Source organism: Brevundimonas vesicularis NBRC 12165 (genome assembly GCF_001592205.1).
GTDB lineage: Bacteria > Pseudomonadota > Alphaproteobacteria > Caulobacterales > Caulobacteraceae > Brevundimonas > Brevundimonas vesicularis.
Window position 1 is genome coordinate 54,297 of record NZ_BCWM01000008.1, and the last position, 53,194, is coordinate 107,490.

The window sequence follows — 53,194 nt, forward strand, 5'->3', positions numbered from 1 at the left end:
AGGGGCCGCGATCGTATTCGATCACCAGACGTGGGGTGATATCGACCAGAGCGTCGTCTCCAGACACCTGCGTCGGATCGCCGTCGGTTTCGCTGCGATGCTCGACCCCGATGCGGAACAGGCGCGCGCCGGCCGTGATCTTCAGGCGGTCGCTCAGCGCATAGGCGGCGTCGCCGAACAGAGCCGCCTCGTCCACATGGTCGCGCCTGTGCTGTCGATAGACCCCCGGCCCGCCCTGCCCGTCCGAGATCGCGACGGTGCGGGTGTGGGTGTATTCCGAGAAGAACAGCCCGGCGCTCCATTTCAGCCGCGCGCCGAAGTCGCCGTTCAACCGCACCTCATGCACCGCAGCCGACAGGTCGTCGGCCTGGTCCAGCGCCGCTGTTCCCGTGAGCCCGAACAGTCCGGCCGCAGGCGTCGCATCGTATCGCGCATCGAGGCCGTGCGACTGAACGCTGGACGAGGCCCGCAGTCTCGCCCAGCCCAAATCCCCGTCCACCGAGGCCCAGACACCGTCGAAATCGTTGCGGCTGGGCTCGATCAGGCTGCGACGACGCGCATAGGGTTGGTCGGCGCCCAGGTTGGCGTACTGGCTGTCGTCGACGTCGATGGTCTGGGCCAGGAAGCCCGTCTTCAAGGTCCAGCCGGGGGTCAGACGCAGCAGCGCCGCCGCCCTCAGCCCCTGTCGATGCATGCCGCCGGTATTGCTCAGTCCGAGGGCCTCATCATCGACGTAGCCCCCGATCGTCTCGTCATAGCCGACGACCCGGACCGCCAGGCGATCGCGAAGGATCGGGGCGTTGATCATTAGCTCGACGGCGTCACCCGGCGCGCCGCCGGCCGTCAGCGCCCCCTCCGCCGTCACGCGACCATAAAAGCCGGTCAGGTCCGGCGCGCGGCTGACCATCTGAACGACGCCGCCCATCGAGCCGGCGCCGTAGAGCGCCCCCTGCGGCCCGCGCAGAACCTCGACCCGTTCGATGTCGGCCAGACGCAACGCCGGATCGGGCGCGTCGTAAGTCAGGCGCACATCGTCGAGATAGAGCCCGATCAGACTTTGCGCCTGTCCCGCAACGGGTCCGTCCGCCAGGCCGCGAATGAAGAGCTTGTCGCGCCCCGGCCCCAGGTTTGTGACCGTCAGGCCGGAGACGCGGGCAGCGACGCCGTCTAGGTCGCTGACCCCGGCCCGTTCCAGCGTCACCCCGTCCAGCGACGACAGGCCATAGGGCGCGCGCGACAGCAGCAGATTGTCCGTGCGTGACGCGGTCACCACGACTTCATCCAGGGTCGTCGGGGTGACGGGCGCGGGCGGCGCTACGATCGTTCGCGCGACGACAGGCGGCGAGGCGGCGACCCGCACGATCCTGTAGGCGCCGTCGCCGACACGGGTCGCGACACAGTGTGTGCCCAGCATCAGCCTCGACAGGGCGGCATCGACGGAAAGCCTCCCCCTCACTCCGCGCGTGGGGCCGCATCGCTCGGTTCCGGCGGCGTCGATGCTGACGCCCGCCTGCAGACCGAAATCGAGAACGGCGCTCCGCAACGGCTGAGGCGAAACCGACACGTGAAGCGACGAACGCCCTTGGGCCATGCTGATCGACGGCGTGGTCACACCGCAAACGACGACCAGGGCGCAGAGGAAGGCTCGTACCAAAAGGCGACGTCCGAAACAGGTTCAGCGCCGTTCTAGACGAACCCCTTGCGGCCCGCGAGTGGCCTTGATCGGCAGGAACCGTTCCAGCCGGCCGATCACCGCCGCTTTGTCATCAAGCACCAGCGTGCCGGAGAAGCGCAGGTTCGCCGCGTTCGGCGCCACGGTCACCGGCGTGGCGAAGGCGCGGCTGAGGTCGGCGGCGATCTCTCGCAGCGGTCGATCGTCATAGGCCCGTCGCCCCTGGGTCCAGGCGGCGGCGGTGCGGACATCGACGGGGGCCACGGTCATCCGGTCGTCGGCGTCGTCGCGCTGGACCGACTGACCGACCGTCAGACGCACACGGCGCGCGGGCTGGTTCAGGTCGCTAACCTCGACCACGCCCCGCAGCACCGCCACCTGGGTGTCATCGGAGGATCTGCGGATGTTGAAGGCCGTGCCGACCACGCGCACCTGGCTTTCGCCGACATCGATTAGGAAGGGTCGGCCGGCGTCATGCGCCACGTCGAAGGTCGCTTCGGCCTGATCCATGTGCACCAGACGCCGTCCCCGCTCCATCTTCACCGCCAGGGTCGAACCGCCGTTGATCTGAAGCCGCGATCCGTCGTCCAGCGTCACCGTCCGCGTTTCGCCGGGTGCGGTGCTGTAGATCACGGTCGGGGCGGTTTGCAGCATCGGACCCAGGAAGATCGCCGCGGCGAGGGCCGCAGCCATCGCCGGGACCGCCACCATCCACCGCCGCCCCAGGTCCCTGCGCCGCTCGCGGTGCATCGACAGGTCGATGACCGGCGCCGGCTGAACGTCGGACAGGTGGCCCGACGCCGCCCACAGCCCCTCGGCCTCGTCGAAGGCGCGCCGATGGGCCGGGTCTTGATCGAGCCAGGCCGTGGCCGCGTCGATGTCCGCGATCGTCACGTCATCGGCGCGCAGACGCACGACCCAGGCGGCGGCCTGGGCGGCGATCTCCTCGTCCTTGATGACGTCGTCCTGGGTCATGATCCGGTCCGGGCCCGAGCGGGCTTTGGGGGAGAGACGACGCGGTCGCGCCGCATCCTCAATGAAAAATGGCGAAATCCGGTCGTCATGGCCAACCGACCCGCAGCAGCAGTGCCTTCAGCGAGGCGGAAACGTATTTCTCGACCGCGCTGCGCGAGACGCCCATCCGCTCGGCGACCTCGGCCTGGCTGAGCCCGGCCATCTTGTGCAGACGGAAGGCCTCTGCGGCCTTGGGCGGCATCCGATCAATCGCGGCGACCACCTTTTCCAGCTTCAAGCGGGCCCACACGGCGTCCTCGGCCGACGGCGCATCCTGAGCTTCGGCCGCGTCATCGATAGCGGAAGCGCGCCGCCATTCCAGATCGCGCGCGCCGGCACGACGCTGCGCCTTGGACGCATCCAGGGCCAGATTGGCGGCGATGCGATAGAGGAAGGCCTGCGGGTGGCGGACCTCGGCGGCGGCCTCCTCGGTCATGGATTGCAGCCGCACCCAGACATCCTGCGCCAGATCTTCGGCCGCAGCCGACGATCCCGTGCGCGCCGTCAGAAAGCGCACCAGGGCCGGGCGGCTGTCCAGCCACGCGTCCTCCAGGGCTTGCCGCGCCGGTCGGCTTGGGTCGTGCTGAGGGGGACCGGAAGAGGCGTTCACCAGCCCATCGTGGGTTGCTGCGCCCTCTGCGGCAACCGCGATTGCGACGGCGAAAGATTTTTTTGTGGGGGTCGCCGCACCGCGTCGTCTCTGGCCCGAAGTCCCCTGGCCCGAGGCCCGCATGTTTCCACTCCGCCTGCCCGAAGACGCCGATCCGGTTCGGCCGCGCGCGCGCCGCACGCTGTCGTCGCGCATCGTTCGGTTCGACGACCCCTGCCGAGGCGAACGTCGCCGCGTGGAGCAGTTCATCGAGGCGGCCTATGCCGACGCCTATGGCGGCCAGATCCAGGCCCATTTCCCGACCCTGATGAGCGTTCAGGACGAGGCGGGCGTCATCTACGCCGCCGTCGGCTTCCGGCACGCCGCCGAGGCGCCTCTGTATCTCGAGCAGTATCTGGACGGCTCCGTCGAGACCGTGCTGAGCCAGGCCATCGGCGCCGTCATCGACCGCACGCAGGTGGTCGAGATCGGCAGCCTGGCCTCCAGTGGACAGGGCGCGACCGTCTTCCTGTTCGCCGCCATGGCCCATCATCTGCAGTCCGAAGGTCTGAGGTTCGCCGTCGCCACCGCGACCGACGAACTGCGCCGCATCTTCCACAAGGCCGGTCTGGGCGCGCTTCAACTTGCGCGCGCCGATCCGCGCCGCCTCGACGACGGCGGCGGCAGCTGGGGCGCCTATTATCAGACCGATCCGGTGGTGCTGGCCGGCTCGATCGACGCAGCGACCGCGCCGCTGGATCACTTCTCCGAAACGGCGCCGGTCGGACGGGCCGTCCGCACCCGCCTGCACTACGAGGATCGCTCATGAGCGCCGTTCTGGACGCCCTGTCGCGTCGCGCCCGCGCCACGCCCGATGATGTGATGATCCAGTGGGCCGAAGGTTCGCTGACGGCGGCCGAACTCCTGGCGCAGGTCGGTCAGCTCGCGGCCGCCTTGGCCGACGACCGGTCTCCGGTCGGGGTCCTGCTCGACAACGGGCCGGCCTGGGTCGTCGTCGATCTGGCGTTGATCCTCGCCCAGCGGCCGAGCGTGCCGATCCCGCCCTTCTTCACGGCCGCTCAACGCGATCACGCCCTGGCCGACGCCGGCGCGGGGCTGCTGATCACGCCGGGCGCTCCGGGCGAATTGACGGCGGGCGGCTCGCCGATCCGGTTGACGCCGACAGGGCTGCCGGTGCGCGATCTGCATCCCGGCACGGCCAAGATCACCTACACCTCCGGCTCGACCGGCGCGCCCAAAGGCGTCTGTTTGTCGCAGGATCAGATGGAGGCGGTCGCCGCCTCTCTGGTTCAGGTCCTGGGCCGCGATCGCGCCGGGCTGCATCTGCCGGTGCTGCCGCTGGCGGTGCTGCTGGAGAATGTCGCCGGCCTCTATGCGACGCTTCTGGCCGGCGGCCGCTATCACGCCGCCAGCCTGGCCGAGGCGGGGATGGGCGAGGCCTTCCGCCCCGACTTTGCGCGCCTTCTGACCACTGTTGTCCAGACCGGCGCCACGACCCTGATCCTGGTTCCCGAACTGCTGCGCGGCCTGATCGCCGCCCAAGGCGCGATGCGGCTGGATCATCGGCTGGAGATGATCGCGGTCGGCGGCGCCCGGGTGTCCCCGGCCCTGCTGGAGGCCGCCGCCAACGCCGGCCTGCCCGTGGTCGAGGGCTATGGCCTCAGCGAATGCGCCTCGGTCGTGGCGCTCAACAGCCCGGACGACGCCCGCCCCGGCACGGTCGGCCGGCCCCTGCCTCACCTTGATGTCCATCTGGCCGACGACGGCGAAATCCTGGTCTCGCCCCATCCCTTCCTCGGCTATGTCGGCCAGGCGCCCGCGCCGGAGCGTCTGCACACAGGCGACATCGGCCGCTTCGACGCCGACGGACGGCTCAGCATCGAAGGTCGCAAGGCCAACACCCTGATCACCGCCTTCGGCCGCAACGTCGCGCCTGAATGGGTCGAAAGCGAGCTTCTGGCCGAGCCGCAGATCCTTCAGGCCATGGTAATGGGCGAGGCGCAGGCGTCGTTGTCGGCCCTGATCGTGGCGACGCCCAACGCCGACCCGGCCCAGATCGAGGCCGCCGTCGCACGCGCCAACGCCCGCCTGCCCGACTACGCCCGCATCGGCGACTGGCGTCTGGTGCCGCCCTTCGATCCCGCCGCCGGTCAGGTCACCGCCAACGGTCGTCCGCGTCGCGAGACCCTGCTGCGCACCTACGCCCCCTCCCCCTCGCAAGCCGCCTGAGAGTTCGCATGTCGTTTTTTGAAACCCTGGTCGCCGCGACCGCAACCGAGCGGGCCGCCTTCGCCGCCATCCCCCAGATCAGGGACGGTCTGGCCGGCCGCATCAGTCGCGACACCTACGTCGCCTATCTGGCCCAGGCCTATCACCACGTCCGCCACACCGTGCCGCTGATGCAGGCCGCCCGGGCGCGGCTGAGCGATGACCACGCCGTCTTCAAGGCCGCGCTCGACGACTATATCGCCGAGGAAACCGGCCACGAGCAGTGGATACTGAATGACATCCGCGCCGCCGGCGGCGACCCCGATCAGACCGTGCATGACGGCCCGAACGTCGCGACCGAACTGATGGTGGCCTACGCCTATGACACCATACAGCGCATCAATCCGATGGCCTTCTTCGGCATGGTCTATGTGCTGGAGGGCACCAGCATCCAGCTGGCCAGCGTCGGGGCGGAGGCCGTGCAGCACAGCCTCGGCCTGCCGCCCGCCGCCTTCACCTATCTGATCTCTCATGGGGCTCTGGATCAGGACCACATCCTGTTCCTCAAGCAACTGCTGGACGGAGTGTCGAACGCCGACGACCGCGCCGCCATCGTCCACATGGCCAAGGTGATGTTCGGCCTGTTCGGCGGGGTCTTCGCCTCCATCCCCCACATCGCAGCGCGGGAGACGGTCGATGCAGTTTGAGGATCGCAACATCCTGGTCACCGGCGGCTCCGGCGCCTTGGGGCGTCGCGTGGTCGAGCGGATCGAGCGCGAGGGCGGTCGGGTTACGATCGTCGCTCGCGCGCCGGTGGCGGGCCATCACACCTTGGTGGGCGATCTATCGAGCCCGCAGGGCCTCGACCGGGTCGCCGAACAGGCCGGCGGCCGCGCCTGGGACATTCTGATCAATATCGCCGGAATCCAGCATTTCGGCCCGCTGGAACAGCAGACGCCCGAGCATCTGCTGGCGACCTATATGGTCAATCTGGTCGCGCCGGCGCGTCTGGCCCAAGCCGCCCTGCCCGGCATGAAGGCGCGCAAACACGGCCAGATCGCCAACGTCGGCTCCATTTTCGGCTCGATCAACTTCGCCCACTTCGCCAGCTATTCCAGCGCCAAGGCCGGGATGCGAGCGCTCAGCCAATCGCTGCGCCGCGAACTGGCCGGCACAGGCGTCGGCGTAACCTATGTCGCGCCCCGCGCGGTGGCCACGCCGTTCAACTCCGCCAAGGTCGACGAATATGCGCGCCTCACCGGCATGGCCATCGACGATCCGGACCCGATCGCCGACCGCATCGTCGCCGCCATCCGCTCAGATCGCCGCGACGTCTATCTTGGCTTCCCCGAAAGCCTGTTCGTCCGCCTCAACGCCCTGGCGCCCGGCCTGATCGACGGGGCCCTGAAGTCCAACGACCTGAAGGCCCGCGCCCTGTTCGCCGGCTGAACCACAAAACAAAAGGAGAGACACGCCATGAAGACCGCCTTGTTCGCCCTGGCCCTGATGGCCGCCCCCCTGACGGTCGCCTCCGTCGCCCATGCCGACGCCTGCGACGACCGCGCGCGCGGTCTCCAGCAGTCGTGGGACCATGTGAACTTCGAAGTTCCGCAAGGCGTTCGAATGGCGGAAATGGCTAGGCTGAACACCCAGGCCGACGCCGTCGTGGCCCAATGCCCCAACCGCGCTGAACCTCTGGTCTGGGACGCCATCATCACCGCTTCGGAAGCGGGATTGAAGGGCGGTATCGGCGCCCTGGGCCTCGTGCGTGAGGCGCGCTCCGAACTGGAACAGGCCGAGCGGATCAACCCGCGCGCGCTGAACGGCTCGGTCTATGTCAGCCTCGGTTCGCTCTACGCCCAGGTGCCGGGCGCCCCGATCGGTTTCGGCAACCGCCAGCGCGCCCGCGACTACCTCCAGCGCGGTCTGGCCATGGCGCCCAACGACGTCGACGCCAACTTCTTCATGGGCGATCTGCTGGTGCGTGAACACGACTGGAACGGCGCCGCCCGCTATCTGCAAAAGGCTATCGACGCCCCCGTCCGTCCCGGTCGCGCCGTCGCCGACCGCGGTCGCAAGGCCGAGGCCCGCGCCCTGCTCGTCCGCGCCCAGCAGCATCACTGAACAGATCCATCATGAGCCCTGTTTCCCCCGCCCTGTCGCTCGACGTCGTTCAACGCCGTCGCAAATGGTTCGCCGGCCTTGCTCTGCTCGCCCTCATCGCCCTGACCGCCAGCGTCCGCTCGGTCGCCGCTTTCAACGGCGAATGGCATGAGGGCGTCGAGACCCTGGGCCTGGCTGCCATCATCGTCGCCATCGTCGGCCGCGCCTGGTGCTCGCTCTATATCGGCGGACGCAAGAAGGCCGAGATCGTCGACCGCGGCCCCTATTCCATCACGCGCAACCCGCTCTATCTCTTCAGCTTCATCGGCGCCTTCGGCGTCGGCGCCCAGACCGGCAGCGTGACGATCGGCGCGATCTTCGCCGTGGCGACCTTCCTGGTCTTCCTGCGCACGGTCGGTCGCGAAGAGGCCTGGCTGGCCGAACATTTCGGCGCGCCCTACGCCGCCTACTGCGCCCGCACGCCGCGCTTCCTGCCCAATCCCGCCCGCTGGCGCGACGCCGAGGAACTGACCATCCGTCCCGCCTTCTTCGTCCGCACCCTGCGCGACGGCCTGGTCTTCCTCGCCGCCATCCCCGTCATGGAGGGCATCGAGCACCTGCAGTCATCAGGGTTGATCGGCTTTCCGATCAGTCTGTTCTGATCCAGTTCGTGATCGACTTGAAATGGTGCGGGCGGCCGGGCTTGAACCGGCAAGGACTTTCGTCCGGCAGATTTTAAGTCTGCTGCGTCTACCAGTTTCGCCACGCCCGCAGCCCGGTCTGGCCCGGTTTGGCTCCTATAGACGGAACCGGGCCGGGTCTCCAAGTCGTCAGCGTGTCGGGGTCGCCGGCGTGGTCGCGGGCTTCATCGCCCGGAAGTCCACGTCGGAATCGGCGATCAGCCAGAGCAGGCCCGCCCAGGCGGCGACGTTCTGGTTCAGCTGCGCCGGGTCGATCTTGTCCAGCGTGTCGTTGGCGGTGTGGTGCAGGTCGAAATAGCGAGTTCCGTCCTGGGCCAGGCCGAAGAAGGGCACGCCCAGCGGGCCCATCGGTCCGACATCAACGCCGCCTTCGGTCTCGACGCGATCGGAGGCTAGGACGCCGATCGGATAGAGGACGCGGGTCGCGGCCTTCTGGAAGTCTGAGCCTTGCGCGCCGGCGGGCAGGCGCAGGGCGTAAACGCGGTCGGCGCCGAAATCGCTCTCGCCGGCGATGATGTGCTTGTCCAGCGCCACGCCCTGGCCGCGCGCGTAGACGCCGCCGCCGTTGCCGGTCTGGGCGGTCGGCTGGGCCACTTCTTCCGAACCGTAGAAGATCACGCGCAGGGTGCGGGCCGGACGACGGCCGCTGTCGGCGATGGCCTTGGCGGCCGCGATGGTGATGGCGCCCCCTGCCCCGTCGTCGATGGCGCCGGTGCCCAGGTCCCAGCTGTCCATGTGGGAGCCCAGGACGATGATCTCGTCGGGGCGCGTAGCGCCCGGCAGATCGCCGATCACGTTCTGGCTGGTTGTGCGATAGGTGCGGGCGGTCGAGGTCAGGCGCATCCGCACCGGCTGGCCCAGGGCGACCAGGCGGCTGACCTGATCGGCGTCGGGCGCGGCCAGGGCGAAGGCGGGAATGGTCGGCTTTCCGTCGACATAGCGGGTGGTGCCGGTGTGGGGCATCCGGTCCTCGTCAGAGCCGACCGAGCGCATGACGAAGGCCGCCGCGCCCTTGGCCGCCGCCACGCCGGGGCCGGCGCCGCGCACGCGGGTCTGGGGACCATAGCCCGAGCCGTCCTGCATCGGGTGCATCTGGCCCAGATCGACATAGACGATCTTGCCGCGGACGGCGGCCTCGGGCGCGGCCTGCAGGTCTTCAAACGTGGAGAAGCGCACGACCTCCGCCTCGACGCCGTTGCGTGGTGTGGCCGGAGAGTGGCCCAGAGCCGCAGCGACCAGGGCCTGGGCGTTGTCACCGACGATGGCGGCCGAGCTTTCGCCCCGCTCCCAGCCGACCAGCGGGAACTCTTCGACGCGGACGTTCTGGAAGCCGTTGGCGCGCAGATAGTCAGCGGCCCAGGCGGCGGCCTGCTGCTCGGAGCGCGAACCCGCCGGGCGCGCGCCGAACCGCGTCGTCAGTTGGGTGACATAGTCCATGGCGATGTTCGAGCGCATCGCGGCGTCGCGCACCACGATCGCCTGCTGCACCGTCGCCGCATCCTGAGCATGGGCCGCGGGTGTAAACGCGACAAGACCCAGGGCGACGGCGCTGGCGGTCAGCAGACGGATGGACATAAGCAGGCTCCGGACTCAGATGAGAGCCGGACCCTAGGTAGGTTCAGCCGTTCTGGAAATAGGGTTCGACCGGACCCTGCAGTTTCACGGTCAGGGCCTTGCCCTTGCGATCCACGCGGTTGCCGAGCGCCAGACGCACCCAGCCTTCGGACACGCAATATTCCTCGACATTGGTCTTCTCTTCGCCCTTGAAGCGAATGCCGACGCCACGTTGCAGAACCTCGGCGTCGTGATGCGGGCTGGACGGGTCGACCGAAAGGCGATCGGGGGGCGTGTCGGACATGGCGTTGGTCGGGTTCAGATCTCGGGAAAGGCGTGGTGATAGACGCGCTGGCGCGCCCTGCCAATCCGAAACCGGGCCAAACCGGGCTCGAAGACCTTTAGGGCAGCAGGTGATAGTGCTGGGCGACGGCGGCCATCATCACGGTTCCGACCGCCGGAACGGCGAGTATGATGGCCCTGCGCATGCGGTGCGCCACGTAAAGCAGTTCGCCGATCATGGCGCGGATCCTCGATGTCATCGCTCTCTGACGGAGCGTTCGAAGATCATTGGTCGAACAGTGCGCGCTGTCGAGACGAAACGTCAGCGTCGAGATTACACTTAAGTTTACTGCACAGTTTGCCGGGGCTGGGCGTTGGGGGCGGCTGACGGCTGATAGGCCTGCGGGCCGGTCGCAGCGGGAGCGGCCGCAGGCGTGGCGGCAGGACGACGCGCCGGGGTCGCGGCCGGACGGGCCGCGGGTCGCGCAGCGGGACGGTTGGCGGCCGGGCGCGGCGTCGGACGGGTCGTTGGGGCGGCCGCAGGCTGAGCCGTCGGCGTCGCTGGCGGGGTCGTCGCGGCTGGCGCAGCAGCGGCAGGCGTAGCGGCCGGAGGCGGTGCGGCCTCGGCGGCGGCGGCGCGGGCGGCCATCTGCTGGGCCTGGAAGCGGGCGGCGAGCTTTTCGGTCAGCTCCTTGGCTTGCGGCGCGCTCATCTGGGCCATGATGGCGGCCAGGGTACGCGGACGCATGGCGGCGGCGACCGGCAGGCGCACCCGGTCCTCCAATGCGGCCATGACCGGGGCGGCCTCCTTGGGACGCATGGCGGAATAGACCTGAACCAGACGATCGATCTCGGCCTTCTCGCGCTCATCGACTTGGCCGAGCATCTGCTTCATCTCGGCCTTCAAGGCTTCCAACGCCTTGACCTTGGCGTCCAGCTTCTGCTCGGCGGCGACCATCAGCGGCAGAGTAGTGGCGAAGTCCTGGTCACGCGCATCCAGCGCCGCGCGGCGCTGCGACAGCGACTGGATGATCTTCAGCTCGGCCGGCGAAATCCCGGCCTGCTGGGCCAGCTGTTCGGGAGACAAGGCGGAACAGGTGCCGGGCAGAACCGGCTTGGGCGGCGCGCCGGCCGCAGATGGAACCGCCTCCTCGGCCCAGGCCTTGGCCCCGTCGAACAGGCCAGGCGCGACGCCGACGGCGCGCACGGCGACGACCCCGCCGATGGCGATGGCGATCAGGGGCAGGATGCGGGGAAGGCGGGCCATGAAATGGGGTTCCGAACTCAGGCGGCGAACAGGTCGTCGTCGAGATTACGACGCGCGGCGTTGAGGCTTTGTTTGGCGGAATGGTTAGCGGAGCGTCCGGCAGTCAGGGCCTGAACGATCGCGGCGACATTGTCGCGCCCGGCGGGCGCAGCCGCTTCATTACGACGGTTCGAAGAGGGACTGGCCAGTCCCTGGATGCGTTGAGCAAGGGCCGCCATGCGATCGGCCCGCTCCTCGTCTTCGGTCGCGGCCGGCGCTGGAGCCAGGGCGGCCGGGGCCGCGCGACGGACGGGTTCGTCCTCAACAATACGCGCCGGCGCCATGGCCGGCGCGCGGGCGATCAGGGTCTCCAGCTGCGCCTTGACCTCACGCGCCTTGATAATCCGGTCGTGAAGCAGATCCGTTTCCTGGCCCGAGGCCCGAAGGGTGGCCAGGGCGTTTTCGGCGCGGCCGGCGGCGGCGTTCAGTTCGGTGACGGCCTGGGCGAAGGCCAGCTGGCCGGCGCGCAGGGCAGCCAGCTTGCGTTCCAGCTTGATGCCGTAACCGACCGCCGCGATCAGCAGCACCATCAGCACGCCGTCCATGATCATCCCGGCCATCAGACGTTCACTCCCAGGCGGGCGGCGACTTCCGGATTGACCGGCCCTTCGACGCGTATGGCGATGTGCTGGCCCTTGCGCCCCATGCGGCCGGTGGTCAGCGGAATGGAGCCGGCGCGGATCGAGACCTCGGAATCCGGCGTGGCGTTCAGCATCATCGTGTCGCCGACCTTGAGGTTCAGCACGCTGGACAGAGGCATCTGCTGTTCGTCCAGGACCGCGCGGACTTCGGTTTCGGTCGTCCAGATCTCGGTGGCCAAGTGGCCTTCCCAGATGTTGTCGCGGCCGAACTTCTCGCCCATGAACTGCTGCAGCAGCATCTTGCGGATCGGCTCCAGCGTCGCATAGGGCAGCAGCAGCTCGATACGGCCGCCGCGATCCTCCATGTCGATCCGCAGCTTGATCAGGATGGCGGCGTTGGCGGGACGCGCGATGGCGGCGAAGCGCGGGTTGGTCTCCAGCCGGTCCAGGTTGAAGTGGACCGGGGTCAGCGGCTCGAACGCCTGGCGAGCGTCGTTCAGCACGACCTCGACCATCCGCTGCACCAGCACCCGCTCGATGGTCGTGTAGGGCCGACCTTCTATGCGCAGCGCCGCCGTGCCGCGACGACCGCCCAGAAGCACGTCGACGATCGAATAGATCAGGTTGGAATCGACCGTCAGCAGGCCGTAGTTGTCCAGCTCCTCGGCGCGAAACACCGCCAGGATGGCCGGCAGCGGGATCGAGTTCAGATAGTCGCCGAAGCGGATCGACGAAATATTGTCCAGGCTGACTTCGACGTTGTCGGAGGTGAAGTTGCGAAGGCTGGTCGTCATCAACCGCACCAGGCGGTCGAACACGATCTCCAGCATCGGCAGACGCTCGTAGCTGACGAGCGCGGAGTTGATGATGGCCCGGATGCCCGAGCGTTCTGAACCGTCGTCGTCGCCCAGGTCGAAGCCCAGCAGGCTGTCGATCTCATCCTGGTTCAGGACGCGTTCGGACAGGGCGTCGCCGGGATCGCCCAGACCGCCGAACGGATCGAGTTGCGCCGCGTCCGTCATGCCTATTGCACCAGCATTTCTTCGATCAGCACGGCATCGACCTTGCCCGGCGCGGCGATCAGATTGACGCGGCGCAGTATCTCGGCGCGCAGCTGATAGGTGCCGGCCGAGCCGCTGAGGTCCTCGGGGCGCAGTTCGCGCACGAAGCCGGTGAACATGTCCTGCAGACGCGGCATCTCTTCCTGCAGGTGGGTCGCCACCTCGGCGTCCTGCATCTCCAGCGTCAGCTTCAGCTTCAGGAAGGTCGGACGGCCGTCGGGCGACTGGATGTTCATCACCATGTCGGGCAGGGTGTAGAAGGTGACACCATCCGGCCCCTCGGCGATGACGCCCAGCGCAGAATCGGCCTCGCCTTCCTTGCCGCCTCCGCCGTGACCGCCGCCTTCCTTCTTCTCTTCCTTGCCCTCGGCCTTCTTGTCGGCCTTCTCTTCTCCGTGGCCGGCTTCAGCCTCGGCGCCGTGCGCTTCGGCGGGCTTGGGCTTCAGCATGAAGAAGGCCGCCGCTCCCCCGCCGCCCAGCACCAGCAAGGCGACCGGCGCGATGATGAACAGCAACGGGATTTTCTTTTTCTTGGGCGCGGCTGCGTCACCGTCGGCGGCCTCGCCTTCGGTCACTGCCGGCAGGTTGGCGTCGGCGTCGGCCGCAGGCGCACCCTTCTTCTTGCCGAACTTGAACATGCGCGCGCCCCGGAGACTCTCTCATGGCGAGGATCGTCCGGTTTGGTTAACGCGACGTTTACAATGGGCAGGATTTGCCGGGTTGGAAGCGGCCCGATCCCGCTCAAACCCGCATCGCGCCTGAATTAACCCTGTTGGCACGGCCGTTGCGAGAGGCTGAGGCGAAGGAGCACGCCTCTCGTGGAAAACGCCGCCTATATCGGACTGTCACGCCAGATGACGCTGCGTCGCGAACTGGACATCGTGGCCAACAACGTCGCCAACGCCAACACCACCGGCTTCAAGGTCGAGCAACTGATGCTGGGCACCGAGATCGGGCAGCGGGCGCGCAACGACTCGATCCGCCCGTCGGCCAGCTTCGTGCTGGACAATGGCGTCGGTCGCGACTTCGGCCAGGGTTCGATGCAGCAGACGGGCCGCTCGCTGGACTTCGCCATTTCCGGCGAGGGCGCCTTCTTCACCGTGCGTGATGGCGCCAACGGCGAGGCCTACACCCGCGACGGCGCCTTCACCCTGGATCCGGAAGGCCGTTTGACCACCAAACAGGGTCAGGCCGTCCTTGGCGGCGGCGCGGAGATCGTGCTGGACCCCGCGCTTGGCGCGCCCAGCGTCGGCGCCGACGGCACCATCACCCAGAACGGACAGGTCACTGGCCGGCTGTCGGTCGTGCGTTTCGATACGCTGGGCGTGCTCGAAAAGGGGGGCGACAGCCTCTACCGCAATAAGTCCAACGCCCAGCCGATCGAGGCCGCAGACGCCCAGGTTCATCAAGGCTCGCTGGAGTCCTCCAACGTCAATCCGTTGATCGAAATCACCAATCTCGTCGAGATCAGCCGCGCCTACGAGAGCATTTCCAAGCTGATCGAAAACACCACAGACCTGAGCCGTCGCGCCGTCGAGCGCCTCGGCAAGGCCGCTTAAAGGAGAGCCGGAACATGCGCGCTCTGAGAACCGCAGCCTCGGGCATGGCCGCCCAGCAGTTGAACGTGGAGGTTATCTCCAACAACATCGCCAACATGAACACGGTGGGCTTCAAGAAGCAGCGCGCCGAGTTCCAAGACCTGCTCTATCAGAACGTCGAACGCATGGGGGCCCAGTCCTCGGCCTCAGGCACCGTCGTTCCGACCGGCATCCAGATCGGCGCAGGCGTCAAGGCCGGGGCCGTCTATCGGATCACCGAACAGGGCACGCCCCAGGCGACCGGCAACCCGTACGACATGGCTATCGACGGCAAGGGCTATTTCCAGATCAGCCTGCCTTCTGGCGAAAAGGCCTACACCCGCGCCGGCAATCTACAGGTCAATCCAGAAGGCCAGATGGTGACCGACGACGGCTATTTGCTGGAGCCGGCGATCACCATCCCGCAGGACGCGACCAAGGTATCGATCTCCAAGACCGGTCTGGTTCAGGTGACCCAGGCCGGACAGCCCGCCCCGACCACGGTCGGGCAGATCGAACTGGCCAGCTTCTTCAATGAAGCCGGACTGGAAGCCATCGGCGACAACCTGTTGCTGGAAACCGCCGCATCCGGGCCGGCGATCGTCGGGACGCCCGGCGACGCGGGCTACGGCCAGATCATGCAGTCGTACACCGAGGCGTCGAACGTCGACGCGGTCGCTGAGATCAGCGCCCTGATCGTGGCGCAGCGGGCCTATGAGATGAACTCCAAGGTCATCAGCACCGCCGACCAGATGCTGTCCGTCGCCTCGCAAGTTAAGGGCTAGGGCCGTGACCATGATCCGTTCCCTGCTGCTCGCCGCCGCCGTCAGCGCCTTCGCCGGCGCCGCCCTCGCCAACCCGGTCGTGCTGCGCGCCAACCCCGTGGACGACGACGGTCGCGTCACCCTGGGCGACATCTTCGAGGGCGCGGGCGCCGCAGCCAATGTCGCCGTCGCCGAACGCGTCGGTCCTTCTGTCGTGCTGGACGCCGGTCAGCTTCAGGCCCAGGCGCGTCAGGCGGGCCTTGACTGGAGCAATCCCAACGGCCTGCGCCGCGTCGCCGTGCGCCGTTCGGCCGGACCCGTTCAGACCGTGGCCGAGGCCGCGCCGACGGACGCCGTCCAGGCTGCCCAACCTATCGCCCGCGCCGCCTATCGTCCCGGCGCCGCGCCGCAGGTCATCGCCCGCAACGATATGGTGCGCGTCACCTATCAGGTCGGCGGCGTGAACCTGGCCGTTATGGGTAAGGCCATGCGCAGCGCCGGTCTGGGCGAACCAGTGGCCATCATGAACACCACCTCCAACCGCGTCATCGACGCGGTCGCCTCCGGTCCCGGCCAGGCCATCGCCGGCCCCGGCGCCGACATGGCCCGCGCCAATCCCCAACAGTTCGCCGCCCGCTAGGGAATCCAAGTCATGCGTAAAGCCGTCCTGATCCTCGCCGCCCTCGCCCCGCTCGCTGCCTGCTCGACCGTCGCCGAAACGGTGCGCGGTCCGGAACTGGCTCCCATCGGCTATCCGGCCGCCCTGATCCCGGCGCAGCAGGCCTATCTGCCCGCGCGCGAGACCACGCCCGCCAGCGCCAACAGCCTGTGGCGCACGGGCGCCCGCACCTTCTTCGGCGACCAGCGCGCGCGCCATATTGGCGACATCCTAACCGTCAAGATCGACATCGACGACCGCGCCCAGACCCAGAACTCGACCCAGCGCTCGCGCTCCAACGAGATCAATGCCGGCGTCAGCAATCTGTTCGGCTTGGAAAGCAGCCTGGGCCGCGCCTTCCCCGGCGGCTTCGATCCGTCGAAGATGGTTGGCATGGAAGGCGATCTGAAGTCGTCGGGCAACGGTTCGGTCACCCGCGCCGAGAAGGTGTCGCTGACCATCGCCGCCGTCGTCACCGACGTCCTGGCCAACGGCAATCTGGTGATCCAGGGTCGGCAGGAAGTGCGCACCAACCGCGAGGTCCGCGAACTGACCGTCGCCGGCATCGTCCGCCCCGAGGACATCTCATCGGCCAACGCCATCAACCACACCCAGATCGCCGAGGCGCGCATCTCCTACGGCGGTCGTGGCGACGTTAGCCGTGTCCAGGCCCCGCCCGTGGGTCAGGCGCTGGCGGAACGCTTCAGCCCGTTCTGACGCGAGCTGGCCTGCGGGTTGAACTGCAGACGCATAACCGCGTTCAAAGTGAATGCGGTCGTCTGATCTTGCGGTCATAGCCGCGTCTGACGACATTGAAGGCGACGCGGCGCTGCGCGTCGTCGGCGGGGGCTGACACATGATGCTGATTCTCTCCGCCCTGATGGCGGCCGCGATACAGACTGCGCCCGCCGCAGGCTGGACCTGGAGCCTGTACGAGGGCGAGGGACCGATGGTGCTGGCCAACGACATCCCCGACACGGCCAGCCTGCGCGCGACGCTGCAATGCCTGCCGGGTTCGGGCGCCGTTTCGGTCGCGGTCTATGGCGAGGATGCGTCCGCCGGCTTTGCGCGCATCACCTCAGGCGGGGCGACGGCGACCAGCGAGGCGCGCCTCGGGCGTGGCGGCAAGCTGGAGACGGCGATCCCCGTCGAACACCCCGCCTTCTCCGCCTTTGTATCGAACGGCCGGATGACGATCGCCGTCGGCGACGACGCCAGCACGATCACCGTCGAACGTCCGCACATGGCCAAGCTGCGTCGCTTCGCCGATCGCTGCGCCGGCTGAGGGACTCACGCATGCGTCTTCCATTGATATCAGCCTTGATCGCCGTGTCGGCGCTCGCCGCTTGCGCGACCCAGGCCCCGATGCCCGCAGCCGGCTCGGCAGCGACCGCATCGGCCCCCGCGCCCATGCCCGGTCACGACTGGTTCCTGAACACCGATGGGCAGGAGGCCATGCTGGCCTACGGCGTCGCCAACACCGACGAGGTCAAGCTGAAGCTGGCCTGTCAGGCCGGATCGAGCGCGCTGGAACTGACGGCCTCCAGCGACAAGCCGGGCCGCGAAATCTATCTGGAATCCGGCGGCGACACCGAGCGCTATCGCGCCGCATCCGAGCCAGCCGTCGTGCATGACGGCGAACTGCTGACGGCGCAGGCCAAGACCAAGGATCCGGTCTTCCAGCGCTTCCGACGTCTGGGCTGGATCGCCGCCTGGGCTGACGACGAACGTCACGTCTACGCCGCCCATCCCGCCGCAAAGGTGCAAATCGAGCGGTTCTTCACCGTCTGCGGTTGACGCATCGGCTCTGCTCGGCTTGCGTGCCCCTCCTGACAGGAGGGGCGTCATGAAGATTTCTTATCTGGCTATCGCAGCCATTCTTGCGGCTGGTTCGCCGATCGCGGTTGTCGCGCAGACGTTGCCTGCCGCCGTGGCAACCGCCCCGGCAGACGCCGCGCTGAACGCCGTCATCGCCGACTACGAGACCTATCTGAGGTCGGTCGATCCGATCTCGGCAGGCGGCGAGGGCGATGTGGAGGCGATGGGCCGCGTGCCTGACCTGTCGCGTGAGTTTGAACTGGCCCAGCGCGCGCCGCTGGAAGGGTTCGTGCGGCGGCTGACAGCCATCGACCCGGCAAGTCTTTCCCACGCCGGCGGCATCAACCACGCCTTCCTGCTCTATACGCTCAACCGCAGCCTGGAAGGGCTGGATTACGACACCAGCCGCCTGGCGTTCGACTCCGAAGGCGGCCCGGGAACCTGGGCGCTCTACGTCGGCGGCAGCACGCGCCTGAACTCCGTCGCGGAGGCCGAGGCCTATATCAAGCGTATCCGGGGCTTCGGCCAAATCTACGCCCAGACGACCGCCAACGCCCGGCGCGGCCTGGACACCGGCTTGGTCCAGGCCCGATCGGTGACAGAAAGCGCCCTGACGCTGGCGCGAAACGATGTGGCGATCAAGCCGGACGCCGAGCCGCTGCTGAAGCCCCTGTCGACCCTGCCCTCGACAGTGTCTCAAGCGGATAAGGATCGCCTGACTGCAGAGGCGACGGCGGCGGTTTCTGAAACGATCCTTCCGGCGCGACGGGCTTGGCTGGCCTTCCTCGAAAGCGACTACCTGCCCAAGGCGCCGGTCCAGCCGGGCATCGGCAATCGGCCCGGCGGCAAGGAACTCTACGCCTATCTGGTGCGCGGCCACACCACGACTGACCTGACGCCCGACCAGATCCACCAGATCGGTCTGGACGAGGTCGCGCGCATCCGCGCCCGTATGGATTTGGAAATGACGGCGTCGGGCTGGACCGGCGACTTCGCCGGCTTCCTGAACTTCCTGCGCACCGATCCTCAGTTCTATGCAACCAGCCGCGAGGCCCTGTTGCAGCAGGCGTCGGAGATGGCGAAGCGTGCGGATGGCGGCCTGCCGCCCCTGTTCGCCACCCTGCCCCGCCTGACCTACGACGTGCAGCCCGCGCCGCCGCAGATCGAGGAAAACTACACCACCGGCCGCTACAACGGCGGGTCGATGCAGAACGGCGTCGCCGCCCATTACATCGTCAACACGTCCAAGCTGGATCAGCGTCCGCTGTACGAGTTGCCCGCCCTGACCCTGCATGAGGCCGTGCCAGGCCACCACCTCCAGATCGCCTTGCAGCAGGAGGCGCCTGGCCAACCCTATTTCCGCCGCCAGGCCAACGTCAGCGCCTATACCGAGGGCTGGGGCCTGTATGCCGAATATCTGGGCGAGGAGATGGGCTTCTACCGCACGCCTTACGAACGGTTCGGCCGCCTGTCCTATGAGATGTGGCGCGCCTGCCGACTGGTCGCGGACACCGGCCTGCACTGGATGGGCTGGACCGAGGAACAGGCCCGCGCCTGTTTCCGCGACAACTCGGCGCTCGCGCCGCACAATATCGAGACCGAACTTCAACGCTACATCGGCTGGCCCGGTCAGGCCACGGCCTACAAGATCGGCGAAATCCGCCTGCGCGAGATCCGGGCGCGGGCCGAGCGGGAGTTGGGGCCCAAGTTCAACATTCGCACCTTCCACGACGCCCTGCTGGTCGAGGGCCCGCTGCCGCTGGCGCTGCTGGACCAGCGGATGGACGCCTGGATCGCGGAGCAGAAGGCGAAGTAGCAGAAGCGTCGTCTCCTCCCCGCTTCGTGGGGAGGTGGCTCGGAGCGAAGCGGAGAGACGGAGGGGTTCTTAGCCGCATCACAGGCCGCTTGTGGGACTTCAAGAGCCCCTCCACCGCTTTGCGGTCCCCCTCCCCACAAGTGGGGAGGAGACGATGGGCTTACGCCCAGTCCGGCTCCGGCAAACCCTTTGACCGCAGGAATTCCGGGTTGAACAGCTTGGACGCATAGCGCGAGCCGGGATCGCACAGGCAGGTCACGATGGTCTTGCCTGGCCCAAACTCGCGCGCCAGCCGCACCGCGCCGGCGATGTTCACCCCCGCCGATCCGCCCAGCGACAGGCCTTCGTGCTTCACGAGGTCGAACAGGATCGGCAGAAACTCCGCGTCCTCGATCCGATAGGCGTAGTCGGGTCTGAAGCCTTCCAGATTGCCGGTGATGCGGGCCACGCCGATCCCCTCGGTGATCGACGATCCCTCGCCCGTCATCTCGCCCTTGGTGAACCAGTTGAACATGGCCGCGCCCGCTGGATCGGCCAGGGCGATGCTCACATCCGGCTTCTGCTCGCGCAGATAGGCGCCGACGCCGGCGATAGTCCCGCCCGAGCCGACGGCCGAGACGAAGGCGTCGACCTGACCGTTTGTCTGCGTCCAGATTTCGGGGCCGGTCGTGTTGTAGTGGGCCTCGCGGTTGGCGGTGTTGTCGAACTGATTGGCCCAGATGGCCCCGGCCTCTTCGCTGTCGTTCAACTCGGCGGCCAGACGCCCGGAATAGTGGACGAAGTGGTTCGGGCTGGAGAAGGGCGCGGCGTCCACCTCGACCAGGCGGGCGCCCAGCGAACGGATGGCGGACTTCTTCTCTTCGGACTGCGTGCGCGGAATGACGATGACGACCGGATGCCCCAAGGCGGCGCCGACCAGGGCCAGGCCGATGCCGGTGTTGCCGGCCGTGCCCTCAACGATCGTTCCGCCGGGTTTCAGCGCGCCCGACGCCCGCGCGCCCTGCACGATCGACAGGGCCGCGCGATCCTTGATCGAACCGCCGGGGTTCAGAAACTCGGCCTTGCCCAGGATTTCGCAGCCCGTCGCGTCGGACAGGCGGTTCAGGCGCACCAGCGGCGTATTGCCGATCAGGTCGATGACGGATGACGTAGCGGGCACGGTGAGGCTTTCAGGCGAAGGGCGGATCAGGCGGCGGCCTGGCGTTGCCCTAAGTGGATGCCGCACTCGACCTTGTCCATGCCCGACCAACGTCCGGCGCGCGCGTCTTCGCCCTCCTGGACCGCACGCGTGCAGGGCCAGCAGCCGATGGAGGCATAGCCCTGTTCAACCAGCGGATGACGCGGCAGGTCGCGCGCATCCAGCCAGGCCTCCACGTCGTCGGCGTCCCAGTTCGCTAGGGGATTGATCCGCAGCACCCCGTCCAACACCTCGAACGGCTTCAGCTTCGCGCGCGTCGCGGCCTGGTAGCGTTTCCGTCCGGTGATGAGCGCATTGAAGCCCGCCGTCGCCCGCGCCAGCGGCCGCACCTTCCTCAGGTCGCAGCAGGCGTCGGCGTCGGTCTTCCAAAGGTCGGCGCGCGCATCCAGCGTCGCCTTCTCGCCCGCATCCGGCGTCACCAACCGCACGTCGGTCAACCCCAGCGCCTTGGTCAGTTGCGTGCGATAGGACAGCGTCTGAAGGAAATGCTGGCCTGTCTCCAGAAACACCACCGGCACTGTCTTGTCCTCGCCAGCGATGATGTCCAGCAGGGCGGCGGACTCGGCGCCGAAGGACGAGATGGCGCCGACCCGCAGGCCCAGCGCCGGATTTAACGCCGCCTTCAGGATTTCGGACGCGTCCCTGCCCGCCGTCTCACGGTTCAGCCGATCCGCCAGGGCGTCCAGATCGCGGTCGTTGGACGCCGCACGCCGCCGCTGCCAGATCGTCGGTGTGGGATCGACGGCGGGCTGGTAGGCGCCGCTGAACGCTCGGTCCATCCGCTCCCAGGCGGCCGGATCCGCACCCTCGGCCAGTTCCACCGCATAGAAGCCCGAACGCCGCAGGTGTCGCGCCTGATCCGGCAGCACCTTACCCGCGGCGATCAGACGCCCTCTGTAACCGCGCTCTCGCAGCACCGCCGCCAGCGAGAAGCCGCGCCCGTCGCGAAAGGCGTCGAACTCCAACACCAGCGTGTCTTCGCTTGCGGCGGCCGCCTCGACAGCCTCCAGCGGGGTCGTCACCGACAGGCGCAACCCGTTCTGTATGCCCTCAAGCCGTTGCATCGAGCGTCTCATAGATGGCGTCGCGGAAGGGATCGGGTCCGACACGGCGCACCGTGTCGATGAACCGCTCGCCGTCCGTGCGGATTTGCAGATAGCGGTCCAGAGTCCGCTGGATGGCAGGCGCGACCTCGTCGGCAGGCAGGCTCTTGCCGACGATGTCGCCCAGAGCCGCCTGCTCGTCGGGCGAACCGCCGACGGTGATCTGGTAGTATTCCTCGCCCTTGCGATCGACGCCCAGCACGCCGATGTGGCCAACGTGGTGGTGGCCGCAGGCATTGATGCAGCCGCTCATGTTGATGCGGACCGGCCCCAGCGTCTCCTGATAGTCCATGTCCGCCAAACGCTTGGACAGAGCCTGCGCCACCGGGATCGAGCGGGCGTTGGCCAGGCTGCAATAGTCCAGGCCCGGGCAGGCGATGACGTCCGTCGCCAGATCGGCGTTGGCTGTCGCCAGCCCCGCGTCCCGCAACGCCCGCCAGACCGTCGGCACATCATCCAGCTTCACATGCGGCAGAACCAAGTTCTGCTCATAGGCGGCGCGCAGTTCGTCGAACGAATAGCGCTGGGCCAAATCCGCCACCGCGTCCATCTGGTCCGCCGTGATGTCGCCCGGCACGCCGCCAACGGGCTTCAGCGACACCACCATTGAGGCGTAGCCAGACTGACGATGACGGCGGACGTTGTTGCGGGCGAACCGGGCGAAGTCGGGATCGGCCAGCAGGGCGCGGTCGAATGGGGCGCTGGTCTTGGGCTGGGCCTCGAACAACGGCGAGGCGAAATAGGCCTGGATGCGCGCGGCCTCGTCCTGCGGGATCTGCAAATCCTCGCGACGCAGGGTGGCATAGTGCCTGTCCACCTCCACGCGGAAGGCCTCGATGCCCAGCGAGGCGACCAGGATCTTGATCCGCGCCTTGTGGATGTTGTCGCGCCGACCCAGAAGGTTCCAGGCCCGCAGGATGGCGGTCAGATAGGCCAGAAGGTCCGCCGCAGGCACGGCCGGGGCGATCTCCTGGCCGATATGCGGCAGACGTCCCTGCCCGCCGCCGACGAAGACGCGGAAGGCGGTTCCGCCATCCTCGCCCTTGACGATCTGAAGGCCGACATCGTGGGTGCGGATCGCCGCCCGATCCTTCTCGGCCCCGATCACCGCGATCTTGAACTTGCGCGGCAGGAAGCTGAACTCCGGGTGGATGGTCGACCACTGGCGGATGATCTCGCACCAGGGGCGCGGATCCTCGATCTCGTCGTCGGCGGCGCCGGCGAAGACGTCTGTCGTGGTGTTGCGGATGCAGTTGCCGCTGGTCTGGATGGCGTGCATCTCGACCTCGGCCAAGTCGCTGAGGATCGCCGGCAGATCGGTCAGGGCCGGCCAGTTGTACTGGATGTTGCAGCGGGTGGTGAAGTGACCGTAGCCCTTGTCGTAGGTCCGCGCGATATGGCCCAGCCGGCGCATCTGACGACTGCTCATCACCCCATAGGGAATGGCGACGCGCAGCATATAGGCGTGCAGTTGCAGATAGACGCCGTTCATCAGCCGCAGCGGCTTGAACTCGTCTTCGGTCAAGGCGCCGGATGCGCGCCGCGCCACCTGGTCTGAGAATTCCTCAACCCGTTCACGCACCAAGGCGTGGTCGAACTCGTCATAGCGATACATCAGCCCACGCCTCCGACGACGCTGTGACCGACGGTCGGCCCGGCCGAGCGGATGCGCTCCTTAAGTCGGTCACGGCCTGACGGCGTGCGGTCCTGAACGTCGAACAGATAGGGATTCACGAAGACGTCCGGCCGCCCGGCGACATCAGCCAGCACGACCTCGGCCGCTGTCTCGTCCAGCACCGAAGCCTGGTCGATGTGCTCGACCGGCTTGTTGCCGACGCCTGCATAGATGACGCGACCGTCCGACAGGCGGTTTGCGGTCACGATCTTCACGCCGCGACCTCCGTCCGCGTCTCGACCGACGCCGAGAAGGCCGCCGTCTCGCCGACGAACAACAGGGCCGGGCCGGTCAGGTCGGCGCCGCGCACCAGGGCGCCCAGCCCGTCCAGACGCCCGGTCAGAACCCGCTCGTCCGGGCGGCTGCCGTTCTCGACAATGGCGACGGGCGTCGAGGGCGAGCGACCCGCCGCAATCAGGCGCGCAGCCGTCTCCTCGGCTCGGTCCGTGCCCATATAGATGGCCAAGGTGTGGTTCGTTCCGGCCAGCCGCGTCCAGTCGGCCTCGACGCCGCCCGACTTGGCCTGGGCGGTCACGAAGGTGACGGCCTGGGCGTGGTCGCGGTGGGTCAGGGGGATGCCCGCCGAGGCCGCGCAGGCCAGGGCCGCCGTCACACCGGGCACCACGAAGACCAGCACGCCGGCCGCCCGCATGGCCTCCAGCTCCTCGCCGCCGCGACCGAAGACGAAGGGATCGCCGCCCTTCAGTCGCACGACCCGATGACCGGCGCGGGCCTCCTCGATCATCAGGGCCTCGATCTGATCCTGCGGCACCGAATGCTCGCCGCGCGCCTTGCCCACATACAGCCGCTTGGCGTCGCGCCGCGCCCGTTCCAGCACCGCCTCGGGCACAAGACGGTCGTGGATGATGACGTCGGCGTCCTGCAACACCCGCAGCGCCTTCAGGGTCAGCAGTTCCGGGTCGCCCGGCCCTGCGCCGACGATATGGACCACGCCCGTCTCCGGCGCGGCGACGTTCAGCAGGCGCAGCATCTCGCGCCGCGCCTCGGCCGTCCGACCTTCCGCCGCCAGCGTCACGGCCGGACCCCGGAAGGCCTTCTCCCAGAAGCGACGGCGCGCCATGAAGTCCGGCACACTGGCCTTGACCGTATCGCGCAACTCGCGCGCCAGCCGCGCCACATTCGCCAGTCCGGCGGGCAGCACGCCCTCGATGGCCGTGCGGATATCCCGCGCCAGAATGGGCGCCGATCCGCCGGTCGCCACGCCGATCACCACCTCGTCGCGGTCGATCAGGGCCGGGGTCTGGAAATCGCTCAGATGGGGCTTATCAACAACATTGACCTGGGCCCCTGCCGCCCGTGCGAGATGGCCCAGCCGCGTCAGCTCGTCCGCATCGTCCAGCGCCATAAACACCAGCCGTGCGCCGGCCAGTTCGTCAGCATCTGGCGCACGCAGCACCGGCTCCGGCGCCGTCAATGGCGTCTCGATCTTGGGCGGCGCGCCGTCGGGCGCGAACCACATCACCTCGGCGGGCGTGTTCAGGAACAGTCGCAGCTTGGCCAACGCCGGCTCGCCGCCGCCGATGATCACGATCTTTGCGGCCTCCAGCGGAATGGAGGCGAGAAATACACGCATCGTCTTGCTTTCTGGGCCGTCGGGAGAGGAAACAGGGACGACGGCAGGGCGCGAACCTTCGTCTTCCCCGTCCAGAGCCGCAAACCAGATTGCCTTTGTCTCGCTGATAGGATTTCTATCCGCGATGGCCCGTCCCCTGCTCCCGCTCAACGCCTTGCGCGCCTTTGAGGCCGCCGCGCGGCATCTGAACTTCTCGCGCGCCGCCGACGAGCTGTCGGTCACGCCCGGCGCGGTCAGCCAGCAAATCCGTCTGCTGGAAGACATCGTCGGCGGGCCGCTGTTCGTGCGCGAGGCGCGGGGCCTGCAACTGACCGACCTGGGCCGCTCGTCCGTGCCGCTGCTGCGCGAGGGGTTCGAGCGGCTGATGGACGCCTCGGCCCTGCTGCGCGAACCGCCGCGCAGGAAACAGGTGTCGATCAGCGTGGCGCCCGGCTTCGCCTCCAAATGGCTGATGCCGCGCATGGACGACTTCCATACCGCCCATCCCGAGATCGAACTGTGGATCTCGGCAGACATGGAGCCGGCGGACCTGAGCGAGGGCAAGGTCGATCTGGCGGTGCGCTACGGTCCCGGCGACTATCCCGGCCTGACGGTCGATCGGCTGATGACCGAGACGGTTCTGCCTGTCTGCGCCCCATCGCTGATGGATGGCGAAAAACCAATCCGCAAACCGGCCGACCTGATCGGACATACTCTGCTGCATGACATGTCCAATGATGGCGACCCCAGCCGACCGGATTGGGCGATGTGGCTCAAGGCGCGGGGTATCCGTCACCCCGACCCGCGTCGAGGCTCACGGTTCAATCAGTCGGGCCTGCTGATCGAGGCCGCCATATCGGGGCGCGGCGTGGCTCTGGCTAAACGGACCCTGGCTCAAGCCGACTTGGCGTCCGGCCGTCTGGTCGCGCCCTTCCCTGACGGGTCCGAGGCGGTCGGCTTCGCCTACTATGTCGTGCAGCCCCGCGACCGGCCTCCGTCGCCCAGCGCCACCGCCTTCGTCGGCTGGCTGAAGAAACAGGCCGTGGATCACGACAATACGATGGGTCAGTTGTAGGGTTCATTGCACCGCAGACTGGCGGCGCAGAAAAGGGACATCCGCCATGGCTGACGACAAGGCCCCTCGCCTCGCGGTCCTGATCGATGCGGAGAATGCTTCCGCCCGCATCGCAGAGGCGCTGTTCAGCGAAATCGCCACCTTGGGCGAGGCCTCGGCACGACGGATCTACGGCGACTTCGCCAGCCCGCAGATCGCCGGCTGGACGCGGGTCCTGGCCCGTTTCGCCATCCAGCCCCAGCAGAATTTCGCCAACACCAAGGGCAAGAACTCGGGCGACATCGCCTTGGTGATCGATGCGATGGACCTGCTGCATTCAGGGCGATTCGACGGTTTCTGCCTGGTGTCGTCGGACGCCGACTTCACCCGACTGGCGGCTCGCATCCGCGAAGAAGGCGTCGATGTCTATGGTTTCGGCGAGCAGAAGACGCCCGAAAGCTTCCGTCAGGCCTGCACCCGTTTCATCTATACAGAGAACCTGATTGCGCCGGTTCCGGTCGACGCCGGCGCCAAGTCGCCCGTCGCCGAAGCGCCGGCGACCAAGCGCAAGCCGTCCGAGGCCGCGCGCCTGATCGCAGCCATCATCGCCGACATGGACGAGGACGGCGACGGATGGGTCGCGGTGGGCGGTATCGGCAATCGGCTGCGCAACGCCCATCCCGACTTCGACCAGCGCACCTATGGCTACGCCAAGCTGTCGGACCTGATCCGCGCCACCGGCCGGTTCGAGGTGGAGACCGGCGAACGCGGGGCGATGCGGATTCGCGACCGCGCCTGATCTACGCTCTGGCGGCCTGACTGGCCGACACGCCCAGGGCCTGAAGCGCAGCGGCTGTGATGTGTTCGGCGTTCAGGCCGGCCTGGGCGTACATGGCCATCGGCGCATCCTGGTCCTGGAAGATGTCGGGCAGGTTCAGGGTGCGGATCTTGAGTCCACCATCCAGCGCGCCCTTTTCGGCCAGCAGTTGCAGCACGAAGGCGCCGAAGCCGCCCATGGCGCCTTCTTCGACCGTGATCAGGGCCTCGTGCTCGCGCGCCAGACGCAGGATCAGATCGGCGTCCAGCGGCTTGGCGAAGCGGGCGTCGGCGACGGTGGCCGACACGCCCTTGGCCGCCAGCATGTCCGCCGCCTTCAGCGATTCCTGCAGACGGGTGCCCAGGCTGAGGATGGCGACCGAAGTCCCCTCTCGCACGATCCGGCCCTTGCCGATCTCAAGCGGCGCAGCGAGTTCCGGGATCTCCACGCCCACGCCGTCGCCGCGCGGATAGCGGAAGGCGCTGGGCCGGTCGTCGATGGCCAGCGAGGTCGAAATTATCGCCGCCAGTTCGGCCTCATCCGCCGCCGCCATCAGCACCATGCCAGGCAGCGCGCCCATGAAGCCGATGTCGAAGGATCCGGCGTGCGTAGCGCCGTCCGACCCAACCAGGCCCGCCCGATCCATGGCGAAACGCACCGGCAGCGACTGGATCGCCACGTCGTGGACCACCTGGTCGTAACCGCGCTGAAGGAAGGTCGAATAGATCGCGCAGACCGGCTTCATGCCGTCCGCCGCCAAACCGGCCGCGAAGGTCACCGCGTGCTGTTCGGCGATGCCGACGTCATACGTCCGCTCAGGGAAGGCCTGGCCGAACAGGTCCAGACCCGTGCCGGACGGCATGGCCGCCGTGATCGCCACGATCGACGGATCGACCTTGGCGTGTTTGATAAGCTCGGTTCCGAACACCTTGGTATAGCTGGGCGCGTTGGAGATGGCCTTGGCCTGCTTGCCCGAGACCACGTCGAACTTGACGACCGCATGCAGTTTGTCGGCGCTGCTTTCGGCGGGGGCGTAGCCCTTGCCCTTCTGCGTCACGACGTGGACCAGCACCGGACGGTCCTCGATGGCGGCCGCCTTCTTCAGGATCGGGACCAGATTGTCCATGTCGTGGCCGTCGATGGGGCCGACGTAGTAGAAGCCCAACTCCTCGAAGAAGGTGCCGCCGGTGACCATGCCGCGGGCGTATTCCTCGGCCTTCTTGGCCGCCTTGCGGAAGGGGCGCGGCAGGTGCTGGGCCACCGTCTTGCCCAGGCGGCGGACGTTCTGATAGGCGCCGCCCGACACCAGGCCGGCCAGATAGGCGCTCATCCCGCCAACCGGCGGCGCGATCGACATGTCGTTGTCGTTCAGGATGACCATCAACTGGCCGCTGGTGGCCTCGGCGGCGTTGTTCATCGCCTCATAGGCCATGCCGGCCGACATAGAGCCATCGCCGATGACGGCCACCACGCGGTTCTTCTCGCCCTTCTGGTCGCGCGCGGCGGCGAAGCCCAGGGCGGCGCTGATCGAGGTCGAGGCGTGGGCGGCGCCGAACGGATCGTATTCGCTCTCGCTGCGCTTCGTGAAGCCCGACAGACCGCCGCCCTGTCGCAGGGTGCGGATGCGGTCGCGCCGCCCGGTCAGGATCTTGTGCGGATAGCACTGATGCCCGACGTCCCAGATCAGGATGTCCTTCGGCGTCTCGAACACATGGTGCAGCGCCGTGGTCAGCTCGACCACGCCCAGACCCGCACCCAGATGGCCGCCGGTGACGGACACGGCGTCGATCGTTTCTGCCCGCACCTCCTGCGCCAGTTGTTTCAACTGGGCGATATCGAAGTCCCGCGTGTCGGCGGGCGTCTTGACGGTGTCGAGTAGCGGGGTGTCGGGCATCAGCCGTAAAACCTTGGAAAGTCTGGTCGATCAACCCGCAGGTCGTTTCAACGTTTCGTATCAGGACCGGCGCTTTAGCACAAAGTCCACGCTGGCCCTGAGGATTTCGGCCTCCTCGCCGAACGGCTCCAAATGCGACCGGGCCTGGTTTGCGAGATGCGCGACCCTTTGCCGCGCCGCCTCCAGACCAAGCAGGGTGACGAAGTTGGTCTTGCCCAGGGCGGCATCCTTGCCTCCGGCCGCCTTGCCCATTTCCTCGGCCGAGCCTTCGGCGTCCAGCAGGTCGTCGACGATCTGATAGGCCAGGCCGACATCGTGGGCGAAGTTGATCAGAGCATGGCGATGCTGGGCCGAGGCGTCGGCGATGATCAGCGGGATTTCGAAGGCGTAGGCGAACAGGGCGCCGGTCTTCAGCCGCTGCATTCGCGCTACGCCGCCCAGGTCGTCGCGCACGCCCAGCAGATCGATCATCTGACCACCCGCCATACCCCGCGCGCCCGACGCCAGCGACAGCCGCGCCGCCAGTTCGCAGCGCACGGCCGCATCTTCGTGGGTGTCTTCGTGCAAGATGATGTCGAAGGCGGCCGTCTGCAGCGCATCACCGGCTAGCACCGCCGTCGCCTCGTCATAGGCCCGGTGAACGGTCGGCCGGCCGCGGCGCACGTCGTCGTCGTCCATGCACGGCAGGTCGTCGTGAACCAGGCTGTAGGCGTGCACGCATTCCAGCGCGCAGGCGGCGCGGAGGACCGACCGCTCATCGATGTCGAACAGGCGTGCGGCCTCCAATGCGAAGAACGGCCGCAAGCGCTTGCCAGGACCCAGCGCCGCATAGCGCATCGCCTCGGTCAGACGAGATTCCGGCCCCTCGGCGCGCGGCAGCAGTTCATCCAGCGCGACCGTGACCAGATCGGCGACCTCAGCCACGCGATCGATCACCGCCTGTTCCGGCGAGTTCGCGGCGATGACGCGGTTCACGAGAACCGGCTCCAGACCAGGCTCGAAGACGACACTGGGATCATTCGAATGACGCCGCCTCGATGCCCTTAGCCTGGCCGTCGGGGCCGACCACGATCTTTTCCACCCGCAATTGAGCCGCCTTCAGCCGCGCCTCGCAGTGGGCCTTCAGCTTGGCGCCCTCTTCATAGAGGGCGATCGATTCCTCCAGCGGCGCCTGACCGGATTCCAGGCGAGAGACGATGGTCTCCAGGCGCTTCAGGGCATCTTCGAAGCTGAGATCGGCGGGGATGGCGGCGGCGGTGTCGGTCATGGCGCGGACCCTAGAGGCGCGCGCGGGGCGCATCAACGTCAGAAGCGGCTATCGCTTCTCGTAACGACGCTGCGACCAGTATTTGAAACCCTGGTTCTGGACCAGTTTCCAGCCGTCGGCCTTCAGCGCGCGGCCGACCATGTGGTTGAAATAGCCATGGGCGAAGACCAGCACGTCCTGCCCGCTTTCGGCGCGCGCAATCAGCTTTTGCGCCGCCTGATCGGCGCGCGCCTCGGCTTGGGCACGGGTTTCCTGGCCGCCGTGATGATCGAAGGCGTGCCACCAGAAGCGCGACACCACGCCCCACCATTTGGGCGACAGCTTGATCCATTCCGGAATCGGAGGCGGCGGCAGGGGCGCCTCGATGAACATGACGTCGGCTGTGACCTCGCGCCCGGCGACGACCGCAGCGGCGGTTTCCTGGGCGCGCTGACGGGTCGAGGCGTAGATGGCCCCAGCCCCTTGGGCCGCCGCAACCAGTTCGGGCGGCGGCGTCTGACCGGCCAGCAGGCCGCCGATCTCATACTTCGCCCACCAGTCGCCGTACTGGCGCGCAGAGATCAGGCATTTGCGCGACAACGCCGGCTCGCCATGACGCGTCAGGATGATGGCGCCGGGACGGACAGCGACAAGCGCGCCGACGGACGGCGCCGCATCTGGCGGGGACACGGACGGTTCGGTCGAATCGAGGGACAGGGCGGGGGCTGACATGACAAACGGACGGGCCTTTGGTTTCAAGGCGTTAAGCGTCCTCAGTCCTCCCCGAGCGCAGCGACGTGGGCGACCGCAGAGCGGCCTAGTCCTTCAAGGTCGTAACCGCCCTCAAGCGCCGACACAACCTTGCCCGAACAGGTCCGACGCGCGACCTCCAGAATCGCGCGCGTCGCCCAGGCGAAATCTTCGGCCTCCAGCGACTGATGCGCCAGCGGATCGCGCCGGTGAGCGTCGAAACCGGCCGAGATCAGGATCAGGTCCGGCCGGAACGATTCCAGCGCCGGCATCAATCCGCCAGCGAAGGTCGCACGCCAGTTCTCGCGCGCCGCATGGGGCGCGACCGGGGCGTTGACGATATTGCCGACGCCCATCTCGGACGCCGCGCCCGTGCCGGGATAGAGCGGCATCTGGTGGATGGAGGCCAGGAACAGGCTGTCGTCGTCTTCGAACGCCGCCTGGGTGCCATTGCCGTGGTGAACATCGAAATCGACCACCGCCACCCGCGCCATCCCTCCGGCCTGAGCCGCACGCGCCGCAACGGCGACGGAGGAGAACAGGCAGAAGCCCATGGCCCGATCCGGCTCGGCATGGTGACCCGGCGGGCGCACGGCGGCGAAGGCGCGATCCATCTCGCCCCGCGCTACGGCTCGCACCGCATCGATCGCCGCCCCCGCCGCCAGACGCGCGGCCGGTACGCTGCCGGGCGACAGGACGGTGTCGGCATCGAGCTGGACCATGCCAGCGACCGGCGAGGCGTCCAGAAGGCGTGCGACATAGGCGGCCGGATGCACCCGCTCGAGATCCACAACCTCGGCCTGGGTCGCGACGCGCCGGTCGCGGACCAGGCCTGCGTCGTCCAGAGCATCCAGCACCGCCCTCAACCGCTCGGGGCTTTCGGGATGGCCCGCGCCCGGCGCGTGGGACAGCATGGACGGATGGGTGAAGATCGGAAGGTGGGTCATGGCAAAGTCGTCATTTCTCAGATGCGCCTTGCGGCCAGCCTATCGCAAACCGATTTGCAGGGCGACGAAGCAAGCTTGAGGAGATCGTCATGAAGGCTATTGGCACGACCGGCCCCCGCCCCGCGACAGACCCTGCCGCGCTCACGCTCTTCGACACGCCCGAACCGGACCTGCGCCCCCGCGACCTGCTGGTTGAAGTAAAGGCGGTCAGTCTCAATCCGGTGGACACGAAGGTCCGCTCCAGCCGGACGCCAGAAGACGGTCAGCCAAGCATTCTCGGCTATGACGCGTCAGGGGTGGTGATCGACACCGGCGATGAAGTCAGCCTGTTCAAGGTTGGAGACGAAGTATTCTACGCCGGCCAGATCGATCGGCCGGGGTCCAACGCAGAGCGCCAAGCTGTCGACGAGCGGATCGTCGGCCCGAAGCCCAAGTCCTTGACGTTTGCAGAAGCGGCGGCCCTCCCGCTGACGGTGATTACGGCTTGGGAATTGCTGTTTGACCGCCTGAAGGCCGGCAAGGATGAAGACGAGACCTTGCTGATCGTCGGCGGGGCGGGCGGCGTCGGCTCGGCCCTGATCCAGATCGCCCGCGCCGTCACAAGTTTGCGTGTTGTCGCCACGGCCTCGCGTCCTGACACCCGCCAATGGTGTCTCGACCTGGGCGCGCACGCGGTGGTCGATCACTCCGGCCCGCTAGACGAGGCTCTAACTGCAGCTGGCGAACGCGCGCCCAAATATATTGCATCCCTGACCCACACGCAGGCGCATTTCGAAGCTCTTGCACGCGCGGTCGGCGTGCAAGGCGTGATTGGCTGCATCGACGACTTCAAGGGGCTGCCGATCGAGCTCTTGAAACAAAAGTCGGCAGGATTTGTCTGGGAATTCATGTTCACCCGCTCCCTCGAACAGACGCCGGACATGATCGCGCAGCACCAACTCCTATCGGAGGTCTCTCGCCTGGTTGATTCTGGCGCCTTGCGCACCACCCTGACCGAGAACCTGGGCCGGCTGTCGGTGGAGAATCTGCTTAAGGGGCACAGACAACTCGAAAGCGGATCAACCATCGGCAAGGTCGCGCTAGACGGTTTCTGAAGCTATTGGCGGATCATGACCGAGATCGTGATCCGCCCTGCCCGCCCCGAAGACGCCGCCGCCTTGGGCGCCCTGGGCCGTCAGACCTTTATCGACACCTTCGTCGAGGGGTTCGGCATCCCCTATCCCGAGGCGGACCTGAACGCGTTTCTGGACGCCAGTTTCGATCTGGAACCGACGCTAAAGAAGTTGGCGGAGCCCGACTGCGCCTGGTGGGTGGCGGACCGCGACGGCGAGTTGCTGGCCTTCGCCAATGCGGGTCCCAATGGCCTGCCCCACCCCGAGGCCAGACCGTCGCACATGGAACTGCGCCGGCTCTACGTGTCCAAGGCGGCGCAAGGTCTGGGGCTGGGAACCAAACTGCTGAAGCTGTCTATGGACTGGATGCAAACCCACACGGACGGGCCGCTGTGGATCGGTGTCTGGAGCGGCAACGACAAGGCCCAGCGCCTCTACGCCGCCTACGGCTTCGAAAAAGCCGGAGAATATGACTATCCCGTCGGCGCCTGGCGCGACCGCGAGTTCATCTTGCGGCGCGGCTGATCCCGGTTCACACCCCTCTTATGCTCCTGCCCTTCTTTACCGCGCTGCGCGACGCCAAGGTTCCGGTGTCGATGAAGGAATGGCTCCATCTGATGGAGGCCATGGATCGCGACGTGGCCGGACGCGAGGTCGAGGCTTTTTATCACCTGTCGCGCGCGGTGCTGATCAAGGACGAGAAACACTATGACCGGTTCGATCAGGTGTTTGGAACGGTGTTCAAGGGCGTCGAGTCCGTCGGAACGGGCGAAGACCTGACCACCGACATTCCCGAGGACTGGCTGCGGCTGCTGAACGAAAAATATCTGACCGACGAGGAAAAGGCCCAGATCGAGGCGCTGGGTGGGTTCGACAAGCTGATGGAGACGCTGAAGAAGCGTCTGGAAGAGCAGAAGGAGCGACACTCGGGCGGCTCGAAATGGATCGGCACGGGCGGGACCAGCCCCTTCGGACACGGCGGCTATAACCCCGAAGGCGTTCGCATCGGCGGTCCGGGCAAGCATGGCCGGGCGGTCAAGGTCTGGGAAAAACGCGAGTTCAAGAACCTGGACGACACGGTTGAACTGGGCACCCGCAATATCAAGGTGGCGCTACGTCGTCTGCGCCGTTTCGTCCGACAGGGGGCGCCCGACGAACTGGATATCGACGGCACCATCGACGGCACGGCGCGTCAGGGCTGGCTGGACATCCAGATGCGGCCCGAGCGGCGCAATACGATCAAGGTGCTGCTGTTCCTCGACATCGGCGGGTCGATGGACGGTCACATCAAGCTGGTTGAGGAGCTGTTCTCGGCGGCCAAGACCGAGTTCAAGAACCTGGAGTTCTTCTACTTCCACAACTGCCTCTACGAAGGCGTCTGGAAGGACAATCGCCGCCGCCACACGGAGCGTATCCCGACGTGGGATCTGCTTCACAAATACCCCGGCGACTGGCGCGCCATCTTCGTCGGCGATGCGACGATGAGCCCCTATGAGATCACCATGCCTGGCGGCTCCGTCGAGCACTGGAACGAGGAGGCCGGCGCCGTATGGATGAAGCGGGCGCGCCAGCAGTGGGAGAAGTCGGTCTGGCTCAATCCCGTTCAGGAGCGGTACTGGGATTACACTGCCTCCGTCGGCCTGTTGCGCGAGGTCATGGAGCAGCGGATGTTCCCCCTGACGCTCGAAGGCCTCGACAAGGCGATGCGCGCCCTGACAAGGTAGGGGAGATGTTCGGGCGACCGCCTGCAACTTCACGAAGGGTCCGACCATGATCGCCGCCGCCTTCGCCTTGCTGATCCTCCAACAAGCTGCGCCGACGGTCGTGTGGGATGCGCCCGCGCCGGAGGCGGTCGATGAAACGCCGGCGCCGCCGATCGAGCACAATGTGCCTGCCTGGGGCCTGGCCGATCCCTTTGGCTTCGAGCGCGCACGGTGCAGCCCGCTGGTGCGAGGCCAGAAGTCCATGGCCGAGTGTCAGACCGAGGTGCGCGAACAACTGGGCATCGCCATGGGGTCAAACCTGCCTGAGGCCCTGCGTCCCAGCGGAATGGCCGGCGACTGCCAGATGATCCGGGCCAGCGCCGCAGGCTCGGACTATGCGGTCCAGTGCGGCCCGCAGTCTCGCACGGCGGCCGCGCCCTCGAGCCTGCGAGAAATGGATTGTCGTCCGCGTCCGGTCGAGGGCGGGTTCAGCTCTGAGTGCCGCCCGGTCGATGGAGCCGACAAGAAGGGGCTGTCGCTGACCCTGTGGGGCGACAAGGATTGATCGAAAAGAAAAGCGCCGCCCGCTTTCGCGGACGGCGCTTCGCATCTTCGCGCATTCTAGGGAAGCTTAGGCCTTGTCGCGCAGGCTGTCCTTGACGCCGCCGACAGTATTCTGGACCTTGCCTTCGACCTGATCGGCCTTGCCTTCGGCCTGCATCTTGGTGTCGCCGGTCACCTTGCCGACGCCTTCTTTAATCTTGCCACCGATGTTCTTGGCGGCGCCTTCGATACGGTCATGGTCAGCCATGGAAATCTCCTAATTTTCATCGCCGCGACGTAACGTTGCGGTTCGAAAAATAAACGACTTCGCTAATGGCCTGTTCCGTAAGGCTTAGCTTGGACGACGTAGCCAGACGGCGACAGCCCAGGCGTGAGAATCGTGACGCAAGCGCGAGATGGCGAAGGTCGGATCCAGCCACACCAGCGTGTGATCGTCCTCACATTTTGCATCGGGATTTTCGGCCGCCACAGTCGCCGTCCAGAAGCCGCCGACATTGTTCACCGGCTCGCGCGTCGAACGCACGAAGTACTGGCTGGCCTCGGCGATGCGGTTCAGCGGCGCGACCGTCAAGCCGGTTTCCTCGACGAATTCGCGGATCAGCGCCTGAACCTCGGTCTCTTCCAGATCCAAGCCGCCGCCGGGAAGATCGAAATAGGGGCCGGCCTCGCGTTCGACGCGCACACAGGCGATCAGGCCGTCGCGCTCGACGATGCCGAACGCGGTGGCGCGGTGACGATAATCCGAAGCGGGTTTGCGAACGCCGAACTGCAGCATGATGAAAACCGACCCTAGAGGTCGAACGACAACCTAGCGCGCACACCCTTGTGGGCGCCGTCGAACTCGACCGCCGACCGCAGGCCAGACGCCATGGCGGAAATGATCTTGCCGCCCAGACCCGTGCCCTTTGGCGTTCCATCGCCCATGCCGGGACCATCGTCCTCGACCGTCAGCATCACGCGATGGTCCGTCTCGCGGCGCAGATGGATGCGAATCTCGCCGCCCTGTCCCGGCGCATAGGCGTATTTGACCGCGTTGGTGACCAGTTCGGTGACGATGACGCCGATGGAGACGGCCTGATCGGTCGTGACCGACAGGGGTTCGGCGTCCAACGTCAGTTTGGGCGATCCTTCGTCTGGCCCGATGGACTTGGACAGTTCGTCCATCAGCCCGACCAGATATTCGTCCATCGCCACGTGGCTCATGTCGCCGGACGTGTAGAGGCGGCGGTGAACATGGGCGACGGCCTCGATGCGCGCCTGCGATTCGCGCAGCGCGTCCTTGGCGCCCTGATCGGTGACGTGGCGCATCTGCAACGACATGAAGCTGGACACCAGCTGCAGCGAGTTGCCGACGCGGTGGTTCACCTCACGCAGCATCGCCTCGGCCCGATCGCGCGCTCGGCGGATTTCTTCCTGCGCCAGTTCGTTCTCGCGCTCCAGCCGACGGCGCGACAGGGCGTCCTCGAGCGCCGAGCGCAACAGGGAGGTGAAATCCTCCGAGACGTCCTTGATCACGTAGTCCGCCGCGCCCGCTCGAAGGGCGGCGACGGCGATCCGCCCATCCTGCGCACCCGTCACATAGACGACGGGGGGCGGCGCCGTCAGGGCCAGAATGTCCGGCAGGACGTCCAGCCCGTCTCGCGTCGGCATATAATGGTCCAGCGCGCAGACGTCGAACTCGTCCTGCTGCAACAGATCCAGCCCCGCATCGCCGTCGGGCGCGCAGGTGACGGCGTAGCCGTGACGCCCCAGTTCCTTCTCGACCAGTCGGGACAGACCCCGATCATCGTCGATGTAGAGCAGGCGGATGGGCTGGGACGCGTCGATCGTCAGATCTCCGGCGCCTGGATCACCGACAGGAACAGACCCAACTGACGGATGGCGCCGGCGAAGGATTCATAATCCACCGGCTTGGTGATGTAGACGTTGCAGCCCAGGTCGTAGCAACGCTGGATTTCGACCTTGTCGTCCGTGGTCGTCAGCACCACGACCGGAGCCCGCTTCAGACGGTCGTTGGCCTTCACCTTTTCCAGAATGTCCGTACCCGACATATCGGGCAGGTTGAGGTCGAGCAGGATCAGGAGCGGGCCATTGGCGAGGATTTCGTCGCTGAACAGATAGTCGAGCGCCGCACCGCCCTCATCGAAATGCTTGATCTCGTTGTTGATGTTGGCCCGGCGGATGTTCTTTTCGATCAGCTTGGCGTGGCCGTGGTCGTCTTCGACCATGATGATTTTGACGGGTTGCGTCACAGCGCGCCTCCGGGTTCAGACAGGATCAGTCGTTTGGGGAATTTCAGCAGGAAAGTCGAGCCTTTGCCCAGTTCGGACTCGACGTCGATGGTCCCGCCCAGGCGGCGCACGCTGTTTCTAACGAACGCCAGCCCCAGACCTTCGCCGGAACGGTCCTGTTTTCCCGAGCGGCGGAACAGCTCGAAGATCCGCTCATGGTCACGCGGGGCGATGCCCCGGCCGTTGTCGGCGACCCGGTAGACGACCCAGCCGCCCGGCACGTCTTCGCCCGACACGACAATTTCGCCTGGCCGGTCGTGATCCAGATATTTGACGGCGTTGTCGATCAGGTTGCCGACGATCTGCTCCATCGAAATACGGTCGCTTTCGATTTCGGGCAGCGACTGCACATCGATGCGGGCGCCCGAGGCTTCGGTCTGGTGATGGACGCTGTTGGCGATGTTCTGAGCCATCGTCGTCATGTCCAGCGGTTCTGGAAGCAGGTTGCGGCGACCTTCGCGCGACAGCTTCAGGATGGCGTTGATCAGCCGGTCCATCTTCTCGGTCGAGGCGCGGATGAAGCCGATCGCCTCAGGCATTTCCTCGCGGACGGCTGTGACGATCTCGGGATCGACCACGCGCGTCTTTTCCGCTTCGTAGATCGCCTTGTCGACGATCTTGCCCGCCTGCTCCAGTTCGGAGGTGTAGCCCATCACGTTGACCAGCGGCGCGCGCAGGTCGTGGCTGACGATATAGGCGAAGCGTTGGATTTCCTCGTTCGCGCGCATCAGGTCGCCGGTGCGCTCGCGGACCTTGTCTTCCAGGCTGGCGTTGGCGGCGTCCAGGGTCGCGCGGGCGGACTGGATCTCGGCCACGTAACGCCGCACCAGCCAGGCCGAGAGCAGAGCCAGAACGAGAACCAGAAGCCCCGCGATGGCGTTCATCGTGACGGTCAGGAAGCCAAAACGCTCCGAGGCCCGACGTCGACTGTCGATCCTGTCGGACTTCAGCTTGTCGAACCTCTCGATGGCGGCTCGGAGTTCGTCCATATACTGTTTGCCTTCGCCAGACCGCACGGCCTGGATCGACTGCCCGATCCGACCCTGCCGCGCCAAGGCGACGGTGCGCTCCATCTCGTCCCATTTCCTGTCACCCAGACGGTGAATGGGTTCGACGGTGTCTTTCAGCGTCGGATCGAGGGCTGCGCCCTCATCCAGAAACGCCAGAGCGGGCTCCATGTCGGCCCTGGAGTCACGATAGGGCTGTAGAAAATCGCTTCGCCCCGTCAGCAGAAAACCGCGTTGCGACGTTTCAGCGTTCAGGCTCGCAATGAGAACCGTGCGTGCGGCGCGCCGCATCTGCTGAGCATGCTCGATGGTCTTGTTCAACGCGACGGTGCGCTGGATCATCACGAAGGTCGTCGCATTGACCACGATCAGCAATCCGAACGCCAGGATCAGCATGGCCGAGATCGACCGGGCCAACGACGGCGTACGCATGAAGTCGCGCAGGCGCGACCATTGGGATCGGGGGTTCGGACTCATGACGGCGGAGCTTTAGCGGGGTGCGTCGCCGCGTCAAACGTCAAACTGCCAAGTCGGCGGGATCAGACCTGGCCGAGGGTCCGCAACCGGGCCTTGGGGTGGATCTCGTTCTGGCTCATCACGACGGTCTGGCCGCGGAAGCGTTCGATGATCGAGCGCACATAGGGCCGCGTCATCGGCCCGGTCAGCAGCACCGGATTTTCGCCCGTCATGGCGATCCGCTCGAAGGTGTCGCGAACGGCGCGGATGAAGTCCTGAAGGCGCGACGGCGCCATCGCCAGCTGCTTGTCCTCGCCATTGCCGATCAGGCTTTCGGCGAAGGCGTTTTCCCATTCCGGCGACAGGGTGACGATGGGCAAGGCACCCTCGCCGTCCTTGTTCTGCCAGCACAGTTGGCGGCCCAGGCGCGCACGAACGTGTTCGACCAGGGTGGTGACGCTGGAACTGTGCGGCGCAGCCTCGGCAAGGCCTTCCAGAATGGCCGGCAGGTCGCGAATCGACACCTTCTCACGCAGAAGCGATTGCAACACCCGCTGCAGCGTCGTGACGGTGACCACGCTGGGCACCAGTTCTTCGACCAGCTTCTTTTCTTCGGCGCCCAGTTCCTTCAGCAGCTTCTGCACCTCCGCGTAGGACAGCAGATCGGCCATATTGTCTTTCAGGATCTCGGTCAGATGGGTCGTCAGGACCGTCGACGGATCGACCAGCGTATAGCCCCGGAACGTCGCCTCCTCGCGCAGACCTTCCTCGATCCAGGTCGCCGGCAGGCCGAAGGCCGGTTCGCGCATATGCTCGCCCGGAAGCTCGACCTGGCTCCCCGCCGGATCCATCGCCATCAGGTGGCCCAGCCGCACTTCGCCCGCGCCCGTCTCCATCTCCTTGATGCGGATGGCGTAACCCTGGGTCGGCAGGCGCATGTTGTCGAGGATGCGCACCTGGGGAATGACGAAACCGTATTCCTGGGCCAGCGACCGCCGCAGAGCGCGAATCTGATCGGTCAGGCGCCGCCCTTCAAGGTCGTTGATCAGGCTGAGAAGCGAATAGCCCAGTTCGATCTTCACCTCGTCGATGGTGAGCACATTGGCGATGGGCTCTTCGACGTCCTCCTTGGGCTTTGCGGCCGCTGCCGCCGCCGCGATCTCCGCCTCTGTTGGCTGAGGCTTCAAGCGATTGCGGCCCAGCCGCCAGGCCATGAAGCCCGAGCCGATGGCCAGGGCCGCGAACGGGATCAGCGGCATACCCGGGATCAGACCGATCAGACCGGCGGCGCCCGACACCACGCCCAGCGATACCGGATTGGTCGCCAGCTGGGTGACCATGGCCTTGTCCGCCGTGCCTTCGACGCCCGCCTTGGACACCAGGAAGCCGGCGGCGATCGAGATGATGATGGCCGGCACCTGCGTCACCAGACCATCGCCGATGGTCAGCTGGACATAGGTGTTGGCGGCCTCCATCGCGGGCATGCCGTGTTGCAGCGTGCCGATCAGTATGCCGCCGATGGCGTTGATGAAGGTGATGATCAGACCCGCGACGGCGTCGCCGCGCACGAACTTGGAGGCGCCGTCCATGGCGCCGAAGAAGGTTGATTCCTGCTCCAGCTCCTTGCGGCGCAGCTTGGCCTGGTCCTCGGTGATCAGGCCCGACGACAGATCGGCGTCGATGGCCATCTGCTTGCCCGGCATGGAGTCCAGGGTGAAGCGGGCGGACACTTCCGCGATCCGGGTCGAGCCCTTGGTGATGACGACGAAGTTCACCACCAGAATGATCGCAAAGATGATCACCCCGATGATGAAGTTGCCGCCCATCATCAGCTGACCGAAGGCGTTGATGACTTGACCCGCCGCATCGTGGCCTTCCTGGCCGTGGGTCAGGATCAGACGCGTGGAGGCCAGGTTCAGGCCCAGCCGGAACAGGGTCGAGACCAGCAACACGGTCGGGAAGATGGCGAAATCCAGCGGCCGTTTCATCATCACAGCGGTCATCAGGATCAGCACGCTGGACACCAGCGAGAAGGCCAGCAGCAGATCCAGCAGGAACTTGGGCACCGGCAGGATCAGCAGCATGATCACGCCGATCACGCCGACCGCCATCAGCACTTCGCCGCGGTTGACCCAGCCCAGGACGTCGCGACCCGTCGGGCGCGCCATGCCGTCCTTCATCATCACCGGCGTATCAGTCACGGCCCAACGCCTTCAGCGCGCGACGCGTCGCCTCGGCGATCACGACCGCATTGGCGTCGTCCGATGTCGCCCGGGTGGCGTGGTAATAGGCGGCGACGATCACAGGTTGGCCGTTCGGCGGATACAGCAGGCCGATGTCATTGGTCGGCCCATAGCCCCCCGTCCCCGTCTTGTGCGCCACCCGCCAATCCGCTGGCGTCCCAGCCCTAAGACGATTCTGACCCGTGGGCGTATCGGTCATCCACTGCAGCAACAGGGCGCGCGACGCCGCCGTCAGAGGCGAGGCCGGATCGAGGAAAAGACGGTTGAGATTGGCGACCGACTGGTTGGGAAGGATCGTATCCTTATCGCCGTCCAGACGATTCATCTCGGGTTCGAAACGGTCCGAGCGGGTGCTGCCGTCGCCGATGCCGCGATAGAAGGTCTGCATCGCCGACGGGCCGCCCATGGCCTTCAGCAGCAGATTGGCGGCGGGGTTGTCGCTGACCTCCACCGCGCCCTTCATCAACTGCTCGACCGTCAGGCTGGCGCCAACGGCGGGCTCGGTCACCGGAGCGTGGTTGATCATGTCCGCCGCCGTGATGGGGATGCGGCGATCCAGTCGCTCCTGCCCGGCCTGCACCCGCAACAAGCTCGCGGCGGCCAGATACATCTTGAAGGTCGAGCAATAGACGAAGCGTTCGTCGCCGCGCCAAACCAGCTTACGGCCCGTCGCCGCGTCCTGAGCGACGAAGCCGAGACGGCCGCCATTGCGCGCTTCCAGGTCGGCCAGGTCAATAGCCTCGTCTGACAGACGGGCGGGCGCGACAGGGTGTGATTCCGCGCGCGGCGAACAGCCGACCGCGCTCAAGGCGGCCAGCCCCGTCAGGACGCATCGGCGCTGCACGGGTGCGCGCATGGGTTCAGGCCGCGTAGCCCGAGGCGGAGACGCCGCTCATCGGCGCCGGAATGGCCGTGCCCTCATCGGCGTATTCGTTCAACTTGTTGCGCAGAGTGCGGATCGAGATGCCCAGGATGTTGGCCGCATGGGTGCGATTGCCCAGGCAGTGGGTCAGGGTGTCCAGGATCAGCGTCTTTTCCATCGCCGCCACGGTCTGGCCCACGAAGCTGCGGGTCACGGCGTCGGCTGCCTGGGCGGCGCGGGCGGCCACCCCGGCTTGCGGCGCCGCATAGGCCTGTCCCGCCATCATGCCCGCGCCCATGCCGCCCAGCGGCTGACCGTCCGGCAGGCGGATGGCGTCGACGTCGATCTCAGGGCCGGTCGCCAGCAGCACCGCGCGGTGCATGGCGTTTTCCAGCTCGCGGACGTTGCCTGGCCAGCGATGGGCCGAAATGGCCTGACGCGCGGCGGCCGAGATCGGACGCACCGGCACGCCGTTGGCGGCGGCGTATTTCTTGATGAAATGGTCGGCCAGAACCACGATGTCGCCGGGCCGCTCGCGCAAGGACGGCAGGCGCAGGTTCACCACGTTCAGGCGATACAGCAGGTCCTCACGGAAGGTGGCTTCCGCCACGGCCTTGGCCAGATCGCGGTTCGAGGTGGCGATGATGCGGATGTTGACCGAAACCGGCTTGGAGCCGCCCACGCGGTCGATGACGCGCTCCTGGATGGCGCGCAGCAGCTTGGCCTGGAGCCGGGCGTCCATCTCGGAGATTTCGTCCAGCAGAAGCGTGCCGCCGTCGGCCTCTTCGAACTTGCCGATGCGGCGCGCGACCGCGCCGGTGAAGGCGCCCTTCTCGTGGCCGAACAGTTCGGACTCCAGCAGATTGTCGGGAATGGCGGCGCAGTTGACGCTGATGAACGGGCGCTCGGACCGGCGCGAATGCTCGTGCAGATAGCGCGCCATCACCTCCTTGCCGACGCCGCTTTCGCCGGTGATCAGGATCGAGGCTTCCGAGCGCGCGACCTGGTCGGCCAGTTGCAGCACCGCCTTCATCGACGGGTCGGCCGAGATCATCGGCTTTTCGTCGTCGGCCACGGCCGACAGGACGGCAGCGATCAGTTCGGCGTCGGGCGGCAGCGGAATGAATTCCTTGGCGCCGGCCTTGATGGCTGCGGCCGCCTCTCGCGCATCGGCGTCGACGCCGAAGGCCACGACCGGAATGGTGATCCGCTCGGCCTCGTTGGCGGCGATCAGGGCGGCGATGTCCAGCTGATAGTCGACCATCAGCAGGTCCGCGCCCTGCCCCCGGCGCAGTTGTTCGGTCGCCTGGTCGGCGCGCTCGACGTGATTGACCTTGGCGCCGTGCGCCATGGCCATCTTCACCGCCGAAGCGAGCTGGCCGCTCAGTCTGCCTACCACCAGAAGACGCATCGTTCTTCTCCTCTAATCTTTAAAGCCGGTCGCCAATCAGGCGCCCGAATCCTCGGCCTTGATGATTTCCGTCATGGTCACGCCTAGCCGGTCCTCGACCACGACGACTTCGCCGCGTGCGATCAGCCGATTGTTGACGAAGATGTCGATCGCCTCGCCGACCTTACGGTCCAGCTCCAGCACCGAACCCTTGTTCAGCTTCAGCAGTTGGGCCACCGACATGTGCGACTTGCCCAGCACAGCGGAAATGTTGACCGGCACCTCGAACACGGTGGCCAGATCGGCGGCGCTCTTTTCGCCGGCGTCATCGAGGGGCGGGAGGCCCGAATTGCCGGAGAACTCCTCCAGCGCTAGGTCGTCGGATGCCATCAGAGCATGCTCCTGTCGACGGGAAGGGTTTCGGCGTGTCCGGCTTCGGCGGCGAGGGCGGCCATCAGGGCCTCCGCAACGCGATCAGCCGAGCCTTGAGGATCGTGGTCGGCTCGCCCGTCCGCCCATTCAAGCTGGAACGCGGCCAAGGCCATGCCCGGCTCGTCACGGAACGCCACAACACCGGTGAAGCCGCTATCCGCACAAGCGCGCTCGATCATCGATCGCACGTCTTCATCCAGCCCCGAGGTCCGAACGACCAGACGGGGCGAGGCGTCGATTTCCTGAGCCAGCATCTCAAGCGCGGCCTTCAGCGGCGCCTGGGGGAAACGCTCCATCGCAGCCCCGCCAATGGCGCGAGCGGCGGCCAGAGCCAGGTCGGCCGATTGTTCGCGATGCGCTTGAGCCACGGCCTTGAGCGTCGGCATGGCCGACGCAACCAACTGAGCGAGGCTGCTGAGAGCCATGGCGCGGATGTTCTCCACCTCGCCCAAGGCCTGCTCCCGGGCCTCAAGCCGCCCTTGCGCCACCAAGGCCTCGACCTCGGCCGGCAAATACGAGCGTTTGGCCGGTGTCCACGCGCTCTCGCGAACCACCGAGCCGTCGGCATCGAACTCGGTGTCGAAGGCGAACAGGCGCCGGATTTCGGGGGACTGGGTCATGTCAGTAGATCAACTCGTCGTCCGAACCCTGCCCCGCCAGCATGATCTCGCCCTTGGCGGCCAGATCCTTGGCGACCTGGACCATGGCCATCTGGGCGGCGTCCACGTCCTTCAGACGCACCGGACCCATCGACTCCATGTCTTCGCGCATGATCTTGGACGCGCGTTCGGACATGTTGGAGAAGAACATCTCGCGCAGCCCTTCCGACGCGCCCTTCATCGCAAGACCCAGCGAATCCTTGTCCACGGCGCGCAGCAAGGTCTGCACCCCGCCCGGATCCAGCTTGGACAGATCTTCGAAGACGAACATCAGGGCGCGGATGCGTTCGGCCGATTCACGATTGCGCTCTTCCAGTGCGCCGATGAAGCGGGCCTCGGTCTGGCGATCGAAGCTGTTGAAGATGTCGGCCATCATTTCGTGGCTGTCGCGCTTGGAGGTCCTTGCCAGGTTCGACATGAACTCGGTGCGCAGCGTCGCCTCGATCTTGTCCAGGATCTCGCGCTGCACAGGCTCCATGCGCAGCATCCGCTGCACGCATTCCAGAGCGAAGTCTTCGGGCAGGCTGGTCAGGACACGGGCGGCGTGGTCCGAACGGACCTTGGACAGGATGACGGCGACGGTCTGGGGATATTCGTTCTTCAGATAGTTGGCGAGGACGGCCTCGTTCACATTGCCCAACTTGTCCCACATGGTGCGCCCAGCCGGACCCCGGATTTCCTCCATCAGGCCGTCGACGCGCTCCTTGGGCAGGAAGGCGGCCAGCAGCTTCTGCGTCTGTTCATAGCTGCCCATGACCGAGCCGGAGCCCGACAGGCCCGACACGAACTCGATCATCAGGGCCTCGACGGCCTCGGCGCTGACGTTGCCGAGCGTCGCCATGGCCTGGGAGATTTCCTTGACCTCGTCGTCGTCCAGCCGCTCCCACAGGGCGGTATGCTCCTCGCCCAGCGCCAGCAGGATGACGGCGGCCTTCTCCGGTCCCGACAGCTTGTTGGGATCGTCGATCGAGGCTTTCTTGTTGACCAGCTTCGCCATCAGCCTTCGGCCACCCAGGTCCGCAGGATGCCGGCCGCGTCATCGGGATGCGACTGAACGAAGTCGGCGACCTTCTTGACCGACGACGCCTTCACCTGACCCTCGATGCGGGCGATGTCGATCTTCTGTTCCATCTCGCTGGGCGCCGGCAGCTGAACCAGCTGAGGCTGGCCGTCCGGGCCGATCACCGTGGTCGCCACGGTCGTGACCGGCACGCCGTTGACGCCCGCCAGCGCCGGCAGATTGGCCCCGCCGCCCGCTGCCGTCTTCAGCAGAGGACGCAGCACGAAGAAGATCAGCAGCAGGGCGACGACCGTCAGAATGCCCAGCTCGACGAAACGCATGATGTCGTTCTTGGAGAAGTCCAGCAGCGACGACTTGCCGTCCAGACCGCCCTCGATGCCGGTGTCGTGGTTGAAGCGGACGTTGATGACCTCGATCTTATCGCCGCGCGTCTCGTCGATGCCGGCGGCGGCCGCGACCAGCGACTTGATCTGGGCGATCTCCTCGGCCGTGCGCGGCGCATAGGTCGGCTCGCCCTTGCCGTCCTTGGCCGGCGTCCACTTGCCGTCGACCGCGACGGCGACGGCCAGCTTCTTGACCTCGCCCGGCTCCTTGGTCGTGGTCGTGGTGGTCTTGGAGATTTCGTAGTTGGTCGTCTCGGCGTTTTCCGAGTTGGTCGAACCGGCCGGCGTCGCGCCGGGCGCAGCCCCGCCGGGGATATTGTTCGTCGCGGTCACGCCGCCGTCGGGCTGGGCGCTGTTGTCTGCGGATTGCGAGCCGTTGGTCGTGGTCGATCGGACGACCTGACCATCGGGGTCGAACTTCTCTTCCTGCGTCGTAGCGCGACTTTGGTCGATGTCGGCCGTGACCTGAACACGGGCGGCGCCGGCGCCGACGACGCCTTCGACGATGTCCTTGATGCGCGCTTGAAGCTGGCTCTCGGTATTGCCCTTGGCCTCGGCGGCGGACGCGGAGGTGAAGGTTCCGTCGTCGCTGCCGGCCGCCAGGGTGCGGTTCGTCTGGTCCGCCACGGTGACGCGGTCGGGCTTCAGGTTCGGCACGGATGAGGCCACCAGGTTGCGGATCGCCCGCACTTGGTCGCTGGTCAGGTCACGCCCGCCCAGGCCCACCAGAACGGCGGCGGTCGGTTCGCCGGCGGCCGAGGTGAACATCTCGCGTCGCGGCATGGTGATGTGGACGCGGGCGGCTGTGATGCCGCGCATGGACATTATGGTGCGCGACAGTTCGCCCTGCAGGGCGCGCTGTTCGTTCAACTGCTGCTGGAACTCGGTCTGGCCTAGCACCGACTGGCTGTCGAACAGCTCGTAACCGACCGATCCGGATGTAACCAAACCCTTGCCCGCGACCAGCATCCGCGCCGTGCCGACCTCGTCGCGGTTGACCATGATGGTCGAGCCGTCGCCCTTGGAGGAATATTTGATGCCGGCCTGATCCAGGGCGGCGCTGATCTCGCTGGCCTCGCGCAGATCCAAGTTGGAATAGAGGAGCGCGTCGGGCGCTTGGCCCATGCGCAGCATGATGGCGACCAGCACGGCGGCCACGCCTGCGGCGACGCCGAGGACCGCAGCCAGACGGCCGATCCCGAACTTCTGCAACGCCGCTGTGAAGCCGCCCACGCGTCCCCGCCCCCTACTCGCGGGAGACACGAACGCCCCGCTAGGCAGAAAATGCCGCCTGGATGGTAAACGTCGCGTTAAGACCCGCTTAAGGGCGAGCCCCGTCCGCCTGAAGCTGCGGCAAAACCGCCGGCGCACCCGACGGCAAGGGGGCTTTCGGATCTCTCAACCACGAGGCGACGTCGCGATATACGATCTCGGCGTCCAGATCGCGGTTCAGCAGATGCCAGCCGTTCGGATACCATGCGGTCCGCAGCGTCCCGCCCTCCCGCTCGGCCCGCTCCAGAGCTGCCTTCATCGGTCCCTTCTTCACCACCTCGTCGTGGGCGCCGTACATCAGGATGGCGTCGCCCCGAATGCGGCCCAGGCTGCGCGACGAGGCCTCCATCAGATCGACCAGCCCATAGACGGTGTCGAACCGGGTCGCGAGGATGCTCATCGGATCGCGCCCGTTGCGGATCAGCTCCAACGTATTCGAAGAGGCGTGGATGTCGCGCGTGATGAACTCCGGCGGCTCCAGCGCCACGTCGCCCAGCGCTCGAGCTGCGATGTTCAGCGCCGTGCTGTTCAACGGTCCTTGCGTCGACCAGCCCCATACGCCGGGCGCCAGCAGCACGATCCGGTCCGCATCCGGCGGATTGTCGGAGCCGAAGGCCGCCGCCGTCACCGACCCGCCCATGCTCTCGCCCACCACAGCGATGACGGCATTGGGATAGCGGGCCCGCGCCATCGCGGTGATCTCGCGCAGATCATCGGTCATCCGCTGCTGCCCGGCCCATTCGCCCCGCCCCGGCGCCCCGCCGAAGCCGCGCTGATCGTAGGACCAGGTCTCGATCCCCTGCTCGGCCCACCAGGGGCCGGCCAGACGGAAGCTGGCGTCGTGATCGTTCATGCCGTGCAGGGCCACGATCACCGCCCAAGGCGCCCCATCCTTTGGCCCCCAGTGCAGATACGGCAGGCGCGCCCCGTCCGACATGACTAGGGCGCGATCCTCGACATGGGCGCCGACAAAGCCCGGCGGCGGCTTCAAAGGCGGCTGGATATGAGGTGCGGCGCAGGCCGACAGAACGAGCGCGGCGGCCAGCGGCATAAGTCTGGAGGCGATCAAGGCCATGTGTCCCAAGCAGCGCTCACGATACCACCGGCAAGTCCTTCTCGCTGGAGCGAACGGCCGCCGGATTTGCTGAAGTCAGAATGCGCCGAACGCGTTCCCGCAGATGGGGAAGCACCTCCGCCTCAAACCACGGATTCTTCTTCAGCCAGGCCGTATTGCGCCAAGACGGATGCGGCAGCACCAGCAGATCCGGCGCATACTCCCGCCACGCTCGAACCGTTTCGGTCATGGTCCGCTTGGCCTTATCGCCTAGCGCCCATGCCTGGGCATAGCCGCCGACCAGCAGGGTCAGCTCCATCTGCGGCAGGGCGTCCAGCAACTGCGGTCGCCACAGTTCCGCACAGCGTGTCGGCGGCGGATAGTCGCCGCCTTTCGGCGCGGTGCCCGGATAGCAAAAGGCCTGGGCCGCCACCCCGATGCGCGGGTCGGCGTAGAAGGTCTCATAGTCCACGCCCATCCAATCACGAAGACGATCGCCCGAGGGATCCGTGAACGGCAGGCCGCTCTCGTGGACGCGTCGTCCCGGCGCCTGGCCGCAGATCAGCAGCCGCGTTTCGGGAAAGACCCGCACCACCGGGCGCGGCGTGTGCGGCAGGACGCCCGCGCAGGCGCGGCAGGCGCGGATGTCGTTCAGGATATCCTGGAGATCAGTCGTCATCGCCCTCGACGACCGGCGGACGGCGGCTCAGCGCCAGGGCCGTTTCTTCCTCGGTCGCCTGGCGCAGGCGCGTGACGCCGCGGAAATTATCCGGATCGACCGCCTTGCCCTTCTTGGTGATGGTCAGCTTGCCTTGGCGCATCAGGCCCAAAGCGGTCGCGCGGACCTTGGGCAGCATGCGCTGCCACTGCTCGGGCTGTAGCTCTTTGGCCACTTCCGCCGGCTCAATGCTCTTGCCGGGCTCAAGCGCGGCGATTTTGTTCAGGATTGCGGTTTCGATCGGGTCGCTCATTGCGCCTATATGCTGCAACGCACGCCCATAAGTAAGGCCGAGTCTGCATGCCCAAGAAAATCACCATCACCGAGGGCGAGTTCGCCGGCTGGCAGACCTATGATCTGCACGACACCTTCGACACTGTCGTCGGCCCCTTTTACGGCAAGCCCGACCCGGACGGCCACATGCGCTGCGCCTTCCGCGCCGAGCAGAAGCACATGAACGCCGGCGGCCGGATGCACGGCGGTTGCCTGATGACCTTCGCCGACATCGCCATGTTCCAGATCGCTTATCAGGAGATGGAAGGCGCCTCGGGCGTCACGGTCCAGCTGGACTCCACCTTCATCGACGGCGGATATGTCGGCGAACTGATCGAAGCCACCGGCCAGGTCACCAAGGCCGGCAAGAGCCTGATCTTCGTGCGAGGTCAGATCAATACCGGCGAGCGCCTGCTGATGACCTTCTCCGGCGTCATCCGCAAGTTCACGCCGCGCGGCTGAAGCGCGCGATCACCGAGAGCGTCACGGCCAGTCCCGCAGCCGGCCATAACGCCGCCAACCCCAGCCATTGATAGGTCAGAGCGCCTAGGACCGCCCCTACCGTCAATCCGGCCCACAGGGCGAGATAGGGACGATAGGCGGTACGGTCGCGCCCGGTCGCAGCGGCGGCCAAGGCTTGCCCGAGCTTGACCAGAGTGCCGGTCATATAGGTCAAGCTGACGCCGACCTCTCCATTTCGCAGGAAGACCGAGTTCTCCGCCCCCATTGCCGCGACCATCAGCAGGATGGCCAGCGGCGTCAGACCGAACGCCGCGGCCAAGGCCGCGCAGGCCAGCAACAGTCCTTCGAACAATAAAACGCGGCTGCGTGACCGCGCGCCCTCACCCCCGGCGATCAGCGCCCCGAGGAACGACCCAAGCACGAAGACCGCGAGAATGGCGGCCAGATGCCCAACGGCCAGCCAGTGTCCAGAAGCCAGGTTGGCGGCCAGCCGCGTGGAGTTGCCGCTCATGAACGACACGAAGACGCCGCCAAGCTGCAGGAAGCCCAGACTGTCCACATAGCCCGCAAGACCCGCCAGCAGCAGCGCCAGTCCACGGTCCAGCGGGGCAAGCGCGCGCATCGGATCTAGGCCCGCCTTAGAGCCCGAACACCGCCGCCGGCATCGCGCCGACGATGGCCGCGGTCATCAAGGTGGCCAGGAAGCCGGCGAAGAGGCCCTTCCAGACCATGCCCAGCACCTCCTCGCGGCGTTCTGGCATCAGGACCGACAGGCCGGTGACGGTGATGCCGACCGAGCCGATGTTGGCGAAGCCGCACAGGGCGTAGGTCATCAGCATCCGCGTGCGCTCGGTCATCTCGGCGGCCGGCACCTTGCCCAGGTCGATGAAGGCGACGAACTCGGTCAGGGTCAGTTTGACGCCCAGCAGCCAGCCGGCGACGTCGGCGTCCTTCCACTCCACCCCGATCAACCAGGCGACCGGCGCGAAGATCCATCCCAGCATCCGCTCAACGGTCAGGGGCGCATCGAACACGACGAACCCGCCCAGCATGACGTTGACCAGGGCGACCAAGGCCACGAACACGATCAGCACGGCCGAGATATTCAGCACGACCATCAGGCCGTCGGACGTCCCTTTGACGATGGCGTCGATAGCGCTGTCGTATTTCAGGGCCGAGTCATAGTCGGCGACGGCGCCGCCCATCCCTTCTTTCTCGGGGATGATGATCCGCGCCAGCAGCACGCCGGCCGGCGCCGAAACGATCGAGGCCACCAGCACGTGGCCTGCCGCATTGGGCAGCACCGGCGACAGGATCGTCGCATATGCCACCATGGTCGAACCGGCGACCGTCGCCAGGCCCACCACCATCATCAGGAAGATCTCGGACCGCGTCAGCTTGTCCAGATAGGCGCGGATCACGATCGGGCTCTCGATCATGCCCAGGAAGATGTTGGCCGCGACCGCCAGGGCCGAGGCGCCGCCCAGACCCATCGTCTTCTGGAACAGGAAGCCGAAGCCCAGCGTGATCCACTTCAGGATCTTCCAATGCCAAAGCAGGGCCGACAGGGCGGAAATCACCAGGATCAGCGGCAGAACCTGGAAGGCGAAGGTGAAAAGCGCGCCCTGGTTCGAGACCGTATAGGGCTGGTCCCCGCCGGCCAGATAGCCGAAGACGAACTTGGTCCCCTCGGTCGTGGCGACCGCCAGACCGTCCACTGCGCCCGTCACCGCCGCCAGCACCGCCTGCGAACCCGGAATGGCGAACAGGGCGAGCACCAGCCCCGCCTGCACCAGGATCGCGCCGATCGTCAGCCGCCAGGGGAAGGCCTTGCGGTTTTCCGAGATCGCCCAGCAAACCGCGACGATGACGACCAGACCCAGAAGGCTCTGGAGGTTCAGGAGGCTGAACATGAAAAACGATCCCCGCACTCGGCGCGCCTGCCGGTCTGTATTCGCTTCAAGGACAAAGTGACGCGGCTGGCAAGCGAAACGAAAAAGGGCGGCCCCTTAAGGGACCGCCCTCATCCTGTCGTCGCGCCTCGGCTTACAGTTGGCCGCGCACCAGCTTGCCGTAGTGATCCATCAGATCCAGCGACAGCGCGCCGGGAGTGAATCGATATTCACCCACCTCGGCGACCGGGGTCACCTCGACGGCCGTGCCGGTCAGGAAGCATTCGGTGAAGTCCGAAAGCTCATCCGGCTTGATCTCACGCACCACGACCTCAATGCCCTTTTCGCGGGCGATCTCGATCACGGTCTGGCGGGTGATGCCGTCCAGAATGTGCTCGACGTTCGGGGTGTGGATAACGCCGTCCTTGACGAAGAAGACGTTGGCGCCGGTCGCCTCGGCGACATAGCCGCGCCAGTCCAGCATCAGGGCGTCGGCAAAACCGCGACGCTCGGCGGCGTTCTTGGACATGGTGCAGATCATGTACAGACCCGCCGCCTTGGCCGTCGTCGGGGCCGTCGCCGGATCGGGGCGACGCCACTTGGACCATTCCAGACGCAGGCCGCGGGCCTTGACCTCGGGGTCGAAATAGCTGGGCCAGTCCCACACGGCGATGGCCAAGTGCACCTTGTTGTTCAAGGCCGAAACGCTGGTCTGTTCCGGGCCGAGGTAGGCGACGGGACGCACATAGCAGTCCGTCAGACCGTTCTTGGCGCAGGTTTCCTTACAGAAGGCGTCGATTTCAGCGACGCTGTAGGGTATCTCGAAATCGAGCAGGTTGGCGGACCGCTTCAGGCGCTCGGAATGTTGCGTCAGCTTGAAGATTTCGCCGCCGTACATACGCTCACCCTCAAAGACCGACGAGCCGTAGTGAAGGGCATGGGTCAGAACGTGCGTTTTCGCTTCCCTCCACGGGACGAAATCGCCATTCACCCAGATGAAGCCGTCACGATCGTCGAAAGGAACGAAGGCCATTGAAATACGTCTCCCGCGAAACTGACGGTCTTAGAGCCGCACGAATCGCTCAGGTCAACGCCGCAAGCGGGGGAAACGTCGCATGAGCATGACGGAATCGCGTTCGCATGGCCGCTCAGGCCCCATCGCCGGCCCCGGCGTCGGCCGCCATTTGCTGATTGTCGACGACGACGATCGTATCCGCGAACTGCTGAAGGAATTCCTGGCGCGCGAAGGCTATCGCGTGACCGGCGCCGCGCACGCGGCCGCCGCCAAGCGGATGATGGAGCTGATCGAGTTCGACCTGGTCGTGCTGGACGTCATGATGCCGGGCGAAAGCGGCCTGGACCTGACCAGCTGGGTCCGCAACAAGGCCGAATTGTCCAAGACGCCGGTCCTGCTGCTG

At 66.7% G+C, this 53,194-nt stretch carries 60 protein-coding genes and 1 tRNA gene (2 of these 61 only partly in view); 22 read left to right on the top strand and 39 right to left on the bottom strand.

Translation table 11 applies throughout. The features are described 5' to 3' along the window. The 3 genes from BVE01S_RS07840 to BVE01S_RS07850 all read right to left on the bottom strand — a co-directional run. A protein-coding gene (locus BVE01S_RS07840) for a TonB-dependent receptor (RefSeq protein WP_146111988.1) crosses the window boundary here: on the bottom strand, positions 1 to 1,654 show its 5' portion. 722 nt of this gene lie to the left of the window's left edge; only the first 1,654 of its 2,376 coding nucleotides appear in the window; it begins with the start codon at positions 1,652 to 1,654; its stop codon lies beyond the left edge, outside the window. A gap of 21 nt (positions 1,655 to 1,675) precedes the next feature. Next, the gene (locus tag BVE01S_RS07845; RefSeq protein WP_066626299.1) at positions 1,676 to 2,647 is read right to left on the bottom strand and encodes a FecR family protein; all 972 of its coding nucleotides are present in this window, start codon (positions 2,645 to 2,647) and stop codon (positions 1,676 to 1,678) included. Positions 2,648 to 2,732: 85 nt separating this feature from the next. Beyond that, complete coding sequence (locus tag BVE01S_RS07850) at positions 2,733 to 3,296, bottom strand: RNA polymerase sigma factor (protein ID WP_240612117.1); 564 nt, start codon at positions 3,294 to 3,296, stop codon at positions 2,733 to 2,735. A gap of 121 nt (positions 3,297 to 3,417) precedes the next feature. Between BVE01S_RS07850 and BVE01S_RS07855 the strand changes: the two genes are divergently transcribed. The 6 genes from BVE01S_RS07855 to BVE01S_RS07880 are packed head-to-tail and all read left to right on the top strand — an operon-like array spanning position 3,418 to position 8,269. Beyond that, positions 3,418 to 4,104: a thermostable hemolysin gene (locus BVE01S_RS07855; protein ID WP_066626301.1), complete on the top strand. Its 687-nt coding sequence runs from the start codon at positions 3,418 to 3,420 to the stop codon at positions 4,102 to 4,104. Continuing rightward, on the top strand, positions 4,101 to 5,525 hold the full coding sequence (locus BVE01S_RS07860) for an AMP-binding protein (RefSeq protein WP_066626302.1): 1,425 nt from the start codon (positions 4,101 to 4,103) through the stop codon (positions 5,523 to 5,525). The genes BVE01S_RS07855 and BVE01S_RS07860 overlap by 4 nt, the downstream gene beginning before the upstream one ends. Before the next feature lie 8 nt (positions 5,526 to 5,533). After that, complete coding sequence (locus BVE01S_RS07865; protein ID WP_066626303.1) at positions 5,534 to 6,211, top strand: iron-containing redox enzyme family protein; 678 nt, start codon at positions 5,534 to 5,536, stop codon at positions 6,209 to 6,211. Next, positions 6,201 to 6,953 carry an SDR family NAD(P)-dependent oxidoreductase gene (locus BVE01S_RS07870; protein WP_066626304.1) on the top strand — a complete coding sequence of 251 codons (753 nt, stop codon included), beginning with the start codon at positions 6,201 to 6,203 and terminating at the stop codon, positions 6,951 to 6,953. The genes BVE01S_RS07865 and BVE01S_RS07870 overlap by 11 nt, the downstream gene beginning before the upstream one ends. Positions 6,954 to 6,980: 27 nt before the next feature. Further along, the gene (locus tag BVE01S_RS07875) at positions 6,981 to 7,628 is read left to right on the top strand and encodes a tetratricopeptide repeat protein (protein ID WP_066626305.1); all 648 of its coding nucleotides are present in this window, start codon (positions 6,981 to 6,983) and stop codon (positions 7,626 to 7,628) included. Between the two features lie 11 nt (positions 7,629 to 7,639). Beyond that, positions 7,640 to 8,269, top strand: a complete 630-nt coding sequence (locus tag BVE01S_RS07880) for a methyltransferase family protein (RefSeq protein ID WP_066626307.1) — start codon at positions 7,640 to 7,642, stop codon at positions 8,267 to 8,269. A gap of 23 nt (positions 8,270 to 8,292) precedes the next feature. Here the strand turns inward: BVE01S_RS07880 and BVE01S_RS07885 are convergent. From BVE01S_RS07885 to BVE01S_RS07915, 8 genes are all read right to left on the bottom strand, one after another. Then, positions 8,293 to 8,379: transfer RNA gene (locus BVE01S_RS07885), tRNA-Leu, on the bottom strand. A 58-nt stretch (positions 8,380 to 8,437) separates the two neighbouring features. Beyond that, the gene (locus BVE01S_RS07890) at positions 8,438 to 9,883 is read right to left on the bottom strand and encodes a M20/M25/M40 family metallo-hydrolase (RefSeq protein ID WP_066626309.1); all 1,446 of its coding nucleotides are present in this window, start codon (positions 9,881 to 9,883) and stop codon (positions 8,438 to 8,440) included. A gap of 43 nt (positions 9,884 to 9,926) precedes the next feature. After that, on the bottom strand, positions 9,927 to 10,166 hold the full coding sequence (locus BVE01S_RS07895) for a DUF3297 family protein (protein ID WP_066626310.1): 240 nt from the start codon (positions 10,164 to 10,166) through the stop codon (positions 9,927 to 9,929). Positions 10,167 to 10,263: 97 nt separating this feature from the next. Next, positions 10,264 to 10,404 (bottom strand): hypothetical protein, encoded by a 141-nt coding sequence (locus BVE01S_RS16775; RefSeq protein ID WP_155965911.1) that lies wholly within the window; start codon positions 10,402 to 10,404, stop codon positions 10,264 to 10,266. An 86-nt stretch (positions 10,405 to 10,490) separates the two neighbouring features. Continuing rightward, positions 10,491 to 11,411 carry a MotE family protein gene (locus BVE01S_RS07900; protein ID WP_066626314.1) on the bottom strand — a complete coding sequence of 307 codons (921 nt, stop codon included), beginning with the start codon at positions 11,409 to 11,411 and terminating at the stop codon, positions 10,491 to 10,493. 17 nt (positions 11,412 to 11,428) lie between these two features. Then, positions 11,429 to 12,010, bottom strand: a complete 582-nt coding sequence (locus BVE01S_RS07905; RefSeq protein ID WP_066626317.1) for a DUF6468 domain-containing protein — start codon at positions 12,008 to 12,010, stop codon at positions 11,429 to 11,431. Beyond that, positions 12,010 to 13,053, bottom strand: a complete 1,044-nt coding sequence (gene fliM / locus BVE01S_RS07910) for a flagellar motor switch protein FliM (protein ID WP_017504455.1) — start codon at positions 13,051 to 13,053, stop codon at positions 12,010 to 12,012. Before fliM ends, BVE01S_RS07905 begins: the two co-directional genes overlap by 1 nt. Positions 13,054 to 13,055: 2 nt before the next feature. After that, entirely contained in the window at positions 13,056 to 13,730 is a 675-nt protein-coding gene (locus tag BVE01S_RS07915; RefSeq protein WP_066626318.1) for a flagellar basal body-associated FliL family protein, read from the bottom strand. 180 nt (positions 13,731 to 13,910) lie between these two features. Between BVE01S_RS07915 and flgF the strand changes: the two genes are divergently transcribed. The 7 genes from flgF (at position 13,911) to BVE01S_RS07950 (ending at position 19,725) form a co-directional block, all read left to right on the top strand. After that, a complete protein-coding gene (flgF, locus tag BVE01S_RS07920; protein ID WP_055754136.1) occupies positions 13,911 to 14,651 on the top strand; it encodes a flagellar basal-body rod protein FlgF in 741 nt (246 codons plus the stop codon). A 14-nt stretch (positions 14,652 to 14,665) separates the two neighbouring features. Then, positions 14,666 to 15,454, top strand: coding sequence for a flagellar basal-body rod protein FlgG (gene flgG, locus BVE01S_RS07925; RefSeq protein ID WP_055754135.1), 789 nt, complete (start codon positions 14,666 to 14,668; stop codon positions 15,452 to 15,454). 10 nt (positions 15,455 to 15,464) lie between these two features. After that, complete coding sequence (locus BVE01S_RS07930; protein WP_205678522.1) at positions 15,465 to 16,073, top strand: flagella basal body P-ring formation protein FlgA; 609 nt, start codon at positions 15,465 to 15,467, stop codon at positions 16,071 to 16,073. Positions 16,074 to 16,085: 12 nt separating this feature from the next. Further along, on the top strand, positions 16,086 to 16,808 hold the full coding sequence (gene flgH / locus BVE01S_RS07935; protein ID WP_045810385.1) for a flagellar basal body L-ring protein FlgH: 723 nt from the start codon (positions 16,086 to 16,088) through the stop codon (positions 16,806 to 16,808). 139 nt (positions 16,809 to 16,947) lie between these two features. Continuing rightward, the gene (locus tag BVE01S_RS07940; RefSeq protein WP_066626321.1) at positions 16,948 to 17,376 is read left to right on the top strand and encodes a hypothetical protein; all 429 of its coding nucleotides are present in this window, start codon (positions 16,948 to 16,950) and stop codon (positions 17,374 to 17,376) included. A gap of 11 nt (positions 17,377 to 17,387) precedes the next feature. Then, positions 17,388 to 17,888, top strand: coding sequence for a hypothetical protein (locus BVE01S_RS07945; protein WP_205678523.1), 501 nt, complete (start codon positions 17,388 to 17,390; stop codon positions 17,886 to 17,888). A gap of 49 nt (positions 17,889 to 17,937) precedes the next feature. Next, entirely contained in the window at positions 17,938 to 19,725 is a 1,788-nt protein-coding gene (locus BVE01S_RS07950; protein ID WP_066626322.1) for a DUF885 domain-containing protein, read from the top strand. A gap of 160 nt (positions 19,726 to 19,885) precedes the next feature. Here BVE01S_RS07950 and BVE01S_RS07955 read toward each other — a convergent pair whose 3' ends face one another. Genes BVE01S_RS07955 through cysG form a run of 5 tightly spaced genes read right to left on the bottom strand, consistent with a single transcriptional unit; the run spans position 19,886 to position 25,295 of the window. Beyond that, on the bottom strand, positions 19,886 to 20,884 hold the full coding sequence (locus tag BVE01S_RS07955) for a cysteine synthase A (RefSeq protein ID WP_066626323.1): 999 nt from the start codon (positions 20,882 to 20,884) through the stop codon (positions 19,886 to 19,888). A gap of 26 nt (positions 20,885 to 20,910) precedes the next feature. Continuing rightward, a complete protein-coding gene (locus BVE01S_RS07960) occupies positions 20,911 to 21,987 on the bottom strand; it encodes a phosphoadenylyl-sulfate reductase (RefSeq protein ID WP_066626325.1) in 1,077 nt (358 codons plus the stop codon). Further along, a complete protein-coding gene (locus tag BVE01S_RS07965) occupies positions 21,974 to 23,641 on the bottom strand; it encodes a nitrite/sulfite reductase (protein ID WP_066626327.1) in 1,668 nt (555 codons plus the stop codon). Before BVE01S_RS07965 ends, BVE01S_RS07960 begins: the two co-directional genes overlap by 14 nt. After that, positions 23,641 to 23,916, bottom strand: coding sequence for a DUF2849 domain-containing protein (locus BVE01S_RS07970; protein WP_066626329.1), 276 nt, complete (start codon positions 23,914 to 23,916; stop codon positions 23,641 to 23,643). Before BVE01S_RS07970 ends, BVE01S_RS07965 begins: the two co-directional genes overlap by 1 nt. After that, the gene (gene cysG, locus BVE01S_RS07975; protein ID WP_066626333.1) at positions 23,913 to 25,295 is read right to left on the bottom strand and encodes a siroheme synthase CysG; all 1,383 of its coding nucleotides are present in this window, start codon (positions 25,293 to 25,295) and stop codon (positions 23,913 to 23,915) included. Before cysG ends, BVE01S_RS07970 begins: the two co-directional genes overlap by 4 nt. A gap of 124 nt (positions 25,296 to 25,419) precedes the next feature. On the opposite strand from cysG, the gene gcvA reads away from it, so the two are divergent. Then, the gene (gene gcvA, locus BVE01S_RS07980) at positions 25,420 to 26,349 is read left to right on the top strand and encodes a transcriptional regulator GcvA (protein WP_066626336.1); all 930 of its coding nucleotides are present in this window, start codon (positions 25,420 to 25,422) and stop codon (positions 26,347 to 26,349) included. Between the two features lie 46 nt (positions 26,350 to 26,395). Continuing rightward, complete coding sequence (locus BVE01S_RS07985) at positions 26,396 to 27,127, top strand: NYN domain-containing protein (RefSeq protein WP_055754124.1); 732 nt, start codon at positions 26,396 to 26,398, stop codon at positions 27,125 to 27,127. A 1-nt stretch (position 27,128) separates the two neighbouring features. Here the strand turns inward: BVE01S_RS07985 and dxs are convergent, their stop codons facing one another. From dxs to BVE01S_RS08010, 5 genes are all read right to left on the bottom strand, one after another. Continuing rightward, positions 27,129 to 29,042 (bottom strand): 1-deoxy-D-xylulose-5-phosphate synthase, encoded by a 1,914-nt coding sequence (gene dxs, locus BVE01S_RS07990; protein WP_088582314.1) that lies wholly within the window; start codon positions 29,040 to 29,042, stop codon positions 27,129 to 27,131. A gap of 57 nt (positions 29,043 to 29,099) precedes the next feature. Beyond that, a complete protein-coding gene (locus BVE01S_RS07995; protein ID WP_066626490.1) occupies positions 29,100 to 29,975 on the bottom strand; it encodes a polyprenyl synthetase family protein in 876 nt (291 codons plus the stop codon). A gap of 79 nt (positions 29,976 to 30,054) precedes the next feature. After that, the gene (locus BVE01S_RS08000; protein WP_066626339.1) at positions 30,055 to 30,306 is read right to left on the bottom strand and encodes an exodeoxyribonuclease VII small subunit; all 252 of its coding nucleotides are present in this window, start codon (positions 30,304 to 30,306) and stop codon (positions 30,055 to 30,057) included. A gap of 48 nt (positions 30,307 to 30,354) precedes the next feature. Beyond that, positions 30,355 to 31,017, bottom strand: coding sequence for a histidine phosphatase family protein (locus tag BVE01S_RS08005; protein WP_066626341.1), 663 nt, complete (start codon positions 31,015 to 31,017; stop codon positions 30,355 to 30,357). A gap of 41 nt (positions 31,018 to 31,058) precedes the next feature. Continuing rightward, positions 31,059 to 31,982, bottom strand: coding sequence for a histone deacetylase family protein (locus BVE01S_RS08010; protein ID WP_066626345.1), 924 nt, complete (start codon positions 31,980 to 31,982; stop codon positions 31,059 to 31,061). An 89-nt stretch (positions 31,983 to 32,071) separates the two neighbouring features. Between BVE01S_RS08010 and BVE01S_RS08015 the strand changes: the two genes are divergently transcribed. Genes BVE01S_RS08015 through BVE01S_RS08030 form a run of 4 tightly spaced genes read left to right on the top strand, consistent with a single transcriptional unit; the run spans position 32,072 to position 35,362 of the window. Continuing rightward, a complete protein-coding gene (locus tag BVE01S_RS08015; protein WP_066626346.1) occupies positions 32,072 to 33,076 on the top strand; it encodes a zinc-binding alcohol dehydrogenase family protein in 1,005 nt (334 codons plus the stop codon). Between the two features lie 15 nt (positions 33,077 to 33,091). After that, complete coding sequence (locus BVE01S_RS08020; protein WP_066626355.1) at positions 33,092 to 33,619, top strand: GNAT family N-acetyltransferase; 528 nt, start codon at positions 33,092 to 33,094, stop codon at positions 33,617 to 33,619. A gap of 20 nt (positions 33,620 to 33,639) precedes the next feature. Then, positions 33,640 to 34,818, top strand: coding sequence for a vWA domain-containing protein (locus BVE01S_RS08025; RefSeq protein WP_066626356.1), 1,179 nt, complete (start codon positions 33,640 to 33,642; stop codon positions 34,816 to 34,818). Between the two features lie 46 nt (positions 34,819 to 34,864). Further along, the gene (locus BVE01S_RS08030; protein WP_066626357.1) at positions 34,865 to 35,362 is read left to right on the top strand and encodes a hypothetical protein; all 498 of its coding nucleotides are present in this window, start codon (positions 34,865 to 34,867) and stop codon (positions 35,360 to 35,362) included. Between the two features lie 66 nt (positions 35,363 to 35,428). Here the strand turns inward: BVE01S_RS08030 and BVE01S_RS08035 are convergent, their stop codons facing one another. The 3 genes from BVE01S_RS08035 to BVE01S_RS08045 form a co-directional block, all read right to left on the bottom strand. Next, positions 35,429 to 35,608, bottom strand: a complete 180-nt coding sequence (locus BVE01S_RS08035; protein ID WP_055803844.1) for a CsbD family protein — start codon at positions 35,606 to 35,608, stop codon at positions 35,429 to 35,431. 84 nt (positions 35,609 to 35,692) lie between these two features. Further along, positions 35,693 to 36,136: an NUDIX domain-containing protein gene (locus BVE01S_RS08040; RefSeq protein ID WP_066552285.1), complete on the bottom strand. Its 444-nt coding sequence runs from the start codon at positions 36,134 to 36,136 to the stop codon at positions 35,693 to 35,695. A gap of 14 nt (positions 36,137 to 36,150) precedes the next feature. Further along, positions 36,151 to 37,113: a histidine kinase dimerization/phosphoacceptor domain -containing protein gene (locus BVE01S_RS08045; protein ID WP_244878370.1), complete on the bottom strand. Its 963-nt coding sequence runs from the start codon at positions 37,111 to 37,113 to the stop codon at positions 36,151 to 36,153. Between BVE01S_RS08045 and BVE01S_RS17275 the strand changes: the two genes are divergently transcribed. Further along, positions 37,015 to 37,236, top strand: a complete 222-nt coding sequence (locus BVE01S_RS17275) for a hypothetical protein (RefSeq protein ID WP_240612118.1) — start codon at positions 37,015 to 37,017, stop codon at positions 37,234 to 37,236. The genes BVE01S_RS08045 and BVE01S_RS17275 overlap by 99 nt on opposite strands. On the opposite strand, the gene BVE01S_RS08050 is transcribed toward BVE01S_RS17275, so the two are convergent. The 12 genes from BVE01S_RS08050 to BVE01S_RS08105 all read right to left on the bottom strand — a co-directional run bounded on the left by BVE01S_RS08050 (position 37,191) and on the right by BVE01S_RS08105 (position 49,402). Next, positions 37,191 to 37,613 carry a response regulator gene (locus BVE01S_RS08050; protein WP_231868686.1) on the bottom strand — a complete coding sequence of 141 codons (423 nt, stop codon included), beginning with the start codon at positions 37,611 to 37,613 and terminating at the stop codon, positions 37,191 to 37,193. The two genes, BVE01S_RS17275 and BVE01S_RS08050, sit on opposite strands and share 46 nt — an antisense overlap. Continuing rightward, the gene (locus BVE01S_RS08055; protein WP_066626360.1) at positions 37,610 to 39,136 is read right to left on the bottom strand and encodes a sensor histidine kinase; all 1,527 of its coding nucleotides are present in this window, start codon (positions 39,134 to 39,136) and stop codon (positions 37,610 to 37,612) included. The genes BVE01S_RS08050 and BVE01S_RS08055 overlap by 4 nt, the downstream gene beginning before the upstream one ends. A gap of 62 nt (positions 39,137 to 39,198) precedes the next feature. After that, complete coding sequence (gene flhA, locus BVE01S_RS08060) at positions 39,199 to 41,298, bottom strand: flagellar biosynthesis protein FlhA (protein ID WP_066626363.1); 2,100 nt, start codon at positions 41,296 to 41,298, stop codon at positions 39,199 to 39,201. A gap of 10 nt (positions 41,299 to 41,308) precedes the next feature. After that, on the bottom strand, positions 41,309 to 42,214 hold the full coding sequence (gene bla, locus BVE01S_RS08065) for a class A beta-lactamase (protein WP_066626365.1): 906 nt from the start codon (positions 42,212 to 42,214) through the stop codon (positions 41,309 to 41,311). 4 nt (positions 42,215 to 42,218) lie between these two features. Beyond that, on the bottom strand, positions 42,219 to 43,631 hold the full coding sequence (gene flbD, locus BVE01S_RS08070; RefSeq protein WP_066626369.1) for a sigma-54-dependent transcriptional regulator FlbD: 1,413 nt from the start codon (positions 43,629 to 43,631) through the stop codon (positions 42,219 to 42,221). Positions 43,632 to 43,667: 36 nt separating this feature from the next. Then, complete coding sequence (gene fliN / locus BVE01S_RS08075; protein WP_066626371.1) at positions 43,668 to 44,000, bottom strand: flagellar motor switch protein FliN; 333 nt, start codon at positions 43,998 to 44,000, stop codon at positions 43,668 to 43,670. After that, on the bottom strand, positions 44,000 to 44,662 hold the full coding sequence (locus BVE01S_RS08080) for a FliH/SctL family protein (RefSeq protein WP_066626373.1): 663 nt from the start codon (positions 44,660 to 44,662) through the stop codon (positions 44,000 to 44,002). The genes fliN and BVE01S_RS08080 overlap by 1 nt, the downstream gene beginning before the upstream one ends. Before the next feature lies 1 nt (position 44,663). Further along, complete coding sequence (gene fliG, locus BVE01S_RS08085; RefSeq protein WP_066626378.1) at positions 44,664 to 45,698, bottom strand: flagellar motor switch protein FliG; 1,035 nt, start codon at positions 45,696 to 45,698, stop codon at positions 44,664 to 44,666. Further along, on the bottom strand, positions 45,698 to 47,338 hold the full coding sequence (gene fliF, locus BVE01S_RS08090) for a flagellar basal-body MS-ring/collar protein FliF (protein ID WP_066626380.1): 1,641 nt from the start codon (positions 47,336 to 47,338) through the stop codon (positions 45,698 to 45,700). Before fliF ends, fliG begins: the two co-directional genes overlap by 1 nt. An 88-nt stretch (positions 47,339 to 47,426) precedes the next feature. After that, the gene (locus tag BVE01S_RS08095; RefSeq protein WP_066626382.1) at positions 47,427 to 48,452 is read right to left on the bottom strand and encodes an alpha/beta fold hydrolase; all 1,026 of its coding nucleotides are present in this window, start codon (positions 48,450 to 48,452) and stop codon (positions 47,427 to 47,429) included. Positions 48,453 to 48,468: 16 nt separating this feature from the next. Next, entirely contained in the window at positions 48,469 to 49,110 is a 642-nt protein-coding gene (locus BVE01S_RS08100) for a uracil-DNA glycosylase family protein (RefSeq protein ID WP_066626384.1), read from the bottom strand. Continuing rightward, positions 49,100 to 49,402, bottom strand: coding sequence for a DUF3253 domain-containing protein (locus BVE01S_RS08105; RefSeq protein WP_017504494.1), 303 nt, complete (start codon positions 49,400 to 49,402; stop codon positions 49,100 to 49,102). Before BVE01S_RS08105 ends, BVE01S_RS08100 begins: the two co-directional genes overlap by 11 nt. 47 nt (positions 49,403 to 49,449) lie before the next feature. Between BVE01S_RS08105 and BVE01S_RS08110 the strand changes: the two genes are divergently transcribed. Next, positions 49,450 to 49,884, top strand: coding sequence for a PaaI family thioesterase (locus BVE01S_RS08110; RefSeq protein WP_017504495.1), 435 nt, complete (start codon positions 49,450 to 49,452; stop codon positions 49,882 to 49,884). Here the strand turns inward: BVE01S_RS08110 and BVE01S_RS08115 are convergent. From BVE01S_RS08115 to BVE01S_RS08125, 3 genes are all read right to left on the bottom strand, one after another. Then, complete coding sequence (locus BVE01S_RS08115; protein WP_066626386.1) at positions 49,868 to 50,506, bottom strand: YoaK family protein; 639 nt, start codon at positions 50,504 to 50,506, stop codon at positions 49,868 to 49,870. The genes BVE01S_RS08110 and BVE01S_RS08115 overlap by 17 nt on opposite strands. Before the next feature lie 16 nt (positions 50,507 to 50,522). After that, a complete protein-coding gene (locus BVE01S_RS08120) occupies positions 50,523 to 51,797 on the bottom strand; it encodes a NupC/NupG family nucleoside CNT transporter (RefSeq protein ID WP_066626388.1) in 1,275 nt (424 codons plus the stop codon). A 133-nt stretch (positions 51,798 to 51,930) separates the two neighbouring features. Then, the gene (locus tag BVE01S_RS08125) at positions 51,931 to 52,809 is read right to left on the bottom strand and encodes a branched-chain amino acid aminotransferase (protein ID WP_066626390.1); all 879 of its coding nucleotides are present in this window, start codon (positions 52,807 to 52,809) and stop codon (positions 51,931 to 51,933) included. A gap of 88 nt (positions 52,810 to 52,897) precedes the next feature. Here BVE01S_RS08125 and BVE01S_RS08130 point away from each other — a divergent pair, with 88 nt between their 5' ends. Then, a protein-coding gene (locus BVE01S_RS08130) for a response regulator (RefSeq protein WP_369814635.1) crosses the window boundary here: on the top strand, positions 52,898 to 53,194 show its beginning. The gene runs 435 nt beyond the window's last position; the window shows 297 of its 732 coding nt (coding positions 1–297); the start codon lies at positions 52,898 to 52,900; its stop codon lies off the right edge, out of view.

What these genes read in the sequence shown, in the direction of transcription:
- BVE01S_RS07915 (WP_066626318.1), bottom strand. Translation starts at nt 13,730, where the DNA reads ATGTTCAAGTTCGGCAAGAAGAAGGGTGCGCCTGCGGCCGACGCCGAC.
- BVE01S_RS08035 (WP_055803844.1), bottom strand. Translation starts at nt 35,608, where the DNA reads ATGGCTGACCATGACCGTATCGAAGGCGCCGCCAAGAACATCGGTGGC.
- flgG (WP_055754135.1), top strand. Translation starts at nt 14,666, where the DNA reads ATGCGCGCTCTGAGAACCGCAGCCTCGGGCATGGCCGCCCAGCAGTTG.
- fliN (WP_066626371.1), bottom strand. Translation starts at nt 44,000, where the DNA reads ATGGCATCCGACGACCTAGCGCTGGAGGAGTTCTCCGGCAATTCGGGC.
- BVE01S_RS17275 (WP_240612118.1), top strand. Translation starts at nt 37,015, where the DNA reads ATGGTCCAGCGCGCAGACGTCGAACTCGTCCTGCTGCAACAGATCCAG.
- BVE01S_RS08055 (WP_066626360.1), bottom strand. Translation starts at nt 39,136, where the DNA reads ATGAGTCCGAACCCCCGATCCCAATGGTCGCGCCTGCGCGACTTCATG.
- BVE01S_RS08080 (WP_066626373.1), bottom strand. Translation starts at nt 44,662, where the DNA reads ATGACCCAGTCCCCCGAAATCCGGCGCCTGTTCGCCTTCGACACCGAG.
- flhA (WP_066626363.1), bottom strand. Translation starts at nt 41,298, where the DNA reads ATGATGAAGGACGGCATGGCGCGCCCGACGGGTCGCGACGTCCTGGGC.
- BVE01S_RS07945 (WP_205678523.1), top strand. Translation starts at nt 17,388, where the DNA reads ATGCGTCTTCCATTGATATCAGCCTTGATCGCCGTGTCGGCGCTCGCC.
- BVE01S_RS07880 (WP_066626307.1), top strand. Translation starts at nt 7,640, where the DNA reads ATGAGCCCTGTTTCCCCCGCCCTGTCGCTCGACGTCGTTCAACGCCGT.
- BVE01S_RS07890 (WP_066626309.1), bottom strand. Translation starts at nt 9,883, where the DNA reads ATGTCCATCCGTCTGCTGACCGCCAGCGCCGTCGCCCTGGGTCTTGTC.
- BVE01S_RS08030 (WP_066626357.1), top strand. Translation starts at nt 34,865, where the DNA reads ATGATCGCCGCCGCCTTCGCCTTGCTGATCCTCCAACAAGCTGCGCCG.
- BVE01S_RS07870 (WP_066626304.1), top strand. Translation starts at nt 6,201, where the DNA reads ATGCAGTTTGAGGATCGCAACATCCTGGTCACCGGCGGCTCCGGCGCC.
- BVE01S_RS07965 (WP_066626327.1), bottom strand. Translation starts at nt 23,641, where the DNA reads ATGTATCGCTATGACGAGTTCGACCACGCCTTGGTGCGTGAACGGGTT.
- BVE01S_RS07960 (WP_066626325.1), bottom strand. Translation starts at nt 21,987, where the DNA reads ATGCAACGGCTTGAGGGCATACAGAACGGGTTGCGCCTGTCGGTGACG.
- BVE01S_RS08095 (WP_066626382.1), bottom strand. Translation starts at nt 48,452, where the DNA reads ATGGCCTTGATCGCCTCCAGACTTATGCCGCTGGCCGCCGCGCTCGTT.
- flgH (WP_045810385.1), top strand. Translation starts at nt 16,086, where the DNA reads ATGCGTAAAGCCGTCCTGATCCTCGCCGCCCTCGCCCCGCTCGCTGCC.
- BVE01S_RS08100 (WP_066626384.1), bottom strand. Translation starts at nt 49,110, where the DNA reads ATGACGACTGATCTCCAGGATATCCTGAACGACATCCGCGCCTGCCGC.
- BVE01S_RS08000 (WP_066626339.1), bottom strand. Translation starts at nt 30,306, where the DNA reads ATGACCGACACCGCCGCCGCCATCCCCGCCGATCTCAGCTTCGAAGAT.
- BVE01S_RS08020 (WP_066626355.1), top strand. Translation starts at nt 33,092, where the DNA reads ATGACCGAGATCGTGATCCGCCCTGCCCGCCCCGAAGACGCCGCCGCC.
- cysG (WP_066626333.1), bottom strand. Translation starts at nt 25,295, where the DNA reads ATGCGTGTATTTCTCGCCTCCATTCCGCTGGAGGCCGCAAAGATCGTG.
- BVE01S_RS07860 (WP_066626302.1), top strand. Translation starts at nt 4,101, where the DNA reads ATGAGCGCCGTTCTGGACGCCCTGTCGCGTCGCGCCCGCGCCACGCCC.
- BVE01S_RS08040 (WP_066552285.1), bottom strand. Translation starts at nt 36,136, where the DNA reads ATGCTGCAGTTCGGCGTTCGCAAACCCGCTTCGGATTATCGTCACCGC.
- BVE01S_RS07865 (WP_066626303.1), top strand. Translation starts at nt 5,534, where the DNA reads ATGTCGTTTTTTGAAACCCTGGTCGCCGCGACCGCAACCGAGCGGGCC.
- BVE01S_RS08105 (WP_017504494.1), bottom strand. Translation starts at nt 49,402, where the DNA reads ATGAGCGACCCGATCGAAACCGCAATCCTGAACAAAATCGCCGCGCTT.
- BVE01S_RS07900 (WP_066626314.1), bottom strand. Translation starts at nt 11,411, where the DNA reads ATGGCCCGCCTTCCCCGCATCCTGCCCCTGATCGCCATCGCCATCGGC.
- BVE01S_RS07950 (WP_066626322.1), top strand. Translation starts at nt 17,938, where the DNA reads ATGAAGATTTCTTATCTGGCTATCGCAGCCATTCTTGCGGCTGGTTCG.
- gcvA (WP_066626336.1), top strand. Translation starts at nt 25,420, where the DNA reads ATGGCCCGTCCCCTGCTCCCGCTCAACGCCTTGCGCGCCTTTGAGGCC.
- fliM (WP_017504455.1), bottom strand. Translation starts at nt 13,053, where the DNA reads ATGACGGACGCGGCGCAACTCGATCCGTTCGGCGGTCTGGGCGATCCC.
- flbD (WP_066626369.1), bottom strand. Translation starts at nt 43,631, where the DNA reads ATGCGTCTTCTGGTGGTAGGCAGACTGAGCGGCCAGCTCGCTTCGGCG.
- BVE01S_RS08125 (WP_066626390.1), bottom strand. Translation starts at nt 52,809, where the DNA reads ATGGCCTTCGTTCCTTTCGACGATCGTGACGGCTTCATCTGGGTGAAT.
- BVE01S_RS07985 (WP_055754124.1), top strand. Translation starts at nt 26,396, where the DNA reads ATGGCTGACGACAAGGCCCCTCGCCTCGCGGTCCTGATCGATGCGGAG.
- BVE01S_RS07940 (WP_066626321.1), top strand. Translation starts at nt 16,948, where the DNA reads ATGATGCTGATTCTCTCCGCCCTGATGGCGGCCGCGATACAGACTGCG.
- BVE01S_RS08115 (WP_066626386.1), bottom strand. Translation starts at nt 50,506, where the DNA reads ATGCGCGCGCTTGCCCCGCTGGACCGTGGACTGGCGCTGCTGCTGGCG.
- BVE01S_RS16775 (WP_155965911.1), bottom strand. Translation starts at nt 10,404, where the DNA reads ATGACATCGAGGATCCGCGCCATGATCGGCGAACTGCTTTACGTGGCG.
- bla (WP_066626365.1), bottom strand. Translation starts at nt 42,214, where the DNA reads ATGCGCGCACCCGTGCAGCGCCGATGCGTCCTGACGGGGCTGGCCGCC.
- BVE01S_RS08005 (WP_066626341.1), bottom strand. Translation starts at nt 31,017, where the DNA reads ATGTCAGCCCCCGCCCTGTCCCTCGATTCGACCGAACCGTCCGTGTCC.
- BVE01S_RS07930 (WP_205678522.1), top strand. Translation starts at nt 15,465, where the DNA reads ATGATCCGTTCCCTGCTGCTCGCCGCCGCCGTCAGCGCCTTCGCCGGC.
- fliG (WP_066626378.1), bottom strand. Translation starts at nt 45,698, where the DNA reads ATGGCGAAGCTGGTCAACAAGAAAGCCTCGATCGACGATCCCAACAAG.
- BVE01S_RS08025 (WP_066626356.1), top strand. Translation starts at nt 33,640, where the DNA reads ATGCTCCTGCCCTTCTTTACCGCGCTGCGCGACGCCAAGGTTCCGGTG.
- BVE01S_RS08110 (WP_017504495.1), top strand. Translation starts at nt 49,450, where the DNA reads ATGCCCAAGAAAATCACCATCACCGAGGGCGAGTTCGCCGGCTGGCAG.
- BVE01S_RS08015 (WP_066626346.1), top strand. Translation starts at nt 32,072, where the DNA reads ATGAAGGCTATTGGCACGACCGGCCCCCGCCCCGCGACAGACCCTGCC.
- BVE01S_RS07845 (WP_066626299.1), bottom strand. Translation starts at nt 2,647, where the DNA reads ATGACCCAGGACGACGTCATCAAGGACGAGGAGATCGCCGCCCAGGCC.
- BVE01S_RS08120 (WP_066626388.1), bottom strand. Translation starts at nt 51,797, where the DNA reads ATGTTCAGCCTCCTGAACCTCCAGAGCCTTCTGGGTCTGGTCGTCATC.
- BVE01S_RS07895 (WP_066626310.1), bottom strand. Translation starts at nt 10,166, where the DNA reads ATGTCCGACACGCCCCCCGATCGCCTTTCGGTCGACCCGTCCAGCCCG.
- BVE01S_RS07855 (WP_066626301.1), top strand. Translation starts at nt 3,418, where the DNA reads ATGTTTCCACTCCGCCTGCCCGAAGACGCCGATCCGGTTCGGCCGCGC.
- BVE01S_RS08010 (WP_066626345.1), bottom strand. Translation starts at nt 31,982, where the DNA reads ATGACCCACCTTCCGATCTTCACCCATCCGTCCATGCTGTCCCACGCG.
- BVE01S_RS07905 (WP_066626317.1), bottom strand. Translation starts at nt 12,010, where the DNA reads ATGGCCGGGATGATCATGGACGGCGTGCTGATGGTGCTGCTGATCGCG.
- BVE01S_RS07875 (WP_066626305.1), top strand. Translation starts at nt 6,981, where the DNA reads ATGAAGACCGCCTTGTTCGCCCTGGCCCTGATGGCCGCCCCCCTGACG.